At 63.9% G+C, this 54,492-nt stretch carries 60 protein-coding genes and 1 pseudogene; 36 read left to right on the plus strand and 25 right to left on the minus strand.

Annotated features, from left to right (window positions below):
* Positions 1-320: 320 nt before the first annotated feature.
* Positions 321-533 carry a cold-shock protein gene (locus FJ967_RS31280; RefSeq protein WP_140736178.1) on the minus strand — a complete coding sequence of 71 codons (213 nt, stop codon included), beginning with the start codon at positions 531-533 and terminating at the stop codon, positions 321-323.
* A 280-nt stretch (positions 534-813) separates the two neighbouring features.
* Here FJ967_RS31280 and FJ967_RS31285 point away from each other — a divergent pair, with 280 nt between their 5' ends.
* A complete protein-coding gene (locus tag FJ967_RS31285; RefSeq protein ID WP_140736179.1) occupies positions 814-1,140 on the plus strand; it encodes a hypothetical protein in 327 nt (108 codons plus the stop codon).
* Between the two features lie 63 nt (positions 1,141-1,203).
* Here FJ967_RS31285 and FJ967_RS31290 read toward each other — a convergent pair whose 3' ends face one another.
* A complete protein-coding gene (locus tag FJ967_RS31290; protein WP_140736180.1) occupies positions 1,204-1,773 on the minus strand; it encodes a methylated-DNA--[protein]-cysteine S-methyltransferase in 570 nt (189 codons plus the stop codon).
* Between the two features lie 182 nt (positions 1,774-1,955).
* On the opposite strand from FJ967_RS31290, the gene FJ967_RS31295 reads away from it, so the two are divergent.
* Entirely contained in the window at positions 1,956-2,927 is a 972-nt protein-coding gene (locus tag FJ967_RS31295) for a lytic transglycosylase domain-containing protein (protein ID WP_140736181.1), read from the plus strand.
* 5 nt (positions 2,928-2,932) lie between these two features.
* Positions 2,933-3,421, plus strand: a complete 489-nt coding sequence (locus tag FJ967_RS31300) for a GNAT family N-acetyltransferase (RefSeq protein ID WP_140736182.1) — start codon at positions 2,933-2,935, stop codon at positions 3,419-3,421.
* Here FJ967_RS31300 and FJ967_RS31305 read toward each other — a convergent pair whose 3' ends face one another.
* Positions 3,422-3,760: a hypothetical protein gene (locus tag FJ967_RS31305; protein ID WP_140736183.1), complete on the minus strand. Its 339-nt coding sequence runs from the start codon at positions 3,758-3,760 to the stop codon at positions 3,422-3,424.
* Between the two features lie 140 nt (positions 3,761-3,900).
* Between FJ967_RS31305 and FJ967_RS31310 the strand changes: the two genes are divergently transcribed.
* Positions 3,901-4,419, plus strand: a complete 519-nt coding sequence (locus FJ967_RS31310) for a phage tail protein (protein WP_140736184.1) — start codon at positions 3,901-3,903, stop codon at positions 4,417-4,419.
* A 94-nt stretch (positions 4,420-4,513) separates the two neighbouring features.
* Positions 4,514-5,257 (plus strand): DUF899 family protein, encoded by a 744-nt coding sequence (locus tag FJ967_RS31315; protein ID WP_140736185.1) that lies wholly within the window; start codon positions 4,514-4,516, stop codon positions 5,255-5,257.
* Between the two features lie 10 nt (positions 5,258-5,267).
* Here the strand turns inward: FJ967_RS31315 and FJ967_RS31320 are convergent, their stop codons facing one another.
* Positions 5,268-5,486 (minus strand): DUF2945 domain-containing protein, encoded by a 219-nt coding sequence (locus FJ967_RS31320; protein ID WP_140736186.1) that lies wholly within the window; start codon positions 5,484-5,486, stop codon positions 5,268-5,270.
* Positions 5,487-5,593: 107 nt separating this feature from the next.
* On the opposite strand from FJ967_RS31320, the gene FJ967_RS31325 reads away from it, so the two are divergent.
* The 5 genes from FJ967_RS31325 to FJ967_RS31340 all read left to right on the plus strand — a co-directional run bounded on the left by FJ967_RS31325 (position 5,594) and on the right by FJ967_RS31340 (position 8,462).
* Entirely contained in the window at positions 5,594-6,016 is a 423-nt protein-coding gene (locus FJ967_RS31325) for a pyridoxamine 5'-phosphate oxidase family protein (protein WP_140736187.1), read from the plus strand.
* 230 nt (positions 6,017-6,246) lie between these two features.
* Positions 6,247-6,870, plus strand: a complete 624-nt coding sequence (locus tag FJ967_RS34115; RefSeq protein WP_348643134.1) for a YihY/virulence factor BrkB family protein — start codon at positions 6,247-6,249, stop codon at positions 6,868-6,870.
* Positions 6,867-7,211, plus strand: coding sequence for a YhjD/YihY/BrkB family envelope integrity protein (locus tag FJ967_RS34120; RefSeq protein WP_348643133.1), 345 nt, complete (start codon positions 6,867-6,869; stop codon positions 7,209-7,211). Before FJ967_RS34115 ends, FJ967_RS34120 begins: the two co-directional genes overlap by 4 nt.
* A 121-nt stretch (positions 7,212-7,332) precedes the next feature.
* Positions 7,333-7,875 (plus strand): DUF4142 domain-containing protein, encoded by a 543-nt coding sequence (locus tag FJ967_RS31335; RefSeq protein ID WP_140736188.1) that lies wholly within the window; start codon positions 7,333-7,335, stop codon positions 7,873-7,875.
* 122 nt (positions 7,876-7,997) lie between these two features.
* On the plus strand, positions 7,998-8,462 hold the full coding sequence (locus FJ967_RS31340; RefSeq protein WP_140736189.1) for a cupin domain-containing protein: 465 nt from the start codon (positions 7,998-8,000) through the stop codon (positions 8,460-8,462).
* Between the two features lie 34 nt (positions 8,463-8,496).
* Here the strand turns inward: FJ967_RS31340 and FJ967_RS31345 are convergent, their stop codons facing one another.
* Positions 8,497-9,522 (minus strand): outer membrane beta-barrel protein, encoded by a 1,026-nt coding sequence (locus FJ967_RS31345; RefSeq protein ID WP_140736190.1) that lies wholly within the window; start codon positions 9,520-9,522, stop codon positions 8,497-8,499.
* 137 nt (positions 9,523-9,659) lie between these two features.
* Between FJ967_RS31345 and FJ967_RS31350 the strand changes: the two genes are divergently transcribed.
* From FJ967_RS31350 to FJ967_RS31370, 5 genes are all read left to right on the plus strand, one after another.
* Complete coding sequence (locus FJ967_RS31350) at positions 9,660-10,052, plus strand: RidA family protein (RefSeq protein ID WP_140736191.1); 393 nt, start codon at positions 9,660-9,662, stop codon at positions 10,050-10,052.
* A 110-nt stretch (positions 10,053-10,162) separates the two neighbouring features.
* Positions 10,163-11,314: a branched-chain amino acid ABC transporter substrate-binding protein gene (locus tag FJ967_RS31355; protein WP_181176213.1), complete on the plus strand. Its 1,152-nt coding sequence runs from the start codon at positions 10,163-10,165 to the stop codon at positions 11,312-11,314.
* A 130-nt stretch (positions 11,315-11,444) separates the two neighbouring features.
* Positions 11,445-11,837: a RidA family protein gene (locus tag FJ967_RS31360; protein ID WP_140736193.1), complete on the plus strand. Its 393-nt coding sequence runs from the start codon at positions 11,445-11,447 to the stop codon at positions 11,835-11,837.
* A 183-nt stretch (positions 11,838-12,020) separates the two neighbouring features.
* Positions 12,021-12,719 (plus strand): DUF5343 domain-containing protein, encoded by a 699-nt coding sequence (locus FJ967_RS31365; protein ID WP_140736194.1) that lies wholly within the window; start codon positions 12,021-12,023, stop codon positions 12,717-12,719.
* Complete coding sequence (locus FJ967_RS31370) at positions 12,716-13,306, plus strand: Swt1 family HEPN domain-containing protein (RefSeq protein WP_140736195.1); 591 nt, start codon at positions 12,716-12,718, stop codon at positions 13,304-13,306. The genes FJ967_RS31365 and FJ967_RS31370 overlap by 4 nt, the downstream gene beginning before the upstream one ends.
* 4 nt (positions 13,307-13,310) lie before the next feature.
* On the opposite strand, the gene carB is transcribed toward FJ967_RS31370, so the two are convergent.
* The 3 genes from carB to FJ967_RS31395 form a co-directional block, all read right to left on the minus strand.
* Positions 13,311-16,802, minus strand: a complete 3,492-nt coding sequence (gene carB / locus FJ967_RS31375) for a carbamoyl-phosphate synthase large subunit (protein WP_140736196.1) — start codon at positions 16,800-16,802, stop codon at positions 13,311-13,313.
* 310 nt (positions 16,803-17,112) lie between these two features.
* On the minus strand, positions 17,113-18,339 hold the full coding sequence (locus FJ967_RS33860; RefSeq protein WP_246675453.1) for an SH3 domain-containing protein: 1,227 nt from the start codon (positions 18,337-18,339) through the stop codon (positions 17,113-17,115).
* A gap of 149 nt (positions 18,340-18,488) precedes the next feature.
* A complete protein-coding gene (locus tag FJ967_RS31395) occupies positions 18,489-19,244 on the minus strand; it encodes a metallophosphoesterase family protein (protein ID WP_140736197.1) in 756 nt (251 codons plus the stop codon).
* A 175-nt stretch (positions 19,245-19,419) separates the two neighbouring features.
* On the opposite strand from FJ967_RS31395, the gene FJ967_RS31400 reads away from it, so the two are divergent.
* On the plus strand, positions 19,420-19,890 hold the full coding sequence (locus tag FJ967_RS31400; RefSeq protein ID WP_140736198.1) for a nucleoside deaminase: 471 nt from the start codon (positions 19,420-19,422) through the stop codon (positions 19,888-19,890).
* Positions 19,891-19,938: 48 nt separating this feature from the next.
* Here the strand turns inward: FJ967_RS31400 and FJ967_RS31405 are convergent, their stop codons facing one another.
* On the minus strand, positions 19,939-20,295 hold the full coding sequence (locus FJ967_RS31405; protein WP_140736199.1) for a helix-turn-helix transcriptional regulator: 357 nt from the start codon (positions 20,293-20,295) through the stop codon (positions 19,939-19,941).
* A 194-nt stretch (positions 20,296-20,489) separates the two neighbouring features.
* Here FJ967_RS31405 and FJ967_RS31410 point away from each other — a divergent pair, with 194 nt between their 5' ends.
* Positions 20,490-21,668, plus strand: coding sequence for an MFS transporter (locus FJ967_RS31410; RefSeq protein WP_140736200.1), 1,179 nt, complete (start codon positions 20,490-20,492; stop codon positions 21,666-21,668).
* A gap of 37 nt (positions 21,669-21,705) precedes the next feature.
* Here FJ967_RS31410 and FJ967_RS31415 read toward each other — a convergent pair whose 3' ends face one another.
* Positions 21,706-22,170: a MarR family winged helix-turn-helix transcriptional regulator gene (locus FJ967_RS31415; protein WP_140736201.1), complete on the minus strand. Its 465-nt coding sequence runs from the start codon at positions 22,168-22,170 to the stop codon at positions 21,706-21,708.
* Positions 22,171-22,353: 183 nt separating this feature from the next.
* Between FJ967_RS31415 and FJ967_RS31420 the strand changes: the two genes are divergently transcribed.
* The gene (locus FJ967_RS31420) at positions 22,354-23,148 is read left to right on the plus strand and encodes an SDR family oxidoreductase (protein WP_140736202.1); all 795 of its coding nucleotides are present in this window, start codon (positions 22,354-22,356) and stop codon (positions 23,146-23,148) included.
* Between the two features lie 23 nt (positions 23,149-23,171).
* Here FJ967_RS31420 and FJ967_RS31425 read toward each other — a convergent pair.
* Positions 23,172-23,288 (minus strand): annotated as a pseudogene (locus tag FJ967_RS31425) (LysE family translocator); the annotation flags it as partial.
* Positions 23,289-23,308: 20 nt separating this feature from the next.
* Complete coding sequence (locus FJ967_RS31430; protein ID WP_140736203.1) at positions 23,309-24,454, minus strand: FAD-dependent monooxygenase; 1,146 nt, start codon at positions 24,452-24,454, stop codon at positions 23,309-23,311.
* An 88-nt stretch (positions 24,455-24,542) separates the two neighbouring features.
* Between FJ967_RS31430 and FJ967_RS31435 the strand changes: the two genes are divergently transcribed.
* Positions 24,543-25,211: a TetR/AcrR family transcriptional regulator gene (locus tag FJ967_RS31435; RefSeq protein ID WP_140736204.1), complete on the plus strand. Its 669-nt coding sequence runs from the start codon at positions 24,543-24,545 to the stop codon at positions 25,209-25,211.
* Positions 25,212-25,250: 39 nt separating this feature from the next.
* Here the strand turns inward: FJ967_RS31435 and FJ967_RS31440 are convergent, their stop codons facing one another.
* The 3 genes from FJ967_RS31440 to FJ967_RS31450 form a co-directional block, all read right to left on the minus strand.
* Positions 25,251-25,901: a dihydrofolate reductase family protein gene (locus FJ967_RS31440; RefSeq protein ID WP_140736205.1), complete on the minus strand. Its 651-nt coding sequence runs from the start codon at positions 25,899-25,901 to the stop codon at positions 25,251-25,253.
* 116 nt (positions 25,902-26,017) lie between these two features.
* Entirely contained in the window at positions 26,018-26,860 is an 843-nt protein-coding gene (locus tag FJ967_RS31445; RefSeq protein WP_181176214.1) for a protein-L-isoaspartate O-methyltransferase, read from the minus strand.
* 53 nt (positions 26,861-26,913) lie between these two features.
* On the minus strand, positions 26,914-28,278 hold the full coding sequence (locus FJ967_RS31450) for an Nramp family divalent metal transporter (RefSeq protein WP_140736206.1): 1,365 nt from the start codon (positions 28,276-28,278) through the stop codon (positions 26,914-26,916).
* Between the two features lie 223 nt (positions 28,279-28,501).
* On the opposite strand from FJ967_RS31450, the gene mntR reads away from it, so the two are divergent.
* Positions 28,502-28,951, plus strand: a complete 450-nt coding sequence (mntR, locus tag FJ967_RS31455) for a manganese-binding transcriptional regulator MntR (protein WP_140736207.1) — start codon at positions 28,502-28,504, stop codon at positions 28,949-28,951.
* 101 nt (positions 28,952-29,052) lie between these two features.
* Positions 29,053-29,241, plus strand: coding sequence for a hypothetical protein (locus FJ967_RS31460; RefSeq protein WP_140736208.1), 189 nt, complete (start codon positions 29,053-29,055; stop codon positions 29,239-29,241).
* 16 nt (positions 29,242-29,257) lie between these two features.
* Here the strand turns inward: FJ967_RS31460 and FJ967_RS31465 are convergent, their stop codons facing one another.
* Both FJ967_RS31465 and FJ967_RS31470 read right to left on the minus strand, forming a co-directional pair.
* The gene (locus FJ967_RS31465; protein WP_140736209.1) at positions 29,258-30,151 is read right to left on the minus strand and encodes a polysaccharide deacetylase family protein; all 894 of its coding nucleotides are present in this window, start codon (positions 30,149-30,151) and stop codon (positions 29,258-29,260) included.
* 106 nt (positions 30,152-30,257) lie between these two features.
* Complete coding sequence (locus FJ967_RS31470) at positions 30,258-32,324, minus strand: hypothetical protein (RefSeq protein ID WP_246675455.1); 2,067 nt, start codon at positions 32,322-32,324, stop codon at positions 30,258-30,260.
* A 193-nt stretch (positions 32,325-32,517) separates the two neighbouring features.
* Here FJ967_RS31470 and FJ967_RS31475 point away from each other — a divergent pair, with 193 nt between their 5' ends.
* From FJ967_RS31475 to FJ967_RS31490, 4 genes are all read left to right on the plus strand, one after another.
* On the plus strand, positions 32,518-33,438 hold the full coding sequence (locus FJ967_RS31475) for a neutral zinc metallopeptidase (protein ID WP_140736211.1): 921 nt from the start codon (positions 32,518-32,520) through the stop codon (positions 33,436-33,438).
* A gap of 189 nt (positions 33,439-33,627) precedes the next feature.
* Positions 33,628-34,893 (plus strand): TCR/Tet family MFS transporter, encoded by a 1,266-nt coding sequence (locus tag FJ967_RS31480; protein WP_140736212.1) that lies wholly within the window; start codon positions 33,628-33,630, stop codon positions 34,891-34,893.
* Complete coding sequence (locus FJ967_RS31485) at positions 34,890-35,813, plus strand: aldo/keto reductase family oxidoreductase (protein ID WP_140736213.1); 924 nt, start codon at positions 34,890-34,892, stop codon at positions 35,811-35,813. Before FJ967_RS31480 ends, FJ967_RS31485 begins: the two co-directional genes overlap by 4 nt.
* A 190-nt stretch (positions 35,814-36,003) precedes the next feature.
* The gene (locus tag FJ967_RS31490; RefSeq protein ID WP_140736214.1) at positions 36,004-36,747 is read left to right on the plus strand and encodes a DUF899 family protein; all 744 of its coding nucleotides are present in this window, start codon (positions 36,004-36,006) and stop codon (positions 36,745-36,747) included.
* Between the two features lie 18 nt (positions 36,748-36,765).
* On the opposite strand, the gene carA is transcribed toward FJ967_RS31490, so the two are convergent.
* Positions 36,766-37,983, minus strand: a complete 1,218-nt coding sequence (gene carA, locus FJ967_RS31495; RefSeq protein ID WP_140736215.1) for a glutamine-hydrolyzing carbamoyl-phosphate synthase small subunit — start codon at positions 37,981-37,983, stop codon at positions 36,766-36,768.
* A gap of 277 nt (positions 37,984-38,260) precedes the next feature.
* Here carA and FJ967_RS31500 point away from each other — a divergent pair, with 277 nt between their 5' ends.
* The 4 genes from FJ967_RS31500 (at position 38,261) to FJ967_RS31515 (ending at position 40,337) form a co-directional block, all read left to right on the plus strand.
* Complete coding sequence (locus FJ967_RS31500; protein WP_140736216.1) at positions 38,261-38,710, plus strand: GatB/YqeY domain-containing protein; 450 nt, start codon at positions 38,261-38,263, stop codon at positions 38,708-38,710.
* Between the two features lie 43 nt (positions 38,711-38,753).
* On the plus strand, positions 38,754-39,536 hold the full coding sequence (locus FJ967_RS31505) for a helix-turn-helix domain-containing protein (protein WP_140736217.1): 783 nt from the start codon (positions 38,754-38,756) through the stop codon (positions 39,534-39,536).
* Positions 39,537-39,612: 76 nt separating this feature from the next.
* Entirely contained in the window at positions 39,613-39,966 is a 354-nt protein-coding gene (locus FJ967_RS31510) for a VOC family protein (RefSeq protein ID WP_140736218.1), read from the plus strand.
* Positions 39,967-39,992: 26 nt separating this feature from the next.
* Complete coding sequence (locus FJ967_RS31515) at positions 39,993-40,337, plus strand: DoxX family protein (RefSeq protein ID WP_246675456.1); 345 nt, start codon at positions 39,993-39,995, stop codon at positions 40,335-40,337.
* Between the two features lie 26 nt (positions 40,338-40,363).
* On the opposite strand, the gene FJ967_RS31520 is transcribed toward FJ967_RS31515, so the two are convergent.
* Positions 40,364-40,960: a TetR/AcrR family transcriptional regulator gene (locus FJ967_RS31520; protein WP_140736220.1), complete on the minus strand. Its 597-nt coding sequence runs from the start codon at positions 40,958-40,960 to the stop codon at positions 40,364-40,366.
* Between the two features lie 134 nt (positions 40,961-41,094).
* Here FJ967_RS31520 and FJ967_RS31525 point away from each other — a divergent pair, with 134 nt between their 5' ends.
* Positions 41,095-41,799, plus strand: a complete 705-nt coding sequence (locus FJ967_RS31525; protein WP_140736221.1) for a DUF4336 domain-containing protein — start codon at positions 41,095-41,097, stop codon at positions 41,797-41,799.
* 16 nt (positions 41,800-41,815) lie between these two features.
* Here FJ967_RS31525 and FJ967_RS31530 read toward each other — a convergent pair whose 3' ends face one another.
* Complete coding sequence (locus FJ967_RS31530; protein ID WP_140736222.1) at positions 41,816-42,796, minus strand: hypothetical protein; 981 nt, start codon at positions 42,794-42,796, stop codon at positions 41,816-41,818.
* Between the two features lie 382 nt (positions 42,797-43,178).
* Between FJ967_RS31530 and FJ967_RS31535 the strand changes: the two genes are divergently transcribed.
* From FJ967_RS31535 to FJ967_RS31550, 4 genes are all read left to right on the plus strand, one after another.
* Positions 43,179-43,889, plus strand: coding sequence for a DNA helicase (locus FJ967_RS31535; protein WP_140736223.1), 711 nt, complete (start codon positions 43,179-43,181; stop codon positions 43,887-43,889).
* 136 nt (positions 43,890-44,025) lie between these two features.
* Positions 44,026-44,937 (plus strand): AraC family transcriptional regulator, encoded by a 912-nt coding sequence (locus tag FJ967_RS31540; protein ID WP_140736224.1) that lies wholly within the window; start codon positions 44,026-44,028, stop codon positions 44,935-44,937.
* Positions 44,938-45,051: 114 nt separating this feature from the next.
* Complete coding sequence (locus tag FJ967_RS31545) at positions 45,052-45,795, plus strand: SDR family oxidoreductase (RefSeq protein ID WP_140736225.1); 744 nt, start codon at positions 45,052-45,054, stop codon at positions 45,793-45,795.
* Between the two features lie 133 nt (positions 45,796-45,928).
* The gene (locus FJ967_RS31550) at positions 45,929-46,486 is read left to right on the plus strand and encodes a GNAT family N-acetyltransferase (protein ID WP_140736226.1); all 558 of its coding nucleotides are present in this window, start codon (positions 45,929-45,931) and stop codon (positions 46,484-46,486) included.
* A 5-nt stretch (positions 46,487-46,491) separates the two neighbouring features.
* Here FJ967_RS31550 and FJ967_RS31555 read toward each other — a convergent pair whose 3' ends face one another.
* Both FJ967_RS31555 and FJ967_RS31560 read right to left on the minus strand, forming a co-directional pair.
* Entirely contained in the window at positions 46,492-47,526 is a 1,035-nt protein-coding gene (locus FJ967_RS31555; protein WP_140736227.1) for a P1 family peptidase, read from the minus strand.
* A 3-nt stretch (positions 47,527-47,529) separates the two neighbouring features.
* On the minus strand, positions 47,530-47,946 hold the full coding sequence (locus FJ967_RS31560) for a helix-turn-helix domain-containing protein (RefSeq protein WP_140736228.1): 417 nt from the start codon (positions 47,944-47,946) through the stop codon (positions 47,530-47,532).
* 112 nt (positions 47,947-48,058) lie between these two features.
* On the opposite strand from FJ967_RS31560, the gene FJ967_RS31565 reads away from it, so the two are divergent.
* Positions 48,059-50,329, plus strand: a complete 2,271-nt coding sequence (locus tag FJ967_RS31565) for a heavy metal translocating P-type ATPase (RefSeq protein WP_140736229.1) — start codon at positions 48,059-48,061, stop codon at positions 50,327-50,329.
* A gap of 3 nt (positions 50,330-50,332) precedes the next feature.
* Here the strand turns inward: FJ967_RS31565 and FJ967_RS31570 are convergent, their stop codons facing one another.
* The 3 genes from FJ967_RS31570 to FJ967_RS31580 all read right to left on the minus strand — a co-directional run bounded on the left by FJ967_RS31570 (position 50,333) and on the right by FJ967_RS31580 (position 53,636).
* A complete protein-coding gene (locus FJ967_RS31570) occupies positions 50,333-51,517 on the minus strand; it encodes an MFS transporter (RefSeq protein ID WP_140736230.1) in 1,185 nt (394 codons plus the stop codon).
* A gap of 112 nt (positions 51,518-51,629) precedes the next feature.
* Entirely contained in the window at positions 51,630-51,839 is a 210-nt protein-coding gene (locus tag FJ967_RS31575; protein ID WP_140736231.1) for a DUF2061 domain-containing protein, read from the minus strand.
* A 132-nt stretch (positions 51,840-51,971) separates the two neighbouring features.
* Positions 51,972-53,636 (minus strand): Na/Pi cotransporter family protein, encoded by a 1,665-nt coding sequence (locus FJ967_RS31580; protein ID WP_140736232.1) that lies wholly within the window; start codon positions 53,634-53,636, stop codon positions 51,972-51,974.
* Between the two features lie 377 nt (positions 53,637-54,013).
* Here FJ967_RS31580 and FJ967_RS31585 point away from each other — a divergent pair, with 377 nt between their 5' ends.
* Positions 54,014-54,382, plus strand: coding sequence for an RcnB family protein (locus tag FJ967_RS31585; protein WP_140736233.1), 369 nt, complete (start codon positions 54,014-54,016; stop codon positions 54,380-54,382).
* Positions 54,383-54,492 lie beyond the last annotated feature (110 nt).

A 54,492-nucleotide genomic window follows, 5' to 3' on the forward strand; every position in this document is an offset into this window, starting at 1 on the left:
CTCAATGCAAAAGCACGCGATGCGCGCGTGGAGTTCGCAAATGCAACTTGACACAACAGATAGTCGCTCATCGCCCTACGGGGCACTTCTCCCCGTGAACGGGGAGAAGGACGCTGTGGTCCAGACAAATAAAAAGGCGGGATAAATCCCGCCTTCCCATTTCGGTAGCCTGATCGGGAGCGTCCGGTCCGGGCTGGCAGCTATCTGCTGTTCCAGCTTGTCGGGTCTTTCCGCTCCGGCGCGCTTCTCGCGCGACCGTCAGTACATCCGTGACTTGCCGCGCGCCCCGAACTCTCGTCCGGCGCGCGCCATTTTCAAAATCAGGCTGCCTTGCTCAGAGAACCAGCGGACGACTTGCCGGTGCGGCGGTCCTGCTCGATCTCGAAGTTGATCTTCTGGCCCTCGACCAGGGTCGACAGACCAGCGCGCTCGACAGCGGAGATGTGGACGAAAACGTCCGCGCCGCCGGTGTCAGGCTGGATGAAGCCGAAGCCCTTGGTGGCGTTGAACCACTTGACCGTTCCAGTTGCCATAAAAATAGTCCTTCACATTTGCTTTGGTATGACCAGACCGAAATCCAGCCGGTGTGCATCGAGATTTTGGAGATAGACGTCAGCAAACGCGAAAGATCGCGAGGCCCGGTTCGATCGGCCGAAATATCAACGAGGCTGATATAGGCTGCTTCCGCTCAAAAAACAAGACCGGGTAAAAAGGCCGTGATTGGAACGTCGCCCCATGGCTGCCCAAATCGCGTGAAAGCGTTAAGGTAGGTTAAAGTGTGCGCGCACGTTTCGATCCGCCGGGGAGAGGACCATGAAAACCATTCTGCTTGCCGCCTGCCTGACGCTGGTGGCTGCCCAGGCGCAGGCGATCACGCGCTATGACCCGACGCGTATGAGCTGCGGCAAGGTGCAGTCGACGATCGCGCGGCAGGGCGCGGTCATCCTGCGCTACAAGTCGGCGCGTGTGCCGGGGCTGCCGCTCTACGACCGCTATGTGCAGAGCCAGCAGTTCTGCACCATGGGCGAGGTGAGGACGCGCGCCTATGTGCCGAGCGCCGACACCAAGTCCTGCCCGGTCTATAATTGCAAGCGACCCGACAACGAGCATTTCAGGCACCGGTTCATCAGGCGCCACTAGGGCAATTCCAGGAAAAGTGTGTTTCGATCTCCAGGTGATGCCCACCTGACCTGAACGGCTCGGCTAGAATCCGAACGAGACCTGCGCCGGCGGCGGCGGGCCGACGCGCACGCCTTCCATGGCCAGCATCTTCTCCTTGGTGACCGAGCCGCCCGGCGCCGAGAAGCCGCCGATCTTGCCGCCCGCCGCCATGATGCGGTGACAAGGTATGACCAGCGGCACCGGATTGGCGCCGAGCGCCGCCCCGGTCTCGCGTGGCAGGCCGGCATGGCCGGCGCGCTTGGCGAGTTCGCCATAGGTGGTGGTCTCGCCATAGCCGAGTTTTCTGGCCGCGTCGTAGATGGCGAGGCGGAAATCGTCGACTCCGTCGAGATCGACGGGAATGCCGGTGAAATCAACGTCCTCGCCAGCGGCGTAAGCCTTGATGGAAGCGATGAGATCGACCACCCATTTCGGCTGCGCCGTGGACGCGGAGACGCCGGCATGACGCATCAGCCGGCGCTCGATCGCCTCGCGGCTGCGTTCGGGCAGGCAGAGCCGGATCAGGCCCTTTTCGCTCCAGGCGATACCCATGAAGCCGATCACTGTTTCTAACACTGCGTGGCCAGCTGTGATCGAAGATGTCGTTTCCATGATGCGCTCCTTCCCGCAAAGCGGCGAAATCCGGGATTCCCGCCGGTACATATCAGGAACAATATGGCATCCCTGCCTGGGTCCCGCCACCCGAAAACCACCAGATGGCCCCGATTGCTAGCCAGGAATCGCTGGTGTAAGGGAAATCTTAACGACCCGACAAACCGGACTTCGAGCGCGGCTTGCCAGCAAAACAAACCCTTATCGCCATCGGCGTGATCGTGGCGGCTGCCGGCATGAGCGGCTGCACCTCGACCTCGCAGATGAAAGCCGCGCCGTCCCTGACCGAAACCGCGACGGTCGCGGGCAGCGATGCCGGCTTCACCGTGCCGCTGCCGCAGACGGTTTCGGTGCTGCCGCAATCCTCGGGCATCGCCCCTGTCCAGACCGCCGAGCTGGCGCCCGGCGCCACCGTCATTTCCGAAGGCGAGGCCGCCGCCCAGCCGGCCGCCGCGACCGCTGCCTTTGCCGGCGCGACGCCCGCGGCTCCGGCCGTGCCCGCCATCATGGTCGTCGGCACCAATGCCTGGCAGGCGCCGGCACCGGTGAAAGCCGGCCAGCCGGTCAAGGCAGGCCTGCCCGTGGTCAAGTCGGCCGAGACCTACACCACGGCCGGCCTCATCGTGCCGGCGACAGCCGGCGGCCAGAAGACCATGCCCGGCGTGCAGCAGGTGGCCTATGTCGTGCCGCAGAACCCGGCGGCGCTCGTCCAGTTCCCGTCCGCGCCGCTCACGCCGGCCGAGCCCGAACAGCATGCCACCGGCGTGCGTGGCGAGGTCGACCGGCTGATCGTCAAATACGCCGCGCTCTATCAGGTGCCGGTGGACCTGGTGCGCCACGTCGTCAACCGCGAAAGCACCTACAATCCCAAGGCCTACAATAACGGCCATTGGGGGCTGATGCAGATCAAGCACGCGACGGCCCGCGGCATGGGCTATGACGGGCCGGCCAAGGGCCTGTTCGACGCCGAGACCAATCTGAAATACGCGGTCAAATATCTGCGCGGCGCCTGGCTTGTATCCGACGGCAACGCCAAGAAGGCCGACTGGCTCTACCAGACCGGCTATTATTTCGACGCCAAGCGCAAGGGTCTGCTCGAGGCCACCGGCCTCGGCGTCGACCGCAAGCGCCGGCGTGCGCAGCCCGACGCCTGATCGGGATGGCCGAACCGCGTCCGCCGGCTCCAAACGACATCCGGCTGCGCAAAATCCTCGACGAGACGCTGGTCGCGCCGCACTGGCCGGACGGCTTCGTCATGCGCGGCCTCGAGCCCGGTGACGCGCTGCCGTTGCATGCCCTGCTGAGCGATGTCTATGGCGATGGAGACGAAGGCCCGTTCGAGGAATGGTGGCCGCGTGTCGTCGGCGATCCGGAATTCGACCCGGCGCTGTGTTTCCTCGTCATCGATGCCAAGGGCCGGCTGGCGGCCGCGGCACTGTGCTGGACTTCGGCCTATGTCAAAGACCTCGTCGTTCATCCCGAGGCGCGCGGCAAGGGTGTCGGCGAAGCGCTGATGTGGCATGCCTTCGCCGTCTTTCGCGGTCGCGGCGCGACCCATGTCGATCTGAAAACCAACACCGTGGACAGTGCCGCCGCCGTACGGCTCTACGACAGGCTCGGCATGTTCGAGGTCGAGTGGGCGGGCTGATCAGATATCTGGCGCGTTGCCGATTTTCTTCTTGAGTTCGAGCGCCCAGGCGCGGCCTTCATCGCCGCCCCACAAGAGCCAGGCGATATAGCCGGCCGAGGGGTTGTCTTCATTGCCGTAATTCTTGCCGCGCTTGTCGACCTCGTGGCGGGCGAAGTAGCTGACCATTCGCCGGATGGTGGACGGCGACAGGTTGCGGCGGTTCTTCAATTCGGTGGCTCGGGCGACCCCGATCTCGGTGCCGCCACGGCCGAACTCGCCGCGCAACCGCAAGCCCTTGGCGGCATTGTCGGCCACCACTTGCGGGCAGCGCAGGTCGATCTCGTCGTCATCGTGCATCGTGTCGACTTCCCATCGGCTGTTCCTACGTGATTGCAACAATGCAGGGAAGCCGGGTGTGTTCCCATCCGGCAGCCGGCGCTTGCACGTCGCGCGTGACTGGCCGACAATGAGGATGTCGGGCAAGGAGGAGTTTCGGCATGCCGCCATTCACCGTCAATCCGCAGCGTTTCGACCCCTACAAGAACTATCGCTTCCGGGTGAAATGGGATGGCCGCTACGTGGCCGGCATTTCCAGGGTCAGCGCCTTGAAACGCACCACCGATGTCGTTGAACATCGCGACGGGGGTGAGACCGGCACGACCCGTAAATCGCCCGGGATCACCCGCTTCGAGCCGATCACCATCGAGCGCGGGGTGACCCATGATCTCGAATTCGAGCGTTGGGCCAACAAGGTCTGGGACCTGCAGGCCAGCGGCGATATCTCGCTCAAGGATTTCCGCAAGGATCTGATCCTGGAATTCCACAACGAAGCCGGTCAACTCGCGATCGCTTACAAAATCTACCGGTGCTGGCCGTCGGAGGTGCAGATGCTGCCCGAGCTCGACGCCAATGCCAATGCGGTGGCGATCCAGAGCATGAAGCTGGAGAACGAGGGCTGGGAACGCGACACGGATGTCGCCGAGCCGACAGAGATGATGTTCACCGATCCGCCGTGATCGGCAAAAATGTAGGGAACCGGTCGCGGCCAAACGTCCTTGGGTCGTAGAGCACCCGCCGGGACGCCGGCGCCCTGAACAAAGGAGCCCGATCATGATCACCTTTCCCAACGAATCCGCCAGATACCGCACCCAGCGCGAAAAGCTTTTGAAGAAGGAAATCGAGCTGCGCCGCGCCATGGAAGACGTGGCCGAGGCGCGCCGCGCCCTGCCGCCCGGCGGGCTGGTGCCGCAGGACTACGTGTTCGACGGGCTCGACGCCGCCGGCAAGCCCGCCGCGGTCAAACTGTCGGACCTGTTCGCACCCGGCAAGGATACGTTGATCCTCTATCAGATGATGTTTCCCCGCCACCCGCAGGAGACGCGCGATGTCGCGGCGAGCGGCGGCACGGCCAGGCTCGCCCGGCCCGACCAGCCATGCCCGTCCTGCACCGCGCTGCTCGACCAGTTCGACGGCGCGGTCGGGCATCTCCAGGCGGCCGGGTTCAATTTCGCGGTCGTGGCCAAGACGGCGCTGGAAAACCTCGTCACGCTCGGCCGGGATCGCGGCTGGAAGAACATGCGGCTGGTCTCGTCGGCCAACAACAGCTTCAAGCGCGACTACAACGCGGAGTCGGGCGATGGCGCGCAATTGCCGCTGCTGTCGGTGTTCCGCAGGGATGGCGACGGGATCAGGCATTTCTGGTCGTCGGAGCTAGGCTTCGCGCCGACCGAGCCCGGTCAGGATCCGCGCGCCATCGGCACTTGCGAGATCCTGTGGAACCTGATGGACTTTACCCCGGAAGGCCGGCCGGACTGGAACGAACAATTGCAGTACAGCGAAGCCTGCTGTCACTGACGCCAGGCCTTCAGCCCTTCCGCTCCAATTCGGAATGGCTTTTCAGCACATGGTCGCCGTCGGCCAGTTCGATCAGGTAGGCGGGCTCTTCGGGGCTCGCCTTGCGCACCACTTCCGTGCCCTTGATCGTGCGCTTCACCTCGCTGGTGAAGCTCCTGCTTACCTTGCCGTCGGCGGTATGCGCGCCCCACTTCCAGGTCACGCGCGCTCCCTTGCGCAGCTTGTGCATGTCGGCTCCTCCGGCAGAGGAATGTTCCGCGCCGCCAACGGTTCCTGAGAACCAAAGGCCGGACCGGACGTTGGCCTTGTCCATTCACCCCATCACAGGAGCATGCCATGACCGACAGAAGCCTCGCCGAGATTGCCGAAAAGATGCGCGCCATCGACGTCGCCATGCTGTCCACCCATACGCAGAACGGCGCAATCGCCGGGCGGCCGATGAGCAACAACCAAGATGTCGAGTATGACGGCTCGTCCTATTATTTCACCTGGGACAAGTCGCAGGTGGTCGAAGACATCGAGCGCGACGCCAACGTGTCGTTGGCCTTCAAGGGCGATGACGGGTTCTGGGTGGCGGTCGAGGGCAATGCCGAGATCATCCGCGACAAGGCCGCCTTCGAAGAACACTGGAACGAGGACATAGACGACTGGTTCGAAAACGGCACCGACACGCCCGGCCTGGCGATGATCAGGATCGAGGCCGTGCGCGCCCATTACTGGGATGGCGAGGACGAGGGCGAGGTAACGCTACAGGCGTGACAACGCCTTGTCCCCACGCCAGGAAGCGGGAACAGCGTTTCGAAGAGCAGCCGTGATGTGGCGGTTCCCGTAGTCGCTGACGTCGGGGCGTTTCAACTTCGGCCGCTGTTGTTCGTGAAGCTCCCGCTCCAGTCGGCAGGAACATTGGAAGACCCGCTGCATTGATAGGGGACGGCGACCCCTTTCACGGACTCGAAGTGCGACCCACACTTAAAGACATATGGGACTTGGTGCGGGAAAGTGCGATTGGCTTTGTCAACGACAATGCCCTCAGTCATGGCGCGGCGATGGCCTTTTATGCAGCGACCTCGCTCGCGCCGGTTCTGATTATCGTGGTCGCGATCGTTGGCCTCGCATTTGGTCATGATGCGGCGCAACTGGCTTTGTCTGCTCAAATATCGGGGCTAATGGGTTCAGAAAGCGCTGCACTCCTTCAGTCGGCGCTCGAAGGGGCATCCAGCAAATCATCGGGGACCCTGGCGGCCATTATCGGCGTGGTCACTCTGTTCGTCACCGCCTCCGCTGTGTTCGGCGAGATGCAGCAGGCGCTGAATGCAATATGGAAGGTCGAAGCGAAAGGGACTTCGCTGTCTCGTCTTCTGCGCGCGCGTGCCGCAAGTCTCGGCCTGGTCGCCGCCCTCGGCTTTATGTTGCTGGTATCCTTGGTGGCGAGCGCGGCGATCTCCGCCGTAGGCAGTGTGATCAGCGCTCATTTGCCGTTCGGCGAATTTGTTCTGAGTGCCATAAACACCCTGATTTCCTTTTTGCTGATCTCTGTAATGTTTGCCGCGATCTACAAGATCCTGCCGGACCGTGCCTTGGAGTGGCGGGATGTCGGGATCGCGCCGTCGTGACGGCGGCACTGTTCACATTGGGGAAGTCGCTTATCGGTTGGTATATCGGCACAAGTGCGATCGCATCATCCTACGGTGCGGCCGGAGGGCTGCTCGTCATACTGCTCTGGGTCTACTATTCATCGGAAATCTTTCTGCTCGGGGCAGAGTTGACCCGTGCCTATTCCGTTCGACATGGGAGCAGGTCCGACCTCAACGGGTTGGTTCAAAATGGCCCCGCTTCAGAAGGCCTTGCTTCAATTCGGCCGAAGCCCGGCCCGTCAGGGGCCGTTGCATTGCTGGCGGTGGCGTGCGTGAGCGCGATGGCGACAGCCTTTCTATTCGGGCCTCGTCGCTCATAGGCGCAGATCACGCCGCGGTCGCAAGGCTGTTTGTCTCCTATGTGAGGAGAAAGGACGCGGCTGGCAACCTCACCGCATCTGCCGCGTTGGGTCTGCGAGGACACCATCACGGAGCATCTCGATGAACCCGCATCTCGCCATTGCCATGCTGGCGCTTCTCGCCGGCGCGCCTTCAGCCTTTGCCCAGCAGGCCGGCACCTTGCCGGCGGTGTCGGAGAGCAAGGTCGACACCGAGACGTTCACCAAAACGCTGGTCAGCGCCAACCGCTTCGAGATCGAAAGCAGCAAGCTGGCGCTGAAGAAGGGCGTCGCGGCCGACGTCAAGGATTTCGCCGAGCTGATGGTCAAGGACCACACCAAGGCCGGACAGGATTTCAAGGCGGCGCTGGAAAAGCGCCAGACCACGGCATCGGTCACATCAGATGGCCCGCCGCTGCTGCCCAACGACCAGGCGATGCTCGATCAACTCAAGGCGCTGGACGGCGACGCGTTCCAGGCCAGGTACATCGCCGTGCAGACCGAGGCGCACAAGCAGGCGGTGGCGATGTTTTCCACCTATGCGCGGTCCGGCGACGATCCGGCGCTGAAGGAATTCGCCAAGAAGACGCTGGAGGTGCTCAAGATGCACGAGATGCATCTGCGGGATGTCGCGGCGGTGCATTGAGTTCCTTTTTGACGTTGGCGCTTCCTCTCATTGCCCGGCAGGCAGATGAGGGGCAGCGCTGACTTCGATGGTTCGTGGGCAAGCAGCCGTATAGGATTGCCGTATCAACCACGGAGTGCCGCATGCCCAGGATCGACCTCTCCGCCGTACCCGCCCGCAAGGGCTCGCCCTATCCAGCCCCTTTCGATCAGCCTTGCGCGACCCGCATCCGCCGGCGCCTCGGCGATGCCGGCGGGCTCAGCGATTTCGGCGTCAACCTGATGGAACTTCCGCCGGGCGGCTGGTCGAGCCAGCGCCACTGGCACAGCCATGAGGACGAGCTCGTCTATATATTGGAGGGGGAGCTGGTGCTGGTCGAGGATGGCGGCGAGACGCTGCTCAAGGCCGGCGACTGCGCCACCTTCGCCAAGAACAGCGGCAACGGCCACCACATGATCAACCGGTCGGCGGCGACCGCGCGCTATCTCGAAGTCGGCTCGCGCGACATGGAGGATGTCACCACCTGCTCCGACATCGACATGATGAGCCCGAACTCGGACGGGCGATTTTTGCACAAGGACGGGACGCCTTATCCGGGGCAGGGGTGACGCATCCCTCGAGTGGACCGGCTTGTCGCGATCCTCACAAATGGATGTTCAGGCCGACCGTGACCGTGTTGAAGTTGGACGAGCCCTTGATTGTTGCGCCGTTGATTGAATAGTCGGCGCTGCCGAAATCGAAATATCTGTATTCGCCCTTCAGCGAGACTTTCTCGGTCAGTGCGTATTCGATGCCCGCGCCCGCCGTCCAGCCGAACTTGGTGGCCGAATCGCTGTTGATTGCGCCGCCAGCCGAGTAGGAGACCCTGGTGCCGCTGACGGCGCCGCCGGCGGTGGCGAAGAACAGCCAGGCATCCCTGGCGAAGCCGGCGCGCAGGCGCGCCGAGCCCAGCCATTGCATGTCGGCCGTGACGGTTCCCGCACCGACCGCCTCGTTGCCGTCGGCGGCGGAAAGCAGCAGGTCTGCCTCGGCGCCGATCAGGAAGCCGTTGGCCATCAGGTGGTTGTAACCGGCCTGCAGACCGCCGATGAAGCCCCTGGTGCGCACCGAGACATCGGCATCGCCGCCGCCGGGCGTCGTCGTGGTGACGATGGTTCCGTTGCCGTCGGAGGGCACGAAATCGCTGGGGAAACCGGGATAGGTGATGGGTGACGGGTTTCCCTGGCGGCCGCCATAATAGTCGCCGTTTGGACCGAGCGCATAGACGGAATGGTAGATGCATTCGTCATTGGCCACCGGCGCGCCGGTGCCGCGAAAATCATAGGCGCCCTGGTTGGTCGGGATGTAGAGGCCCGAGCCGTTGTTGACCAGGCCAAGCTGCCCGACGATGCTGTCCGGATACTCCTGATTGTTGGTCGCTGCGGAACCGAACACGCTGCCCGCCGGCGCATCGTAGAGCGGCACGATGCCGAACGAGCCGGCATCGCAGGCCTCGGTGGTCGTTCCGCCGGCTCCCGGAATGGAGAGGCCAGACTTGCCGGCGCCATAGCCCGCCTGCACGCCGACATAGAAGCCGCTCCATGAAGCGCTGCCGCCGGCTCCGGCCATTGCAGGCGCCGACAGTGCCAGCAGCAGAGCCGCCGAAAGCAGATATTTATTCGTCTTCACCAGCGCCCCCGCAGCCCAGACATCCAGGATTCGTCCCACCAGAGAAGGATGCGGCCTGGGGGTCTTTGCTGCTACCTGTCGAAACCGATAGGTTCTGATGCGGGCTGATTTGCCGGGCGGAAACTTGGGAGGATTGCATGAAGAAGGAAGTCATCGAAGTGCCCGTCATGTCGGACAAGGTGCGGGCGCTCGGCTTGCCTTGTTCGACAGCGGTGAGGGCTAATGGCTTCGTATTCATCTCGGCGACGCCGCCGGTGGACATGGTGACCGGCGAGATGGTTCGTGGTGACATCGAGACCCAGACAGACGCATCCCTGAAGGCGCTGAAACACTGCCTGGAAGCGGCCGGCACCTCGCTGGAAAACGTGGTGATGGTGCGCATCTACGCCGTCAATTCGGGATTCTACACCGCGATCAACAGGGTCTACGCCCGGTATTTTAGCGTGAATCCGCCGGCGCGGAGTTTCGTGCCGGTGGCGTCCTGGCCGATGGAGTTTGATATCGAGATTGAGTGCGTGGCGGTGGGGTGAGAAGGACCGCAAGGGTCCGTTCGCCGCGGCGGAGGCTTTCAATCCGTTGAAATCGCATGTTAGCTTCCTCTCCTGGAAGACTACTTTCCAAATACCTTCTGGGGACCGAAATGGGTGGTTTTGGCGCTGAACTTCGTCGGCATTTTACACTATTGGCCTTTGGCTTATTGGTGGCGTCAATCGTTCCCCAATTCGCGGCAGCTGCATGCCCGGATATTCCCGTGGCTGTGGCTGGCCCCATGACCGGAGATTGGGCCGTTTACGGCGAGGAAATGCGCCGTGGCGCTCAACTCGCAACGGACGACATCAACGCCAAAGGCGGGATCAAGGGATGCAAGCTAGCGCTTATGGTGCTCGACGATCAGGGCAAACCGGACACCGCTATCGCCATTGCAAAGGCATTTGGCAGGGACAGGGTTCGGTTTGTCGTCGGCCACTACAATTCAGGGTCTTCAATTCCAGCTTCGCAAATCTACGCCAAGAACAACACTCTGATGGTCAGTCCAGCATCCACAAATCCCGGACTTACCGAATTCAAACTCTGGAATGTGATCCGCACAGCGGGCCGTGACGATGTTCAAGGGACGTTTGCCGGTAAGTATATGGTGGATCATTTCGCAAACGGGAATCTGGCCATCGTAAGCGATGGTACGCCCTATGGCGACGGCCTGGCGAACAAGGCCCGGAACGCGCTGCGGGCAAAGGGGCACCCTGAAAAGCTCGCCACCAAGGTCAAATATGATCAAACCGATTTTGGCGACCTGATCGCTAAAATGAAGGCCGCGAAGATCGACGTCGTCTTCTTTGCCGGGCTTGGGGATCAGTTGGGCCGGCTTATTCGTCAGGATGACGACGCCGGCATGCATCTGCAATTCATCTCCGGCGACGGTGCCATGGTCAAGGGTCTGACCGCCTTGGGCGGACCGGCAGTCCAGGGGACCCTGATCGTGTTTTCGCCCGAGGACCGCTCCAATCCGGCCGCCAAGGACGTGGTCACACGTTTTCGCGCCCAGGGGTTCGAGCCCGAGGCCTATACGCTGAAGTCCTACGCCGCCGTCCAGGTGATCGCGGCGGGCATGGAGATGGCGGGCGTCCAGGCGCCAAGACTTGTCGCGGCCGCCATACGGTCAGGCAAGCCGATTTCGACCGTGGTGGGCGATCTGACATTCGACGCCAAAGGCGACAGGCGCGAGCCCGATGTCGCGATGTATGTCTGGACGAAACAGGCAAACGGTGGCCTGTCGCTGGAGCCGGTGAAGTAGGGCAGCCACCCGAAGTGGAACTGCCTTGGACGTCGCTGAAGGCCGGCGCACAGCTTCGTGCCGGTGGCGTCGAGATCGAATGTACGGCGGTGGCGTGAGTTTTTTCTCGTCGTAACCCAGGGAGATCGTCATGACCAAGGAAATCATCGAAGTGCCGGTGCTGTCGGCGGCGGTGCGCGCGCTTGGCGTGCCGTTGTCGCTGGTGACCAAGGCCGCCGGGCTGGTCTTCGTCTCCGGCACGCCGCCGCTCGATCTTTTGACCGGCAGACTGGTCAAGGGCGACATCGAGGTGCAGACCGAGGCATCGTTGAAGGCGCTGAAACATTGCCTCGAAGCGGCCGGCACCTCGCTGGAAAACGTGGTGATGGTGCGCATCTACGCCGTCAATTCGGGGTTTTATAACGCGATCAACCGGGTCTATGCCCGGTATTTCAGCGTGAATCCGCCGGCGCGGAGTTTCGTGCCGGTGGCGTCCTGGCCGATGGAGTTCGATATCGAAATTGAGTGCGTGGCGGTGGGGTGAGGGGCTTCACCAATACGATTTGAACGATTCGCCAAGAAGATACTGCAGGCGCTCAATATGTATAAAAAACAGATGCGGGGATGCCAATGTCGGGCACAGCGATAGAGGGATATTTCTAGAGCTTGAGGATTGCATATGATGCCAGTCAGTTTATATTTTTTCGAATAGGGCAGGAGGAGAAAAATGGCAGAAAAGCAAAATGACTTGAATCCAGTTGAGGCGGCCGTCAAAGACGATAAGAAGGCGGTGCCTAATCGAGAAATACCTGGGAACATGCCGTACACGTCTAGTGTTGGAGTCTTTAAGAGAGCAATTCAGAAAATACCTGTCAGTGAGAGGCCACCTAAGTTTAATAGGGACTTCCTAAATACTGTATTTGAGATAACTGGAGGAAGCTCAATACCGGTTATACCAATTTTGAAAAGGGTGGGGTTCTTAAATAGTGACGGTACACCTACCAGCTATTATTCTGATTTTCAAACTGACGGAGGCAGGGCTTCAGCTGCACTTCACGCGCTAAAAACTGGCTTTGCCGAGATTTTTAAACGGAATCAGTACGCGCACAAGGCCGATCGCGACAAGATTATCGACGCAATCGTCAGCATCACCGGGCTGACGCGTACAGACAAAGTTGTTGGATACATTTACGGCACGTTCAATGCATTCCAAGAGTATGCTCAAGCGGTCGATGAGAGTAAGGCTGCCGTCGTGAATGCCACCGCTAACTCAGATTCGATGGTTTCTACACCGGACCGCACTAGCGCCCCTCAGCTAAGTCTCAACGGTATCTCATATCATATTAATTTGGTTTTACCTGCGACTACAAATATTGAGATATATAATACGATATTTAGAAGCATTAGAGAAAATCTGATAAAATGATAGATTCTCAAAAATTGGAATTATATATTTTGAAATGCGCTGTAATTCAGGCGGAAGTAGAGAAATTTGATCAGGCTGATGGCTTGCCTCTGATCATGACTCGTGCCGACGCAGCCGAGGTTTACGGCGAGCATCTCGCGCAATTTTCTGCGGAGAGCCGTTCTCGTGCTTCGAAGATGGCATCGTACTATGAGTTGTTCTACCTCGTGGAGAACGAGATTAGAAGAATAATACAAGAGACGTTAGAGGAATCGTATGGGCGATCCTGGTGGGATACCTGTGTCGATCAGCTTATTAAAGACGAGGTTGATAAGAATCGTAAAAGAGAACTGGAATTGGCTCTCTCTATCCGCTCCGAGCGGGAAATAGACTACACTACCTTTGGGCAGCTTGGGGACATAATAAGAAAGAATTGGGCGAATTTCGCTGGCATCATGAGTAATCAGCCAGCCTTATCAAGGGTTCTGCATCAGCTTAACGTGTTACGTGGCACGATTGCGCATTGTGGTTTTTTGGCCGAAGACGAAGTCGATCGTCTTCATCTCACTATCAAAGACTGGTTTCGGGTTATGGCAGGCCCACGTTAGCCTCTTAAGCAAAATACTCCTGCAGCGGTCGAACCTCCAGGCTCCCCGCCTTCAGCGCCGCAATCGCCTCGGCCACGGCAGCCGCCCCAGACAGCGTCGTGTAATACGGCACCTTCTGCATCAGCGTCGCCCTGCGTAGGGACTTCGAGTCCGACACCGCCTTTTGCCCATCCGTGGTGTTGAAGACGATCTGCACCTGGCGGTTGCGGATGGCGTCCTCGATGTGGGGGCGGCCTTCCAGCACCTTGTTGATCTTCTGGGCGTCGACGCCGTTTTCGGCGAGGAAGCGGGCGGTGCCTGAGGTGGCCAGCACCTTGAAGCCGAGGCCGGCCAGGCGCTTGACCGCCGGCAAGATGCCTTTCTTGTCCTCGTCGCGCACCGAGACGAACAGCGTGCCGGAGCGCGGCAGGTCGACGCCGGCGCCGAGCTGGCTCTTGGCGAAGGCGAGCGCAAAGTCGCGGTCGAGGCCCATGACCTCGCCGGTCGAGCGCATTTCCGGGCCGAGCAATATGTCGACGCCGGGGAAGCGGGCGAAGGGGAAGACAGCTTCCTTGACCGCGATGTGGCCGGGATTGCGCGGGTCGGGCATCGGGCCGTAATGGGCGAAGGCGTCTTCCAGCGTCTCGCCAGCCATGATGCGGGCGGCGATTTTGGCGATCGGACGGCCGATGGTCTTGGCGACGAAGGGCACGGTGCGCGACGCCCGCGGGTTGACTTCGAGCACATAGACCGTGCCGTCCTTGATCGCGTACTGCACGTTCATCAGGCCGCCGACATTGAGCGCGCGGGCAAGTGCGGCCGTCTGGCGCTCCAGCTCGTCGACGAGGTCCGATGGCAGCGAATGCACCGGCAGCGAGCAGGCCGAGTCGCCCGAATGGATGCCGGCCTCCTCGATGTGCTCCAGAATGCCCGAGACGAAAGTCGCGTGGCGATCGCAGAGGCAGTCGACATCGACCTCGATGGCGCCTGAGAGATAGGTGTCGAACAGCAGCGGGTTTTTTCCCAGCAGCGTGTTGATCTGGCCGGTCTTGTCGTTGGGGTATTTCTGCTTGATGTCCTCCGGCACCAGGCCGGGCACGGTGTCGAGCAGGTAGGTCTGCAGCATGCCCTCGTCATGGATGATCTGCATGGCGCGGCCGCCCAGCACATAGGACGGGCGCACCACCAGGGGGAAGCCGAGCTCGCCGGCGACGAGGCGGGCCTGCTCGACCGAATAGGCGATGCCGTTCTTCGGCTGGCTGAGGTTCAGCTTGTGCAGGAGCTTCTGGAAGCGGTCGCGGTCCTCGGCCAGATCGATCATGTCGGGCGAGGTGCCGAGGATCGGGATGCCGGCTTTCTCCAGCGCATCCGCCAGCTTCAGCGGCGTCTGGCCGCCGAACTGCACGATGACGCCGACCAGTTCGCCAGACGCCTGCTCGGCGCGCAGGATCTCCAGCACGTCTTCCGCCGTCAGTGGATCGAAATAGAGCCGGTCCGACGTGTCGTAGTCGGTCGAGACCGTCTCCGGGTTGCAGTTGATCATGATCGCTTCATAGCCGGCGTCGCGCAGGGCAAACGCCGCGTGGCAGCAGCAATAGTCGAACTCGATGCCCTGGCCGATGCGGTTCGGACCGCCGCCGAGGATGACGACCTTTTTCCGCGATGAAACCTGGGCTTCGTTGGCAAGTGCGCCGGCGAAGGGCACTTCGTAGGTCGAGTACATGTAGGCGGTGGGCGAGGCGAACTCGGCCGCGCAGGTGTCGATGCGCTTATAAACCGGATGAACGTCGAGCTTTTCGCGAATCTTCTGAACGACTTCGGCGTCGGTCTTCGTCAGTGACGCGAGGCGGGCGTCGGAGAAGCCCATCGCCTTCAGCATGCGCAGATTGACCGCGTCCTGCGGCAGGCCGTGCTCGCGCACGCGGGCTTCCATGGCGAGGATGCCCGCGATCTGCTCGAGGAACCACGGGTCGATCTTGCACATGGCGTGCACGTCTTCCAGCGAGGTGCCCATGCGGATCGCCTGCGCCACCATGCGCAACCGGTCGGGTGTCGGCGTGCCCAATGCGGCGCGGATGGCGTTGCGGTCGTCGGCGCTGTTGGCGGAACCCAGGCCGGGGATCTCGATCTCGTCGAGGCCGGTGAGACCGGTTTCGAGACCGCGAAGCGCCTTCTGCAGCGATTCCTGGAAGGTGCGGCCGATGGCCATGACTTCGCCGACCGACTTCATGGCCGTCGTCAGCACCGGCTCGGCGCCGGGGAATTTCTCGAAGGCGAAACGCGGGATCTTGGTGACGACATAATCGATCGACGGCTCGAAGGAGGCGGGCGTGGCGCCGCCGGTGATGTCGTTCTCCAGCTCGTCCAGCGTGTAGCCGACGGCAAGCTTGGCCGCGATCTTGGCGATTGGGAAACCGGTGGCCTTCGAAGCCAGTGCCGACGAGCGAGACACGCGCGGGTTCATCTCGATGACGACGAGGCGGCCGTCCGCCGGGTTGACGGCGAATTGCACGTTGGAGCCGCCGGTCTCGACGCCGATCTCGCGCAGCACCGCGATCGAGGCGTTGCGCATCATCTGGTATTCCTTGTCGGTCAAGGTCAGCGCCGGCGCGACGGTGATGGAATCGCCCGTGTGCACGCCCATCGGATCGATGTTCTCGATCGAGCAGACGATGATGCAATTGTCCGCCTTGTCGCGGACGACCTCCATCTCATACTCCTTCCAGCCAAGCACGCTCTCCTCGATCAGCACTTCGGTGGTCGGCGAGGCGTCGAGGCCGGACTGGACGATGTCGTAGAATTCGGCCCTGTTGTAGGCGATGCCGCCGCCGGTGCCGCCCATGGTGAAGGACGGGCGGATGATGGCCGGCAGGCCGACATGGTCGAGCGCCTGGGCGGCAATCGCCATGCCATGGCTGATGTAGCGCTGCTTGCGGTCGCCTTCGCCGAGGTTCCAGCGGGTTTCCAGCGCGTCCAGTGCCGCGTCGAGGTTCTCGGGCTTCTCGGCCTTCAGCGCGGCGCGCTCGGCCTCGTGCGTCTTGCGGTCGGCATTCTTGACGTCGGTGGCGTTGGCCAGCATCGACTTCGGGGTTTCGAGCCCGATCTTCTTCATCGCCTCGCGAAACAGCGCCCGGTCCTCGGCCTTGTCGATGGCCGTGGCGTCGGCGCCGATCATCTCGACCTGATAGCGCTCCAGCACGCCCATGCGGCGCAGCGACAGTGCGGTGTTGAGCGCGGTCTGGCCGCCCATCGTCGGCAACAGCGCATCCGGCCGCTCCTTGGCGATGATCTTGGCCACCACTTCAGGCGTGATCGGCTCGATATAGGTGGCGTCGGCCAGTTCCGGGTCGGTCATGATGGTGGCCGGGTTGGAATTGACCAGGATGACGCGGAAGCCTTCCTCCTTCAGCGCCTTGCAGGCCTGGGTGCCGGAATAGTCGAACTCGCAGGCCTGGCCGATGACGATGGGGCCGGCCCCGATGATCAGGATCGACTTGATGTCGGTGCGTCTTGGCATGTTCGAAATTCCGTTCGGCAGCGGGCTTGCACAAAAAACCGGGACGGGAAGACCCGGCCGGTTGCGCTCGCGATTCTGGTATCAGGCTAGGAGGGCCTTATAGGGAAGAGTTCTGGCGGATGTAACCCCGAAAATGCGGGAGTAGGGAGTAGGGAGTAGGGAGTAGGGAGTAGGGAGTAGGGAGTAGGGAGTAGGGAGTTTGGAGTAGGGAGAAGAGTTCTGGCGGATGTAACCCCGAAAATGCGGGAGTAGGGAGTAGGGAGTAGGGAGTAGGGAGTGACGCTCCTTGCTAATCCCTGTTGCCTAACACCTAATCCCCCAGCGCCAGCTGGTCCGTGATCTCGAACCGCTCCGACACGCCGACGCGGATCATGTTGAGGTTGCCTTCCCTTGTGAAGCGGAAGTCGCTGCGCGAGTTGGAGCCGGCGGGCTGGCCGGCGTAGAAGGAGATGACGCGCGTGCCGCCGTCGGGCCAAGTCACGGTGACGTCGGCCTTGTCGGAACCGTTGCGCACGACACTGATCTCGCAGCGCGTCATCGGCTGGCCGACATAGCGCGCGCAGGGGATCTCGCCCGTCGCATCCGGCGCATGCGCCAGGGGTTGCGGCGGCTCCACCCGCGCCACGGTCTGCGGGTCGATGGCGGGTTCTTCGGCTCTTTTGCCTGGGCGCGGCGTCGGGACCGGAATGCCCTTCGCCTGTTGTGCCGGGGCCTCACCCGCTGCCGGCCCGGCGTCGTCTGCCGGTTCGGCGGCGGCTTCCTGCACCGGCTGCTGGTCGGCTTTCCCGACAGGTGCTTCAGGGGCGGAGGCCACGGCCACGGCTTCGGCCGGCGCGGGCGTGACTGTGGCGGCGGCTACCGGCGCTGGCGCCGGAGCCTCGATCGGGCTCTTGATTTCACTGGTCGTCGGATTGTCCTGCGCGGCCAGAGCCAGGCCATAGGCATCCTGCATAGCGGTGGCGGCCGCCGATTTCACCGGCGGTTCGGCTGACGCGGCCGGGTGGGAGACCCCGCCGAGCCGTGCTGTCAGATCGGGTGGCGCGGGGGGCGGTTGAACGACCGGGCTGGCGGCCTCGGCCGCTGGTGTCGCGCCGGCCACGGGAGCGGCGCCGGCGGCAGGCGTCGCGGCGTCGGATTTCTGGCTGGTATCGGCGGCCATGGCGACGGCGGGCGCCTCTCCAGCCTGATCGACAGGCACCGTCGCCGGGTTGACCGGAACGAGATAGCGCGCCGGGGCCCAGCCGTTGGCTTTGGGATTGTCCGATTCAACCTTGCACCAGGGGTGGCCCTCGATCTCGTTGCAGCCGAGGTTCCTGACGCTGGCGCCGGCGGCCAGGCGCGTCTCGGTCTTGCCGAGCGGCGATGGCTTGGCGCGGACATTGAGGAGATCGTCTGGGGCGAGCCCGGTGACGATGGAGATGAAGGGCGCCTCCTCGGCATGCGCCGGGACAACAGCCGGCCACGCCGCCATCAGCAGCGGAGCGGCGGCAATCAGCGCATGCAAATTCCTGTGGAGCGTAACAGTGCGCCTCTTCATTGGGCCGTGCGCCGATACTCAAATCACCATGTCGCGGCGCGCTCGCCGCATGTCCGGCCGGTTTTATAAGGGACGACGCGCCGCCATGTAAGCCTGAAAATTCAAGTGAACCATGGCGACGCGCCATCGTGGCGACCCATGGTGACGGCTCACGGCATGAAGCCGGTGCGCAGCCCGTGCGCCCATTCCGGGCGCCCCGCCTGTTCGGCCTGACGCGCCGCCGCCTCATGGTCGTAGTCCACCGCGATCATCTCGAAGCGGTCGGGCTGGCCGGCACCGCCCAAGGTGACGATGCCATAGCGGGCGTGCGGCGAGCCCTGCTCGGAGACATGCGCCGGCGGGGTGGAATCGTCATAGGCGGGACAGCCGATGCTGCCCGGATTGAAGATGACGGGGCCATCGGGGATGCGGACCAACTCCGCGCGGTGGCTGTGGCCGCACAGCGCGATGCGGTATTTCGGATCCAGCCCGCCCAGCCGGTGCCGGATCGCGGCCAGTGGCGCGCGCACCAGCCGGCCGTCGACGACCGCGTCGAGCAAGTATTTTTCGTCATGGTCGGGACGGGCATGGAAGGCGACGATGCCGGGCGCGATCTCCAGGGTGAGCGGCTGGGCAGACAGCGCCTCGCGCTGCGCCATTGTCAGCCGCTGCTGCGCATAGACGTCGGACGCCCACATGGTCTCGTCGGCCGGGTCGACGGCGACGCGGCGGTCATGGTTGCCGCGCACCGTCGGCAGGTTCAGCGCCTGCAGCCGCTCAAACGTCTCGCGTGGCCAGAGCGGCCCGGAAACGCTGTCGCCGAGATTGACGCTGAGATCGGCCCCGCCGCGCCGCGCCAGATCCTCGAGCACGGTGTCGAGGGCGAGGACGTTGCCATGGATGTCGGCGAGGACTGCTATGCGCATGGGAGGCTCCGGGTGGTGCGGCCCCGTTGGAGCCTCGCTGCCAACATTGGCTATCAAGCCTTTGTTATCAAGCCCTTGGGATCGATAGAGACGCCGCGCAGCCGACAGGTGCTATCGCGAAAGCATGCCGCCTGCTACCGTCCTTGCCGTTCCAGAACTCATCTGGGGAAAATCGATGACCCGTGACCAGATGTTCGCCCACCTCCGCGCCGCCAATGATGTGGCGCGCGAGACTGCCGCGCATGGACACCATCCTTTCGGCTGTGTGCTCGTCGGCCCCGACGATCGCGTCCTGATGCGGCAAGGCAACATCAACACCGTGCGCCATGCCGAAACCGAACTTTGCCGGCGTGCCGCCGACGCCTATCCGCCGGATTTCCTCTGGTCCTGCACGCTGGTCTCAACCGGCGAACCCTGTGCGATGTGCGCCGGAACGTTCTACTGGGCAAATATCGGCCGGCTGGTCTACGGCGTCGAGGAGACCAAGCTTCTCGCGCTGACCGGCAACCACGCCGAGAATCCGACAATGAACCTCGCGTCGCGTACGGTTCTCGGCTCCGGTCAGAAGCAGATCGAGGTCCACGGCCCGTTCCCCGAGATAGAGGAGGAGCTTGTCGCCCCGCATATCGGGTTCTGGCAGCGCTAGATCGGCTGTCAGGCCGGAAGACGACCAGCTATCTGTCGGGTAGCGACCTCAGGCAGGCATTTCCAGATCGTGCCCGCCGACGGCAGGCAGCGCCGGGTCGTCCACCGCCGCGGCGATGACGCTGTCGATGAGGCCGGGGAAGCGGGCGTCGAGGTCGGCGCGGCGCAGCGTGATCATGCGGTTGGTGCCGACCACTTCGGCGCGAGTGACGCCGGCCTCGCGCAATTTGGCCAGGTGATAGCTGAGGTTGGTCTTGGAGGCGAGGTCGAGAAACTGGCTGCAGTTCAGCGGCACGCCTTCCTTGCTGGCGAGATAACGCACGATGGCGAGCCGCGTCGGGTCTCCGAGCACGCCGAGCACGATGGGCAGGCTGATCTGGTCCGTATTGGGGTGGGGTAGCGTCATGGCTGGAACCTAAGCACAGTTCGGGCCGATTTCAACGCGTCGATCCTGCTCGGCCCTATCAACCGTTTCTCCTTTTCACGACGGTCCTGACACAGGGCTGTCAGCATGGTTCAGCTATTTTGCCCTGGCTTCATTGACATTATGGCCCGCTATGTCCAATTGTTCAATAACTTTTGAACTAAGGACATATCGCCATGGACAAGCGGATCTTCTGGCTTGCGCTCGGGTCGTTCGCGATCTCGACCGAGGGCTTCGTCATCTCCAGCCTTCTGCCCGACATCGCCAGGGATGCCGGCATCTCCGTGCCGCTCGCCGGTTCGCTCATCACCGCCTTCGCGCTCGCCTATGCGATCGGCACGCCAGTTCTGGCGACGCTGACGGGCGAATGGGACCGGCGCCGCGTCATCCTGTGGACGCTGGTGTTCTTCGTCATCGGCAATGTCGTCGCCGCCCTCAGTTCCTCCTTCGAAGTGCTGCTTGTCGCACGCATCATCATGGCGCTGTCGTCGGGCCTGTTCGCGGCGACCGCGCAAGGCACGGCCGTGGCGCTGGTCGATGACCATCACCGGGCCCGCGCCATCGCCGTCGTCGTCGGCGGCACCACGGTGGCCGTCGCCGTCGGCGCGCCCCTTGGCGCGCTGGTCGCGGCCATCGCCGGCTGGCGCGGCACTTTCTACGCCATTGCCGGCCTTGGCGCGCTTTCAGGCGCCATTCTCTGGTGGAGGCTGCCGCGCGGCATCATCGGCACCAGGCTGCCGCTGAAGCGCCGGCTGGCGGCGGCCATGCGTCCCGGCGTGATGCCGATCCTGGTGACGACGGCGCTTGCGCTCATCGGTGCGTTCACCGTGTTCAGCTTCATCGCGCCACTGGCCATCGAAGGCGCCGGGCTGTCGCCGATCGCGCTGCCGGGCATGCTGCTCGCCTTTGGCGCCGGCGCCGTCATCGGCAACATCGCCGGTGGCCAGGCCGCCGACCGTTTCGGCGCGACGCGCACCGTCGGCTGGTCGCTGGCGCTGAGTGCCGCCATGCTGGTCACCTTCTCGCTGATCCCGTCCTTCCTGCCGCATCATCTCGCGGGACCGGCGCTTATGGGCATGATGGTGCCGTGGGGCATCGTCGGCTGGGCCTTCCCGCCGGCGCAAGCCAGCCGCATCATCAAGCTCGCGCCCGACGCGGCCCCGATCGTGCTGTCGCTCAACGCGTCCGCGCTCTATCTCGGCGTCGCGCTCGGCGCGGTGGTCGGCGGGGCGGTGCTGCGCTACGGCGCGCCGGCCGATCTCGGCCTGATCGCGGCTGCCTTCCCGGTCATCGGGCTCGGCATCGTGCTGGCGGGAAGGGCATTTGCCCGGCCCGTCGCCATGCCGGCGGAGTAGACCGGCCAGGACTTCCATTTTTTGCGCGGCCGCTGCTTCACCTCGAAGGAGCGGCCGCCGGCATTTCGAGGTCCAGCGCCGCCACCCCGTCGAGTGTGGCGCGCAGTTTCGCGGCCTGCTCCGTGCCGATCCTCGCCTCGAACTGCTGCTGGGCGACGCTCCACAGCTTGATTGCCTCGTCGAGCTTGGCCTGGCCGACCGGCGTCAGGCGCACGCGTTTGACCCGACGGTCGTCCTTGTCCGGGAAGGTTTCGACATAGCCGTCGCGAACCAGCGGCTTCAGCGTGTGGCCGAGTGCCGATAGATCCATGATCAGCGCCTCGGCAATGGCTCCCATGGCCGGTTCGCCGCTGACGCTGATCTGAAAGAGCAGGCCGAACTGCGTGCCCTTCAGTCCAGAAGGCGCCAGCGCTTCATCGTAGAAGCGCCCGAGCCGGCGCGCGGTGCGCCGCAAGGTGGCATTGTTGCACCGGCTGAATCCGGGCTGCTGAAGATCGGTCATGTCAACTCCTCGCCGGCGAAGAATGCGCCAGCCTGCCGCAGAAATAGTTTTCGCCGCCGCCGTTGACAAGATAGTGGCATATACCTACTTCGCAGAAAGTGGCATATGCCACTAATTGCAATTCGAATGAGGCCTGGCTTCCGACATCGAAGCCGAATGACAGCGAAGAAAAGGAACACGACAATGAGCAAGAACGAGAACAAGGGAACGGCCGTGATAACAGGCGCGTCCTCGGGCATCGGCGCGGTTTATGCCGACCGGCTGGCGGGGCAGGGCTATGACCTGGTGCTGGTGGCCCGCCGCGCCGACCGGCTCGGCGAACTGGCCGAGAAGCTGCGCTACGCCTACGGCCGCAAGGTCGGCGTGATCGCGGCTGATCTGTCCGACGACGACGATGTGCGCCGTGTCGAAAAGGCGATAGCGGCCGACGGGAGCGTGACGCTGCTGGTCAACAATGCCGGCCTCGGCGGCCAGATGGTGGTGGCAACCGCCGATGCCGATGCCGTCGAGCGCATGATCAAGGTCAATGTCATCGCGTTGACCCGGCTGACGCGCGCCGTATTGCCGGGGCTCCTGGCGCGCAACCGTGGCGCCATCGTCAACATCGCCTCGGTTGCCGCCTATGGCATCGCCGTCGGCGGCATCTACAGCGGCACCAAGGCCTATGTCGTCAACTTCACCGAAGCCGTGCAGAAGGAAGTCGCCGGCACAGCGGTGAGGGCGCAGGTTGTGCTGCCGGGGCCGATCCGCACCGAGTTCTGGGAGCTTTCGGGCGCAGACATCGATTCCCTCAACCAGGATTGGGTGATGACCGTTGACGATCTGGTCGACGCCTCGCTCGCCGGCCTTGCCCAGGGTGAGACCGTCACCGCGCCGGGCCTCGCCGATCCGGCCAAGCTCGATGCCTATCTCGGCGCCAGGGACAGTTTCTATGTCAGTCTGATCGGCGGCAAGCCGGCGGCGCGCTACGCGGCGTGAGCCTAGACGATGGCGGCCGGCCGTCAGGCCGACCGCCACATCGGAATGATCGAGGCGGCGAGGACGAGCGCCAGCACGATGTTGAGCGCGCGCCATTGCCACTCGGTTTTCAACAGCCGCGCCAGGATCATGCCCGCGACGCCAGATGGGCCGGGACAGACTACCAGGATTTAAGCTGCATGTTCCTCTCGCGGATGGCTTCTTCGGTTTGCGGAACAAGCATGTCCAGGTGTTCCACGGCGTCCGCCTGCACGCCTTCGATATAGGGGCGGAACGCCTGATTGTACTCCTGGAACGCCCGTTCGAAATTTCCGCCATGTTTCTCGAACGCATCGGCCAGCGCGGCCGCGCCGATTATGGCCAGCGATCCGCCCATGCCGGCAGCCGGCGAGGCGCAGTAGGCGGCGTCGCCGACGAGTGCCACCCGGCCTTTCGTCCATGACGGCATTTTGATCTGGCATACCTTGTCGAAGTAGAATGTCCCGGACTGGTCCACTTCGGTCAGCAACTCCGGTACCCGCCAGCCCTGTCCGGCGAACCGCTCGGCGATGATTTCCCGCTGCTGCCGCTCGTCGCGATAATTATAGGGAATCTCGCTTTCGGAGGAAAAGCACAGAACGATGTCGGTCTTGTTGTTGTAGGCGTTGAGCATCACGGCTTTGCCGGGGATATTGTACATTTGCGTGGTATTTTCCTCGATCAACAGCTTGTCGACGATCGTTATGGAAAAATACTGCCCGAGAAAATGCGTGTATGCGGCTTCGTCACCGAACTGGAGTTTTCGCACACGGGAGTGATTGCCGTCACAGCCGAATATCAACGCAAATGAACGCTGGGCGCCATTCCTGAAGGAAACCGCGACATCGCGCGCCGTTTCAGTCAGGGCTTCGATGCCATTGTCGAAAACGAACTCCACATCGTCCTTCACACAATCGAACATGATATCCAGAAGCGTGTCGCGCTCGATCTCCCAGTCGTCGTCAGGTCCGCCGCTGTTGGCCTCGCGAAGGATCTGTCCCTGCGTGACATCATCGGCGTTTTTGAACTCCATTCCTCGCATGTTCAAACAGTTGGCCTCAATCCGCTCCAGCAGGCCCATGCGCTCGACGATCCCGATGACGTCGGCCCCGATGTTGACGGGTGTGCCGCCCTTCTTGAGGCCTTTCGATATCTCGACAACCGTTACCCGGTAGCCGAGCCTGTTCATCCAATATGCAGTTGCCAACCCGGCGAAACTGGCTCCGGAAATGAGAACATTCCTGTTCGGCACGGCATCCGTCGCGGCAACATCGGCTTGCGTTTTCATAGGCTCCATCCGATCATGTACGTAAGATATTTATATATCGAATCTTAACTTGTACTGAGTACATTTATGGAGCCTTGCTGGTTTGTCAATGCCGACTGATCGCCGGACCCGGAAGCGCCTCGTGACGCGGCAGGCGATTTCCGACGCGGCCACGCTGCTGTTTATTGAACGGGGCTTCGACAATGTGACGGTGGACGAGATCGCGGAGGCCGCCGACGTCGGGCGGATGACGGTGTTCAATCACTTCCCGCGCAAGGAAGACATGTTCTTCGATCGCGAAGAAGAAGGCCGCGAGAAGTTTCTCGACGCCTTGCGCCAGCGCGCCGCAAATGTCGCGCCGATCGAAGCGATACGCCAGCTCGCTCACCGGGCCGCCACGGAGGACCCCGTTTACATAAGCTTCTTTCCAGGAAGCCGGAATTTCGTGGAGACAGTCGAGAAAAGCCCGACCCTCATCGCGCGGGCCAGGGCCATACGCGACGAGACGGCACAATTGGTGGCGGTGGCGCTCGCCGAAAGCGTGGGCAGAGAACCAACCGATCCCGACGCGTATCTGGCGGCCAATCTGGTCCTGGCGACATGGACCGTTGCTTTCATCCAGGCGCATCGGGTCTATCGGCAGAGCAAGGATGCCGGGAAGGCGAGATCCACTTTTCTCGCGCTTGTAGACCAGGGAACCAGGGGTATCGAAGCTGCCACCGCAGGGACGCCCTACGTCCAGGCAGGCTTGCCCCAGAGCGGCTCACGAAAGCCGTAAGCCGCTCCTTGTCGCAATTCCAGGGGATGTCGGGTCCCGTTACTTCCAGTTCCTGCGCCGCTCGAGTTCGGCTTGGGAGGGCTCTTCCTGCGCGAACGAACCGACCTTGATCTCACCGCCGCGCTCATAGGTCGCCATGATGACGCCGGTGCTGGATGTCTGCGACCCGACGAGCTTGAAGGCGCCGGGCATCGCGTCATCCCCGAACAACCGCTTGCCCTTGCCCAGCAGCAGCGGAAAGATCATCAGCCGGATTTCGTCGATCAGCCCGTTGGCGAGCAAGGTCTGGATCAGTTCGCCCGAGCCCTGGATGAGCAGGTCAGGCCCATCCTCATGCTTGAGGCGGCGCAACGCGGCGACAACATCGGATCCAAGCGACTGCGTGTTCTCCCAGGCCAGGGTTTCCGGCCGGTGCGTCGCCACATATTTGGTCGCCGGATTGAAGACATCGGCGATCGGATCTTTCTGATAAGGCCAGTACGCGGCGAAGATGTCATAGGTTCTGCGGCCAAGCAGCAGGTCGAACGGTTTGGAGAACATTTCCTCCATGGCCGCGCCCGCCACCTCGTCGAAGTAATGGAAGGTCCAGCCGCCGAACTCGAAGCCGCCCACCGGATCCTCTTCCGGCCCGCCCGGCGCCTGCATGACGCCGTCGAGGCTGACGAAGGTCGCGGCGATGATCTTTCTCATTCTACTCTCCCTTGTTCCATCCACGCCGTCGCGGCCGGACTGTAATCAAAGGACGTGCGGCCCGCGCTGTTCCCGACAGGGGGACAAGATTTTGGCCAAACCTACCGGCGGAGGCGTCAGGTAGCGGGTTTGGCAACGAGATCTTCCGACGAGAACCAGACGTCGGCGAAGATGGCGGTGGCGGTGCGGTCCGGCGCCCTGTCCTCGACCAACCAGATCGAACGGCTGCGCATGGCTTCCTCCCGGGTCGGGATCTTCGCCGCGAGATCCGCGACCGAGGCGCCGAAGCATGGGATGAACCAGGAGCGCATGAAGGGATCGCAGGCAAAGCCCCGATCTGTGCGCGTCACCAGCATCGCCAGCGGCACGCGCTCCGACGGGCGCCACGGGAAGATCATGCGGCCGCCCGGGCGCAGGGCCTTCAGCCAGCCGGCTGGAGGGGCGACGACGCCGGCATTGACGTAGACGATGTCGGAGGGCGGCAGGGGCGTGGCTACGGCATCGCCATGGACGACGGTCGCATTGCCATAGACCTCGAGATTTTGTCGCGCCAGATCGGCCAGCCTGCCGTCGAACTCGAAGGCGGTGACGGCGCCGCCAGGCGAGACAAGCCTGGCCAGCAAGGCGGTGTAATAGCCGGTGCCGGCGCCGATATGCGTAACGGCCTCACCCGGGGCGGGTGCGAGCTTGCCGATCCATGTGGCATGCAGGAAGGGCTCGCCATTGTTGATGCCCTTGTCGGCATCCAGCGCCACCAGCACGTTCTGGTAGATGTGAGCCGGATCGGCGCTCGGCGTCGTGATCTTGCCGCTGCCGGCGATGACCGTCCATGGTCCCGGACCGAGGAAGGCTTCGCGCGGCACGCTGGCGAACACCTCTTCCAGGCGCCGGTCCGGCGAGGCGGCGTTGGCCGCCATCAGCCGCGCGTAGAAGGTCCTGATATCTTCGATCTTGCTCATGATATCTGGCAAGATAGCGCAATCTGGTGGTTTGTCCCGGATCAAGCGGAACGTCAGCCAACCCCGAACATGGTGTCGTAGAGCAGCTTGAAATTGAGCACCAGAATGATGGCGGCGACCACCCAGGCCAATGCCGCAACGCCGCGCGGGATGGCGAGATTGCCCATCTTCTTCTTGTCGGACACGAATTGCACCAGCGGGATGACCGCGAAGGGCAGTTGCATGGACAACACCACCTGGCTGAACACCAGCAATTGGCCGGTGCCCTTCTCGCCATAGAGGGCGGTGACGACCACCACGGGGATGATGGCGAGGCCCCGCGTCAGCAGCCGCCGTGCCCAGTTGGGGATGCGCAGCCGCAGGAAACCTTCCATGACGATCTGGCCGGCAAGCGTCGCCGTCACCGTCGAGTTCAGGCCGGAGGCGAGCAGCGCCACGGCAAACAGGATCGAGGCGATGCTCAAGCCCAGCAGCGGCGACAGGAGCTTGAAGGCCTGGTCGATCTCGGCGACGTCCTGGTGACCGGTGTCGTGGAAGGCGACGGCCGCGACGATCAGGATGGCGGCGTTGACGAACAGCGCCAGCATCAGGGCGATGGTGGAGTCCGTCGTCGCCCATTTGATGGCATCGCGTTTTCCCGCGTCGGTGCGCTCATAGGCGCGGGTCTGCACGATCGAGGAATGCAGGTAGAGATTATGCGGCATGACCGTGGCGCCGATGATGCCGATGGCGATGTAGAGCATCGCCGGGTTGGTGACGATTTCGGAGGACGGCACGAACATCGAATGCAGGATCGTGCCTGCCGGCGGGGCGGCAACGAAGATCTGGATGGCAAAGCAGCTGAAGATGATGATCAAAAGCGCGATGACGAAGGCTTCGAGATAGCGGAACCCCTTGTTCATCAGGAGCAGCACGAGGAAAGCGTCGAGTGCGGTGAGCATGGCGCCGCCGATCAGCGGAATGCCGAACAGGAGCTGCAGCGCGATCGCCGTGCCGATCACCTCGGCGAGATCACAGGCGATGATGGCGAGTTCGCAGGCGAGCCACAGCACGAAATTGACCGGGCGCGGATAATAGGCGCGGCAGGCCTGGGCGAGATCGCGGCCGGTGGCGATGCCGAGCCGGGCGGCCAGCGCCTGCAAAAGGATCGCCATCAGGTTCGACAGCATGATGATGAAAAGCAGCGTGTAGCCGAACTGGGCGCCGCCGGCGAGGTCGGTCGCCCAGTTGCCCGGGTCCATATAGCCGACCGAGACCATGTAGCCCGGACCCATGAAGGCGAACAGCCGGCGGAACCAGACGCCCGAGGTCGGCACCGCGATGGTGGAATTGACTTCGCGCAGGCTGGGCTGGTCGTCCTCGTCCCTCCTGGCGAACCGCCATGAGGATCGAGGGGCTGTAGCTTCGGCTTCTGACATGGAAAGGCTTTCCGAGACTTCCGAGGATGATCATAAGCTACGCCATGGCTCAACATTATGCAATAGGCTATATTTCATTGTCGGTGCTTTTTGCTGGCGGCGAAAGCGTGCATGGCCGGAGACGTCGGTTGCGCCTCTCGCGGAATGCAAATAAACGGCCTGAAGAATCAGAGCCCGTGCTATAAAAAGCAGTGACGGCCAAACTCGCGAGGAGGTGTGCGCATTGGCGCTGAAGAACAGACCGGTCCCGCGTGAACCGCTGCTTGATGCCGATGTCCATTCGGAAGGGTTCCGGCAGCAGCGCCAGGCGCGCCGCAGCGCGCTGGTCGAGGATTATGTCGAGCTGATCGCCGATTTGATCGAGGACGGCAACGAGGCGCGCCAGGTCGACATCGCCGCACGTCTCGGCGTCGCCCAGCCGACGGTGGCCAAGATGCTGACGCGTCTGTGCTCAGACGGGCTGGTATCGCGAAAACCCTATCGCGGCGTGTTCCTGACCGAGGCCGGCCGCAAGGTCGCGGAGGAAAGCCGCGTCCGCCACCAGACGGTGGAAGCGTTCCTGCGCTCGCTCGGCGTCAGCGCCGAGACGGCGCGCATCGACGCGGAGGGCATCGAGCACCATGTCAGCGCCGAGACGCTGGACGCGTTCCGCAAGGCGATGACGGCGCGCTGAACAGCGTCTTGCAGGCTTCGAACAGGCCGGCCGCCGGAACCGCCTGATATCATGCACGTTGCTTCCCATCGCGCGATTGCCGCGCATCAAGGGAGCAAGCAATGGGCGTCGAACAGGCACCAACCGCAAAAGGCAAGCAGGCAGCCAAGGGATTGAAACAGGCGGCCGCCCGGGACGAGCGCAAGACCGAAGCCGAGACCGGGCATCCGCTGAAGAAGGGCGCTGCCCGTTTCGAGGAGCGTTCGAAAAGCTCCGACGGCAAGAGTGCGGGCGCCAAGCAGAAAGGCTAGGCGTCGCCCGTCGGGCCTAGCGGTTGCTGTAGGCCAGTGCCGTCTGCTCGGGCGTCGTCACCGTGCCTGTCGTCAGCGATGACACCAGCAGCTCACGGCTGCGGTGGCCGGGCACGAGCCGCACGACCTTGTAGCCCTTGGCTTTGAGGTCGGCGAGCAGTTGCGGCAGCATCTGTGCGGTGCGCGGGTGGATGTCGTGCATCAGGATGATGCCCGAGCCGCGCTGCTCGATGCGGGCCATGGTGCGCTTGCGCACCTGGTCCGGGCTCGACGGGAAGTAGTCCTTGGAATCGATGTCGGCGTCGATGACAACGATGCCGCGCGCGGCGAGTTCCCGCCGCAACGTCGCGGTCGAGGCGAGATAGGGGAAGCGGAAGAAGGGCGCGACGCCGTGCATGGACGGCACCAGCGCGGCCGAGACGCTTTTGATGCCGCCGTCGATCTGCGCCTGCGCGCCCGCAGCACTCATATGCGCGAGATTGGCATGGCTCTGCGTATGAGTGCCGATCGTGTGGCCGTGCGCGGCGACCTCGCGCACCAGGGCAGGGTAGGAGCGGGCCATCTGGCCGACTATCATGAAGGTCGCCTTGACGCCGGCATTGTCGAGTACTTTCAGGATGTTTTCGGTGCGGCCAGGCATCGGGCCGTCGTCGAACGTCAGCACGACCTCATGGTTGCGCAGTCTCAAGTCGGCGATGCTGTTGACGGTGACGCTGCGGCCGGCGAGCCCGCTGAAGGAATGCGAGGAGAAGAAGCCGGTCGTGCCGGTTTCCTTCGGTTCCGCCGCATAGCCGAGCTTGGCCCCCTTGGCGTCCGTCGTCGGCTTTGTCGTCGTGCAGCCCGCGGCCAAGGCTCCCAACGCGACAATACCCAACAGCTGCGCCAGACGGCGCCCGGACACGAAAGCCATGGCGGAGAGATCCCTTTGAATCGCCTACGCTTTTAGTGCTGATATGGTTAATGAAGCTTTACTTTCGAGGCTCAATGGAGGACCTGTGACCCCGCATGGTCCGATGTCATTCGGTGTCCTGCTTCCAGCTTCGGGGGTGGCCGTCGACGCGGAACTGGAAGATGAAATAGGGCGGGATGCAGGTCCCTTCCCCTGGCTTGGCCTGGGGCAGGTCGTCATAGCCGGCGGTGCAGATATAGTCCTCGCGGCAGGGATGCGCCTTGTCGCAGGCGCGCAGGCCGGCGGTCTTGGTGAATTCCCGGGTGCAGAATTTGTGATCCTTGCCCGACGCGATGCAGTCGTTGAAACCGGTCTTGGCGAGGCGACCGCAGGTCGCTTCGTCGGGAAGCTTGTCGCAGGTGGCCTTGCGCAGCATGCCGCCCGGAAAACCGCCGGTCTTCTGTTCGGGATTGTCATAGCGCTGGCGCGCCGCGCCATAGCCGGCGAGCTTGACCACAGGCTTCTTGTCGCGCGCCGGATCGATGGCGCAAGCCTTGGCGGTGGCCGGCGACAGGCGGCAATACTGGTCCTTGCCCCATGCCGACATTTTGATCTCGCCGAACTCGACGGGGTCGCCGACTGCGGTGCCTTTCTCGCTGACGCAGGTGCCGAAGCCGGGATGGATGGCGCTCTCATGGACGCCGGCGCAGCGCAGGCCGGCGCCGCAGGTCCAGTCCTTGAAGCTCTCATCCTCACCGCGATAGCAGATCGAGCCCCAGCCATTGTAAAGGTCGGTGCCTTTCAGCGCTTCGGCGTATCTGGCATCCGGGCGGGCGGCGAAGCCCCTGGTGAAATCGGGATGACCGCCGGCGGCGAACTCCTCGACGATGGCGCGGCGGCGCGGCAGGTCGGCGAAGAAGACGGCCGAGCCCGGCACGAAGACGGCGTTGCGGCGCGGCTCGCTCGCCGGATCGGCGCCGGTGTAGTGGAAGCCGGCAATGCCATGCGTCTGGTGGCAGCCGGTGCAGCTCATCTCGTTGAGGCGCAGGTTGAAGCCGGCGACTGACTTGATGGTGGCGAGCGTGTTGCCCCTGGCGACATAGTCCTTCAGCGCCTTGTCGATGTCGGCGTCGTCGAGCAGCCCGTAGGCGATGTTGTTCTGCGAGCGGCTGAGGCCGCCGGGCGCGACGGAGACGGCGCTTTTGTCCAAGAACCGCTCGTCGATGACCAGCCGGCCGTGGTCGAGATCGTAGATGTTGCGGTCGGTGAGCAGCCACCGGGCGAAGGCGGGCTTGTCGGCCTGCACGATGGCGCGGTCGACCTGGTTCTCCATCCTGGCTTCATAAAAGCTCGACGTCGCCGGATCCCATTTGAAGATCTTCAGGAGGTATTCGGCATGGCCGCCGAAATCGCGCCGCGTCGAGGCCGACAGCCTGAGTACCTGCATGTTGAGTTCGAGCCGCATGATCTGCGAGGAATTGAGCATGGCGCCCGAGAGCGGACCTTGGTCGGAACGCAGCCAGGCGGCCAATTGCTCGGGAGGCAGGTCTTGTTTGCCGGCGGCCAGCCAGCGCTCGGCGATTTCGGCGCAGGAGGCATCGGTGGCGCTGGGCAGGTCTTTCGAGCCGCGAGCCTGTGCCTTCCCGGGCTTGGCGTTGAAGACCAGGCTCATGGTCAGCGGCAGGCGCGAGGAAATGCGCTGAGCCGCTTTGCCCTTGGCCGGCATTTCCTCGACCGAGTAGTGGAAGCGGTAGATCAGCCTGATCTCGCCGCATTCGGTGTGGCCGAGATAGCCCCGGTCCATGCGGTTGACGACGCCGGTCAGGTCGAGCGTCGAGCCGTCATCGTCGATGTATTTCGGGTTGAATTTCTGGCTGGTGTCGTTCGTTCTGGCCATGGCCGCGACATAGGGGTCGGGGCTGGTCTTCGGCTCGTCCGATATCTCGCGCTTGACGGTGTCGCGCACGCTGGCCAGCGCCGGCACCGAAAACAGGCCGCGATTGTCGACGTCGCGGGTGAGGCCGAGTGCGGGGCCGAGCAGGCGGCTGATCGACAGCCCGCCGCGCTCCAGCGCCTGCAAGGTGGCGGGATCGGTGACGGCGACGCTGGAATCGAGTGTCACCGCGCCGGCGTCTGCCAGCCCAAGCCACAGCAACGCGGCCAGCAGCGACAGGAAATCCGCAATCGTCCTCAAGCCTCGAACCCCCTCCATCGCCGGCGATGCTACAGGCCTTGCGCGCTCGCGGCCAGTGCGCTGAAACGGCCTTGCCAGAGCCGGCGTGCCTGCGAAAAATGCTGTGACTTGGCGCAACCATTGCGATAATTGTTTGTTTGATTGGGCCGGCCCGCCGGAACAATAGGGAAGTTTGGGAGCGCGAGGAGTTGCCATGCTCTGGAGAGGCCGTCGTCAGAGTGACAATATCGAGGACGACCGCAGCGATGGCGGCGGCGGTGGCATCGGTGGCGGCGGTCAGTTCAGGCTTCCCATCGGTGGCCGTACCGGCGGTGGCGGCAGCATCTTCCTCGTCATCCTGGTGGTGCTGGCCGGCTGGTATTTCGGCTTCGATCCCTCAGCGATCCTGGGCGGCGGCGACGGCGGCCTGCTGCCGGGCGGCGGTGGCCAGATCACCGACAACAGCGGCGGTCAGGACAGTGGCGCAACGCCGGCCAATGACGAGATGAAGCAGTTCGTGGCGACCGTGCTCGCCGAGACGGAAGACACCTGGACCGGCATCTTCAAGTCGCAAGGCCTCACCTATGAGGACCCCAAGCTGGTGCTGTTTTCCGGCCAGGTTCGCTCCGCCTGCGGCTTTGCCTCGGCGGCCGCCGGACCATTCTATTGTCCTGGTGATCACAAGGTCTATCTCGACATGACCTTCTTCCAGCAGCTCGACCAGCAGTTCGGCGCTTCGGGCGAGTTTGCCCGCGCCTATGTCATCGCCCATGAGGTCGGCCACCACGTGCAGAACCTCACCGGCATCATGGGCAAGTTCAACCAGATGCGGCAAGGCATGAGCGAGGTCGAGGCCAACCAGATGTCGGTACGCATCGAGCTTCAGGCCGACTGCTTCGCCGGTGTCTGGGCGCACTACACGGCGCAGAAGGGCATATTGGAGCAGGGCGACATCGAAAGCGCGCTGAACGCCGCAAAGCAGATCGGCGACGACACGCTGCAGAAGAAGATGCAGGGCTATGTCGTGCCGGAAAGCTTCAACCACGGCACCTCGCAGCAACGCCAGACCTGGCTGGCACGCGGCTACAAGAGCGGCAAGCTTTCGGATTGCAACACGCTGAGCGGGCCGATCTGACGAGACTGTCTGGACGAATTTAAAAACAGTCTCGGCCCGCGTTTCCCGCAACGGAGCTGACGGCGAAGACGTCGTCAGGGAGTGTCAGGATCAAAGCATCCCTGCTGTTCCTGCATTGTTCCTTTTTGCGAGCTCGCCTATAAGGTGCGTCCGCCTGCCCTCAGGGCGGCTGGAGGAGCTTGACCCATCATGATCGACCCCAAGACCGCCAAGCGGGGCCTTGCGCTCGTTTTCACCACGCTGCTGCTCGACATTATCGGCTTCGGCATGATCATGCCGGTGCTGCCGGCCTTTCTCAGGGAATTGACCGGCGTCGGCATCTCGGAAGCGGCGATCGAGGGCGGCTGGCTGTTCTTCGTCTATGCGGCCATGCAGTTCTTTTTCGCCCCCATCATGGGCGGCTTGAGCGACCGGTTCGGGCGGCGGCCGATCCTGCTGGCCTCGGTGCTGACCTTCTCCATCGACAACCTCATCTGCGCCATCGCCTGGTCCTATCCGATGCTGTTCATCGGGCGCGTGCTGGCCGGCATTTCGGGCGCCAGCTATTCGACGACGTCGGCCTTCATCGCGGACATCTCGAATGACGAGAACCGGGCGAAGAATTTCGGCCTGCTCGGCATCGCCTTCGGCGTCGGCTTCGTCATCGGGCCGGTGCTGGGCGGCCTGCTCGGCACGTTCGGACCGCGCGTGCCGTTCTTTTTCGCCGCCGGGCTCGCCTTCGTGAACTTCCTCATCGCGATGTTCTTCCTGCCCGAAACGCTCGATGAGAAGCACCGCCGCCGCTTCGAGTGGAAGCGCGCCAATCCGGTCGGCACGCTGCTGCAGATGCGTCAGTATCAGGGCATCGGCTGGATCGGGCTCGTCTTCTTCCTGATGACGCTTGGCCACATGATGTACCCGGCCGTCTGGTCGTTCGTCTCCAACTACCGCTATGGCTGGAGCGAACAGCAGATCGGCTTCTCGCTCGGCGCCTTCGGCCTGTGCGGGGCCATCATCATGGGCACGGTGCTGCCGCGCGTCATCCCCAGGCTCGGCGAATGGAGAACGGCGGTCATCGGCCTGACCTTCACCGCCGCCAGCGCGTTCGGCTATGCCTTCGCCTCGCAAGGCTGGATGGTCTATGCGGTGATCGTCGTCGGGTGCCTGGAAGCGCTGGCCGATCCGCCGCTGAGAAGCCTCGCCGCCGCCAAGGTGCCGCCTTCGGCGCAAGGCGAATTGCAGGGCGCGATGACCTCGATCTTCTCGATCACCTCGATCATCACGCCGCTGCTCTACACCGCGATCTTTTCCTGGTTCACCGGGCCGAGCGCGCCGGTGACCTTCGGCGGCGCGCCCTATCTGGTCGGCGCCTGCTTCCTGGTGCTGGCGCTGATCGTCTTCGTCACCAAAGTGGCAAGGCCGTCGCCACTCGGCAGTCCCTCGTCCGGCATGGCCGAGGACGGAGCAAAGGCATGAGCCGCGACCACCGCATCGCGCTGACCCGGGACGGCGTGTCGCTGTCGCGCCTGGTCTTCGGCGCCTGGCGCCTGCTCGATAGTGGCGGCGTCCGCCCCGACGCCGACCAGGTCGCGCGGCTGATCGGCAGCGCCGTCGATCTCGGCCTGACCAGTTTCGATCATGCCGATATCTACGGGAATTACGAGGTGGAGGCTGCCTTCGGCGCCGGGCTGGCGCGCTGGAAGGGAAAGCGTGACGGCATCGAACTGATCTCGAAATGCGATATCATGCTGGCATCGGCCAACCGGCCGCAAAACCGGCTGAAGCACTATGACACCAGTGCCGCTCACATAGCCGCCTCGGTCGACCGATCTCTCGCCAACCTGCGCACCGACTATCTCGACCTGTTGCTGCTGCACCGGCCCGACCCGCTGATGGATGCCGACGAGACGGCGGCGGCACTGGCCGGGCTGGTCAAGTCAGGCAAGGTGAGGGCGGTCGGCGTGTCCAATTTCACGCCCTCGCAGTTCGACCTGCTGGCGTCGCGGCTGCCGTTTGCGCTTGCCACCAACCAGATCGAGATGTCGGTGCTCAGGACATCCGCGCTGACCGATGGCAGCCTCGACCATGCGCAGCGGCTTGGCTACGCGCCGATGGTCTGGTCGCCGCTCGGCGGCGGGGCGCTGTTCACCGGCAAGGAGCAGCGCGAGGCGCGCGTGCGCGCCGCATTGGCGACCGTCGCGGCCGAGACCGGTGCCGGCGATCTCGCCACCGTCGCCATTGCCTGGCTGTTGCGCCATCCGGCCCGGCTGGTGCCGGTTCTGGGGTCGATGAAGCCGGAACGGCTGGCGGCGATGGCCAAGGCGCTGGAGATCAGCCTCGACCGCCAGCAATGGTTCGCCATCCTGGAGGCGAGCGAAGGCCGGCCGGTGGCTTAAGACACCGATCCATTTCGATGCGGCTGACGGCTTCAAGGACGCCGCGCGTGACGGCGATCCAATCGCGCCGCATTTGTAACTCTGACCATTCTCACTCATTGCCCTAGCTTAGACCTTGCAAGCCAACCCGCGCGCCCGTTCACCGGCATGCCGCTGGACGGGCCTGCGAAGCAAGCCAGGGAGAAGCGAAATGAGCGATCTGTCCAGCAGCGGAGCGGCCATGCCGCCATCCGTCGACCGTGCCGCGTTCGAGGCCCAACTCGCCGCGCTGCGGGAACGCGAGAAGGCCCACACAAGGGAGGCCGATGCCATCGCCGCCGCCCGTCGCCGCCTGCCCATGGTGGAGGTCAACGCCAGGACGCCGATCATCGGGCCGAAGGGCGAACTCAAGTTGCTCGATGCGTTCGAGGGACGTTCCTTGCTGATCGCCTACTATTTCATGTGGCACAGGAATATGCCGGCGCCGCAGCAATGCGAGGGCTGCACGCTGTTTACCTCGCAGGTGCGCGAGCGCGTCTACATGCATTCGCGCGACGTCACCTACGCCACCTTCTGCCAGGGGCCTTATGAGCCCAGCATCCGCTACCGTGATTTCATGGGATGGGACATGCCCTGGTATTCGGCGGAAAAGTCGCTCGACACGCTGCTTGTCGGGCGCCAACACAACCGCATGCACATCATCTGCTATGTCCGCAAGGCAAACGCGGTGTTCGAAACCTACTGGACGACGTCGCGCGGGGTCGAGGTGATGGACAACAATTATCACCTGCTCGATCTGACCGTTTATGGACGGCAGGAGGAGTGGGAGGATTCGCCCGAAGGCTGGCCGCAGCCCTGGGGCAACGGGAAGGCTCGGATGCGCAAGGGCGGCCGGCCGATCGCCCAATGGGAGCGGCTGGAAGCCGGCTTCGCGGACGATCTGTCGGGCGGCTGAGGCTGAAGCCTGAACCGTTCAGGCGCGTTCGGCCAGCAATTCCTCGCCGCGCTTCTGCCGGATCAGGTTGACGAAGCGGCGGAACAGATAGTGCGAATCCTGCGGGCCCGGCGAGGCTTCTGGGTGATGCTGGACCGAGAACACCGGACGGCCGGTGAGCGCGATGCCGCAATTCGAGCCGTCGAACAGCGAGACATGGGTTTCCTCGACGCCCTCGGGCAGCGAGTCGGCGTCGACGGCAAAGCCGTGGTTCATCGAGACGATCTCGACCTTGCCGGTCGTATGATCCTTGACCGGATGGTTGGCGCCATGATGGCCCTGGTGCATCTTGGCGGTCCTGCCGCCCAGTGCCAGGGCCAGCATCTGGTGGCCAAGGCAGATGCCAAACACCGGAATATCGGTTTTGAGCAGATCCTGGATCACCGGCACGGCATAGTCGCCGGTCGCTTCGGGATCGCCGGGGCCGTTGGAGAGGAAGATGCCGTCGGGCTGCATGGCCAGGATTTCCTCCGCACCGGTCTTGGCCGGAACCACCGTGACCTTGGCGCCGAGACCGGCGAGCAGCCGCAAGATGTTGCGCTTGACGCCATAGTCGATCGCCACGACGTGCAAGGAGGGATCGGCCTGTTCGCCAAAACCCTCATTCCACACCCACGGCGTCTCGCGCCAGACCGAGGACTGGCCCGAGGTGACTTCCTTGGCGAGGTCGAGCCCGATCAGGCCCGACCAGGCGGCGGCGCGGCTCTTCAGGTCGGCAAGGTCGAAGACGCCGTCGGGCGCATGCGCGATGACGGCGTTGGGCATGCCCTTTTCGCGGATCAACGCGGTCAGCGCGCGGGTATCGATGCCCGAGAGCGCGACAATGCCGCGCTTCTTCAGCCACTGGTCGAGATCGCCGGCGGCCCGGTAATTGGACGGGTTGGTGACATCGGCCTTGAACACCGCGCCGACGGCGCCGGCGCGGGCGGCGGGGTTGAGATCCTCGATGTCCTCGCCATTGGTGCCGATATTGCCGATATGCGGGAAGGTGAAGGTGACGATCTGGCCGGCATAGGAGGGGTCGGTGAGGATTTCCTGGTAACCGGTGAGCGCGGTGTTGAAGCAGACTTCGGCGACGGCGGAACCCGTGGCGCCGAGGCCGCGACCCTCGATGACGGTGCCGTCGGCCAGCACCAGAAGGGCGGTCGGCTTTTCGGTTGCCCAAGCGGGGGTCGACGCGGGCGTCATCTCGGCCATGGCGGCACTCCTATCAGGCCGCGCGCTTCCATGAGCCCGATGGGCTATCCGCGCGGCAAACGGCGCGAAGCGGCGAATTCGCTGCCTCCACGCACTCAAGCTTCAGTTCATGCAAGGCCCAGTACATAGGGGAAGGGGACAAGGCGGTCAATGACGATGCCAAATGCCGCCGCGATTTATTTCATTGAGGAATATCAGAGGCTTGCTCCGACAGATGAGAGTTTGCGTTGGCTTGCCCCCGGCGCTATTGTCCGCGCCGACCGAAGGAGAGAGATCAATGCGCGGAAAAATCGCCGAATCCCTGAAGACCGCGATGAAGGCGCAGGACAAGCACCGGCTGCCGACATTGCGGCTGATCCAGGCCGCCATTCAGGACCGCGACATCGCCAATCGAGGCGCGGGCAAGGACCCGGCCAGCGACGAGGAAATCCTGCAGATCCTGGCCAAGATGGTGAAGCAGCGCGAGGAATCGGCCAAGGCGTTCGAGGACGGCAAGCGGCCGGAACTGGCGGCGCAGGAGCGCGGCGAGATGGAAATCATCCGCGACTTCCTGCCGACGCAGCTCGACGATACGGCAATCACCGCAGCGGCGCGCGAAGCGATCGCGGCTACCGGCGCATCCAGCCAGAAGGACATGGGCAAGGTGATCGCCGCGCTGAAGCAGAAATATGCCGGCCAAATGGATTTCGGCAAGGCCAGCGGCATCGTCAAGGGGCTGCTGCAGTAGGCCTGCCGCAAGGCTTCCCATCACGACAGCGGGGAATGCGCGGGTGGAGACCAGGGCAAAGACGGTTCTTGCCGGTTGCGTCGGGCGATATTCGGAAGCAGCGCCCGTGCCCGCCCTGCGCGAGCACTTTTTGTGCGTGTGGAAACATTCCATCCCGGATGATCATGCGGGCGGTATCGCCGTCGTTCCAGACGGCTGTGTCGATCTTCTATGGCATGACGGCCGCCTTGTCGCCGTCGGTCCCGACATCACGGCCGCCAACCCCGATCTGAGGCCGGGGTCAACCGTGCTCGGCATGCGCTTCCGGCCAGGTGCGGCAGCCCGCTGGCTCGGCCTGCCGATGACGGAGATCGTCGGCAGCGAGATCGACATGCGCGATATCTGGGGTGCGCGGGCGAGCGATGTCGTCGGGCGGTTGCAAGACGTATCGGGCTTCGATGAGCAGGCCGGATTGCTGCAGAACCTGCTGGCCGGGATGGCCTCGTCGGTCGAAGCGCCTTTTCGCGACGGAGCCGCGATATTCTCCATCCTTCAGGACAATGCCGGCTATCAGGGCGAGGGGATGTCGCGCCTGGTGAGCCGGCTCGGTCTCAGCGAGCGGACGCTGCGCCGCAGGAGCCGCGACCTGTTCGGCTACGGACCCAAGACGCTGGTACGCATCCTGCGCTTTCAAAGGTTCCAGGCGCTGGCGCGGCGTTCCCCGAATGCTGGCCTGGCCGACATGGCCTATGCGACCGGCTATGCCGACCAGGCCCATCTTAGCCGCGAGGTCCAGACGCTCAGCGGCATGACGGCGCGTGCGTTCGTTCGCCAACTGGCGGGTTGAGTGGCCGTTTTCTTCAAGACCGCCGGCGGCCCCGGCGGCATCCTTCCCCAGACATGCAACGACGAGAGGATGCGCCATGGGCACCGCAGGCAATGATCGCCGGATCGACAATATCGAATTCAACGTCAGCGACATTGCGCGCTCGCGCGAATTCTACGGCAAGGCATTCGGCTGGACCTTCACCGACTATGGCCCGACCTATTGCGAATTCAACGACGGCCGCCTGACTGGAGGACTTACGACAGGCGGCGCGATCAAGCCGGGCGGGCCGCTGGTTATCCTCTATGCCGATGATCTCGGTGTGACGCAGAAGCGGATCGAGCAAGCCGGCGGCAGGATCGTCAAGCCGGTTTTCGAATTTCCGGGCGGCCGCCGTTTTCATTTCGAGGATCCGGACGGGTATGAACTCGCCGTCTGGTCGGCGACTTGACACGCGCCATGGCCGGGCTGACCCAAATGCTTGGCTTCGTTTTGCTTGGCGGTGTTTTCGTCTGGGCCGGAGCCGGGCATTTCCTGAAGTTCAGGACGATCGCAGCGCAGTTGGCGGAGCGGCATTTTCCTTTCCCGGCGGTCCTGCTCGCCGCCGGGTCGAGCGTCGAGATCATCGCCGGCCTTTGCCTCGCAACCGGCATGGGCCGGCCCTATGCGTCTCTGGCGCTTGTCGTGTTCACGATCGCGGCAAGCGTGATGATGCTCGATTTCTGGCGTTATTCCGGACCGGAGCGGCAGGGTCTGCGCTCCGCCTTCACCATCAACATCGCCGTCATCGGCGGCTTGCTGCTCGCGGCCAATCCGCATTAAGGGCTTGAAGCCAAGGCGGGTAACCGTCAGGGTCTGCCGCTTCGGTTCAGCGAACGTTCGCCGATCCCTTCGACGACGATGCGGATCAGGTGCCTGATCTCGTCCTCGCCGAACGAACCGCCGGAGAGCGCCGAAAGCATTGCCTGGCCATAGATGCCGAGCAGCACCAGCGCCATGAAGTCGGCGTCGTCGTCGCGGCGGATGACGCCTTGCCGCTGGCCGAGCACCAGGATATCCCGCACCAGGCGCTGGAAGGACGGGCGGTCGGGGGGCGGCCGCAGAGACGGCCGCTCGGCCGGGGCCAGAGCGAGCCGGGCAAGGGAAGGATTAGCCAGGCACCAGCGCGCACTGTCGGTGAGCACGATCTCCAGCAATTTGAGCACGTCCTCGTTCGCTGCCATGCGGACGCGATAGGCATTGTCGTCCGCCTCGACACTGGCTATGAGCCGCAGCGCGATCTCTTCTTTCGAACTGAACAGATTGTAGACGGTCTTGCGGGTCAACCCCGCGCGCGTCGCTATTTCCTCGACAGACACGTTGACGAATCCAAGCTCCCGGAACGCCCGATCGGCGGCATCGAGGATGAGGGTTCGCGACCGGTCGGTTCGCTTTGGGGTTGTCATTTTTATACCGTAGTGTAAATTTACACTGATGTAAAATATGGGTTTATCGCTGCCACATCAATCGTTCACCCGGGCCGAACGGTCGGCCGTGGCGTCCGGGAATTCAAGCGGATCAATCGGAAGCGTTGTGCAAAATGGTTGATAATCTCAGGGAATTCGGAGCTGGCATCTGGATCGCCGACGGTCTTGATGTGACGGCGGCGGTCGGCTTCCATTATCCGACCCGCATAGCCGTCATCCGTCTGTCGGCCGGCGGCCGTTTCATCTGGTCGCCGGTCGCGCTGACGGATGCGCTTCGCGCCGAGGTCAATGCCTTGGGCGAGGTGCGCTTCCTGATCGCGCCCAACTCGCTTCATCATGTGTTCCTCGCCGACTGGCAGCGCGGCTACCCCGACGCCAAGGTCTACGCGCCGCCGGGCTTGCGTGAAAAACGCGGCGATATCCGGTTCGACGGCGATCTCGGCGACGGGCCGGCGGCCGAGTGGGCTGATGATCTCGACCAGGTCGCCATCCGCGGCAACCGGATCACCACCGAGATCGTCTTCTTTCATCGCGAGAGCAAAACGGGCCTGTTCACCGATCTCATCCAGCATTTCCCCCGGGGATGGTTCAAGGGCTGGCGGGCGCTGGTCGCCCGGCTCGACCTGATGGTGGCTGCCGAACCGTCGGTGCCGCGAAAGTTCCGTGCCGCCTTCACCGATCGGTCCGCCGCGCGCGCCGCCATGGAGCTCGTCCTGGCCTGGCCGGCCGAAAAGGTTCTGATGGCGCATGGCGAACCGGTCACCGAAGGCGGCCAGGCATTTCTGCGGCGCGCCTTTCGCTGGCTGGTTCGTTCGTGATCCCGAGGCGCGAAGCTCACGGCTCCTTGCAGATCGGCAAGGGCTGCGCCGGGGGCGCCGGATGGTCTTTCCGGTATTGGGCGATCATCGGCTCGAGGGTTTTGCGTGGCCAGAATTTCGGCGCGCCGATCTCCTTCAGGCAGGAAGCGTTCCAGTAGGCGCCCGACGAATGGCTGCTCGCCACGGCGGCGATATCGCGTGATTCCGGGTAGATGTAGAGCGTGGTCGGGTTGTCCTTGACCATCGAGATAAGCTGCTGCGCATCCGCCGGCGACCAGCTGGTGCAGCCATTGCTGCGGCCGCCGGCATAGTCCACCAGCTTGCCGAACGGCACCATGCCGTCATGGTCGGCGTAGGAGCTCTTCGGGCTCTTGCGCATGCACATGGTGCGCAGCACCTGCGCCGCGTGGCCGCCGATGACGCGCTGGCGGGCGTTGGCGGCCTCGCCTTCGCCGTCGAACTGGATGAAGGTGCGCTGGAAGGCCACGTCCTGTTTCGCGGCGGTGCGATAAAAACCCTTGAACGAAGTTTTCGCTTCGCGGGTCATATAGGCGCCGCCGGCGGTCAGCTCCGAATCCATGGCATTGCCGAAGTTCCTGGCGCAGCGCCTGCCGTTCGAGAAATCGACGGTGCCCTTGAGGTTTCGGCCGCCGCCATGGCCTGACGAAATCGCCCGGAACGACTGGCTGGCCTCGCACACGACATAGTAGCGGCGCCCGAGCACGCCATTGCCGAGATCGCCCGGACGGGTGGCGTCCATGGCGAAGTAGCAGGGATTGTGGACGGCGCCCTGGGCCACTTTCTTCTGGTAAAGCGCCCGCGCCCGCTCCAGCACCACTTGCGAAATCTGGCCGTCGGCATCGCCGACATGGGCCTGCAGCCATGCCGGAACGGCCGAGGGCGCGGCAAAGGAGCGGACGGTCGCCGTCATGGCAATGACGGTGACGAGCAGGCTGAGGGCGACGAGGGCACCCAACGGGACAGATCTCAACCGCACCGGATCAATTCTCCTGTCGAGGGCGTTTCGTTATTCCGCGCCGGTGAATCACCTGGCGCAGATCATAAAATGCCTCGCATCTCCAGGCGAAACACTTCTTGTTCAGCGCGGCGGCGGACAGGCTCGAAAATCCGCACCGGCGCGAACCACCGATACTCCGGCATGCTGGCTCAAGGCTTGCGGTTGGCGTCTCACAGGCGACCCGACCCCCGATTTTCGATCCGCCGGGATTGCGCTATGATCTGATTCTGGCGTGGCCCACGCCTCCTCCCTCCGCCGGGAAAGCATCTGTCATGCCGGGCCATCCAATCACCGAACCGACTGTTCGAGCATCAGGCATGAGGAGGGGTTGCGCAGACTGCTCGCATCAGGAGGTTTTGCGATGAGACTGTCCGCGCCCGTCTATTCACTGAAGCGTCAAGCCAGGCTGCTGTCCCGCAAGGACGGCATACCGCTGCACGAAGCACTCGACCGCATCGCGGCCCAAGAGGGTTTTGTAAGCTGGGGGCTGCTTGCGGCGAGGGACGCCGAAACCAGCCCCGCCGGCAGATTGTTTGCCCGACTGACGCCCGGCGACCTCGTGCTGGTCGGCGCGCGGCCGGGCCACGGCAAGACGCTGATGAGCCTCGAACTGGCGATTGAAGCCATGCGATGCGGCCGGCGCAGTGTGTTCTTCACGCTGGAATACACGCAGGCCGACATTCTCGGCAGATTTCGCGCGATCGGGGTCGAGCCGACGCAATTCGAGGGCCGGTTCGACTTCGACAATTCCGACGCCATCTGTGCCGAATACATGATGGAACGATTGGCCACGGCCGCCTCCGGCACGCTGGTGGTGATCGACTATCTGCAACTGCTCGACCAGAGGCGGGAAAATCCGGACCTGATGACGCAGGTGCGCCACCTGCGATCGTTCGCGGGCGAAAGAGGCCTCATCCTGGTCTTCATTTCGCAGATCGACCGTTCCTATGAGCTGTCGACGAAGCCGGTCCCTGATGTGGGCGATATCAGGCTGCCCAACCTGCTCGACCTGTCGCTGTTCAGCAAGACCTGCTTTCTAAACAAGGGCGAAATCCGCTTCCAGCCGACTTGAACATGGCGGCGGGGTCGCTGGCGACGCTCCGGCCGGGTACAGTTGCTTTGCCAGAGCCTTGCGACGTACTGGGGCTGTACACCGTCCTAGGACGCTCTAGAATGAATGCGCCTTTAATAATTACCGGTCGTCTTGAATGGACCCGCTCAGCGACGTCATCGCTCTTCTTCAACCCAGCACCGCGATCTCGAAACCCATCAGGGGACGCGGCCGGTGGGGCGTGCGTTACGCCGCCTATGACGCACCTGGTTTCACGATCATCGTCGAGGGCGAGTGCTGGATCGCTTTCGAGGGGCAGCAGCCTGTGAAGCTGGAGAGGGGGGATTTCCTCCTTTTGCCCTCCACGCCGCCCTTTTCGCTGAGCAGCCATCCGGGGGCCGAGTGCGAGCTTCGGCAGCCGATGGATATTGCCGTCCAGTATGGCGACCGGGACGGGGAGGCCGATTTCGTCGCGCTCGGCGGGACGTTCCGGATCGAGCCGGTCAATGCCGCGCTGTTGCTGGCACTGCTTCCGCGCGTCGTCCATGTACCGGCTTCGCAAGGTCGCGCCGGGAGGCTCGGCAAGACCATCCAACTGATCATGGAAGAGTGCGAGAATGACGAGCCCGGCAAGGAGATGGTCCTGCAGCGACTGCTCGAGGTGCTGCTCGTCGAGGCTCTGCGATGGCGCGGCATGGATGGCGGTGTGGCAGGCCTGCTCAACGGGATGCGCGATCCCATGCTGGCGCGAGTGCTTCGCGCCATGCATGCAGATGTCCGGGCCGGTTGGACGGTCGCGGAACTCGCCGGGATTGCCGGCCTCTCGCGCTCGGCCTTCGCGGCGCGTTTCGGCGACGTGCTTGGATGCGGGCCGATAGAGTATCTGGTGCGATGGCGCATGGCGCTCGCCAAGGATGCGCTGATGCGAGGTTCCAAGACGCTGGACAGGATTGCCGAAGAGATCGGCTACGAATCCGCGAGCGCTTTCAGCACCGCCTTCAGAAAGCGGCTCGGCTGTTCTCCCGGCAAGTTCGCCCGTGGCGGGGCCGGCAGCGCAACGAGGGCGTGAGTAGAAGTTCGATCTGATTTTTGGACGATTAGAAACAAAATAAGGACGGTTAATTATGGATCGTCTGTCTGGGCAAGCCTAACAAGGTTTCATCGAAACCAAAGGAGCTTACCCATGCAAACGATCCTGATCACCGGCTGTTCTTCCGGCTATGGCCTGGAGACGGCCCGCCACTTCCTCGCCGGCGGGTGGAATGTCATTGCCACCATGCGGTCGCCGCGACAGGATATCCTGCCGCGTTCCGAGCGCCTGCGGATCCTGCCGCTGGACGTCACCAGCCAGCAAAGCATCGCCGCGACGATCGAAGCCGCCGGTCCGATCGATGCTCTCGTCAACAATGCCGGCATTGGGGTCGTCGGCGCCTTCGAGGCGACACCCATCCCGCACATCCGACACATCTTCGAAACCAATACGCTTGGCGTGATGGCAATGACGCAGGCGGTGATCCCGCAGATGCGCGAACGCCGCGCCGGCGTGATCGTCAACGTCACCTCCAGCGCCACACTGGCGGCCATGCCGCTGGCGGCCGCCTATACCGCGAGCAAGCAGGCTATCGAGGGTTTCACCGGGTCTCTGGCGCACGAGCTCGGTTATTTCAACGTCCGCGCCAAGCTGGTCGAGCCCGGATACGCGCCGACGACGCGGTTCGCCCACAACACCTCGCTGCCTGTCGAGGACCTGATACCACAAGCCTATGCCGACTTCGCGGCGCCGATCTTCGCAAGCTTCGCCCGGCCCGCGATGACGACCAGGGAAACCGATGTCGCCGAGGCTGTCTGGGCCGCCGTGCACGACAGCGATGGCCGGCTGCGGTTTCCGGCCGGCGCGGATGCGGTCGCCCTGGCGAACGCCGGCTGATCCTTCCGATCCCGGGCCCGTCATGTCCGGGATCGAACCGTTCCCAGGGCCCTGCTGGCCTGTGCGCCTTCCGGCGGTGCCGGCTTGAGTGCCGTGTCGGCCACGGCTATGCCTGCAGCCAGGAGCACACATCATGGTGGAGATCGTCAAACCCGCGCTCGAACATCTGCCGTCCTACAAGGCGGCGCTCGAGCGCGGCTGGTCGCCCGACAATGTGCGGCTGATGGAGGCGACGCGCGAGCAACTGGCGGCTATAGATCAGGATCCGGCTGCTTTCCTGGCCAGCCTTGACGACCCCGAGGCCAGGGGCGGCCCGATTACCTTGCCTGACGGCACGCAAGTGCCGCGCTTGCCAGGGTTCCGTCGCTGGATCTGGGACGGCGAGGCATCGGGCTCGATCGGCTTTCGCTGGCAGAAGGGCACGGCGGACCTGCCGTCGCATGTGCTTGGCCATATCGGCTATGCCGTCGTGCCCTGGAAGCAAGGGCGTGGTTACGCAACGCAGGCCTTGCGGCTGATGCTGGGCGAGGCGAGGGTGATCGGCCTTCCCCATGTCGAGATCACCGCCAAGCCCGGCAATCCGGCCTCGCACAAGGTGATCCTGGCCAATGGCGGCCGGCTGGTCGAGCGTTTCTTCGAGGACGCCGCCTATGGCGGAGTGGAGAGCCTGCGGTTCCGGATCGATCTCTAGGCGCGTTACCGTTTGACCCGGTCGTCGAGCCAGTCGGCGAGCGAGGCGCGGTGCGTGCCGGCCCTGCCGGTGAAGGCCTCGGTCGACAGCATTGAGTTGAGCACCGCCTCCTGCGTCGCATCCGCCGCCGCCCGGAAAAGCAGGTCGATGCGCGCCTCGTTGAGGGCGAGCAGCGGCACCAGATCGCGGCTTTCGTCGTGGTCGACCGGGTTGGCGGTGCTGAAGGCGATGGCGATATCGCCGCTGCCGCTGCCCCAGAAGGAGCCGAGCCTGGCGATGCCGGCACCGGCGCGGCGCGCCACGCGCTCGAGCTGGCGGTGTTCGAGCGGCACATCGGTCGCCAGCACGATCATGATCGAGCCGCGTTCGGCCTCGGGCCGCCGTCTGGGATCGGGCCGGCGCCCGTCGGGCAGCACGAGGTCGCCGGATCTGCCGAAATTCGACAGGACGAGGACGCCAAGATGATGGCCGCCGCCAAGCGCGATCTTCCTGGACGCCGAGCCGATGCCGCCCTTGAAACCGAAGCAGCTCATTCCCGTCCCGGCGCCGACATTGCCCTGCTCGATCGCGCCCTCCCGCGCGTCCGCCAGCGCGGCAAGCGCATGCTCTTCCGATACGGCCAGGGCCTGGATATCGCTCAACGGGCCGTCATTGCATTCGCCGACCACCGGATTGACCGTCCCGGTAGTGCGGCCGATATCGGGGTTCTGGCGGATGGCGTCACGGATCAGCGCCGTGGCGCAGGCGCCGACCGAGAGCGTGTTGGTCAACAGGACAGGCGTCTCGATGGTGCCGAGTTCCTGAACCTGCATCAGGCCGACGCTCTTGCCGAAGCCGTTGATGACATGGCTTGCCGCCGTCACCTTCCTGCGGAACAGGTTTCCGCCATGCGGCAGGATCGCGGTCACGCCGGTGTTGATGTCGCCGTCGCGCAGTGTGCAGTGGCCGACTCGCACGCCGGGCACGTCGGTGATCGCGTTGTGTGCACCCGCCGGCAAGCTGCCGCAGGTCAGGCCGAAATCGGCGGCGGTCCTCGTCATGCCTCAGACATGCTCGTCGGCGCAAAGCGCGTGGTCGGACAGCGCGCGAATGACATAGCAGTCGCCGACCGTCTTGCCGTCGCAGCAGGTGGCGATGCGTTCGAGTTCGGCCTCCAGCCGCCTCAGACGGGCGATCTTTTCGCGCACGGAGGCGAGCTGCTCCTGCGCGATCTTGTCGGCATGGCCGCAGGGCTGCTCGGGATGGAAGCTGAGATCGATCAGCGCGCGGATGTCCTCGACGGCGAAGCCGAGGTCGCGGGCGTGGCGGATGAAGGCCAGCCGCTCGAGCTCCTGCCTGGAGTAACGGCGCTGGTTGCCTTCCGAACGTTCGGGCGCCGACACCAGGCCCATCTGCTCGTAATAGCGGATGGTCGGCACCTTGACGCCGGTGCGGCGCGAGAGATCGCCAATCGAAAACATGAAATTTTCCTCTTGAAGCTCTAGTGACTAGAGCAATTACATTGCCTGACATCAGGGTTCAAGACCCGTGCGGCGGCATGCCCGAGCGGGTGAAAAGCAGACAGGTGATGTGATGACGGCTCCCTCGGATGAAATCAGGCAGACGCGCTTCAAGATCGGCGGCATGGACTGCGCTTCCTGCGCGGCCAAGATCGATACGGCGGTGCGCCGCCTCGACGGGGTCGCCGATGTCTCCGTTTCGGTGACCGGCGCCTCGATGACCGTCAGCCATGGCGGCCCGCTCGACGACGACAAGGTGCTCAAGCAGGTGGCGCAGCTGGGCTACGGCATCGCCAGGGCGGAAGCCGGAACGAACCAGCGCGCCTCGCCGGCGTCCGGGGCACACGACCATGCCAGTCATAGCCACGCGGATCACGGTCATGAAGGTCACGACCATGAGGGCCACGATCATGACCACGCCGGCGGGAAAACGGCCGAGGTGGCCACGGGGTCGGCCCATCTCCACAGCGATGCCGAACCGGGCCAGGCATGGTGGCGCACCCGCCGCGCGGCGTTGACGCTTGCCTGCGCCGCCGCACTTCTGGCCGCCTATGGCATCGGCCATCTCTTCCCGGCCACCGAGCGCTGGGTTTTCCTGGCGGCTCTCCTGGTCGGTCTGGTGCCGATCGCGCGGCGCGCGCTGATGGCGGCGCTCGCCGGCACGCCGTTCTCGATCGAGACGCTGATGACCATCGCCGCGACCGGCGCTGTGATGATCGACGCCACCGAGGAGGCCGCCGCCGTGGTCGTGCTGTTCCTGATCGGCGAGCTGCTCGAAGGGGTCGCCGCCGGCCGGGCGCGCGCCAGCATCCAGGGCCTGGCCGATCTGGTGCCGAAGACGGCCCTTGTCGAGCGGGCGGGCGGCACGGCGGAAGTTCCCGCCGACCAGCTTGGCGTGGGCGATTTGATTGTGGTGCGGCCGGGCGATCGCATCCCGGCCGATGGCGAGATAATGGAGGGATCGAGCGATATCGACGAGGCGCCGGTGACCGGTGAGAGCACGCCGAAGCGCAAAAGCGTTTCCGAGCCCGTCTTTGCCGGCACGATCAGCATTGACGGTGTGCTCAAGGTGCGGGTGACGGCGGCTGCTTCAGACAACACCATCGCCCGCGTCGTGCGGCTGGTGGAGGAGGCGCAGGAAGCCAAGGCGCCGACGGAGCGCTTCATCGACCGCTTCTCGCGCATCTATACGCCCGGCGTGCTGGTGGTGGGCGCGCTCGTGGCCGTGCTGCCGCCGCTGCTCGCCGGCGGCGACTGGAACGAATGGATCTACAAGGGTCTGGCGATCCTTCTGATCGGCTGTCCCTGCGCGCTGGTCATCTCGACACCGGCGGCCATCGCCGCGGGTCTGGCGACCGGCGCGCGGCGCGGCCTGCTGGTGAAGGGCGGCGCTGTGCTGGAAGGCTTTCGCCGCATCACCGCGGTCGCCTTCGACAAGACCGGCACGCTGACCGCGGGCAAGCCCGTGGTGACCGACATTGTCGCCTATGGCCGCGATGAATCCACCGTGCTTGGGCTGGCGGCGGCTCTCGAGCAGGGCTCCAGCCATCCACTGGCGGTCGCGATCCTCAACCGGGCCAAGGCCGAAAAAACGCAGGTGCCGCCGGCTGTGGCCGCCAAGGCGATTTCGGGCAAGGGCGTCGAAGGCAGTGTCGGCGGCGTGGCTGTCTTCCTGGGATCAGGCCCGGCGGCGGGCGAGCGTGCCGATATGACGCAAGCGCAGCGCCTTGCAATCGATAGCCTGAATGGACAAGGCAAGACCGTCTCGGTGCTTGTCGCCGATGGCGCGGTGGCCGGCCTGATCGCCATGCGCGACGAGCCGAGGCCGGACGCGGCCGCCGGCATTGCCGCGCTGAAGGGCGAAGGCATCCGCGCCGTCATGCTGACCGGCGACAACAGGCGCACGGCCGAAGCCATCGCCGCGTCGCTCGGCATCGAGGCGCGGGCGGAACTGCTGCCGCAGGACAAGCAGCGCATCGTCGGCGAGCTGCAGCGCCAGGGGCTGAAGGTCGCCAAGGTCGGCGACGGCATCAATGACGCGCCCGCGCTTGCCGCCGCCGACATCGGCATCGCCATGGGCGGCGGCACCGACGTGGCGCTGGAGACGGCGGATGCGGCGATCCTGCACGGCCGCGTCGCCGATGTCGCGCGCATGGTGCTGTTGTCGCGGGCGGTGATGGCCAATATCGGCCAGAACATCACCGTGGCGCTGGGGCTGAAGGCGGTGTTCCTGGTCACCACCATTGCCGGCATCACCGGCCTGTGGCCAGCGATCCTGGCCGACACCGGCGCCACCGTGCTGGTGACGGCTAACGCCATGCGGCTGTTGCGCTGGCGCGGCTGAGATCTACTTCGCCGCCGCGGGCAGTGGCGGCCTGACGTCGGCGCGGCGCTCCCAGATATGCGAGGCAACGGCGACGATGACGGCGACCAGCATGGCCAAGGCGCCAGCCACCGGCAGGCTACGGTAGCCGTAGCCGGCATTGAGCATGGCGGCACCGAGCGAGGCGGCCAGCGCGATGCCGATATTGAATCCGGACGGGATGAGCGAGGCGGCGAGGCCGGACGCGTCCGCCGTCCAGGCCAGGATGCGGGTCTGGATCGGCGTGCCGATGGAGAAGTTGAGACCGCCCCAGACGATGATCGCGAGAACCATCGGCACGGGGTAGGGGCTGACGGCATAGATAACGGCCAGCGTCACCGCCTGCAAAGCGAGCATGGTGATCAGCGACGGCATCAGTTTCCAGTCCGACAGCTTGCCGCCGAGGAAGACGCCAAGCGTGGCGCCGACGCCGTTGAGCAGCAGCACCCAGGGCACCAGGTTTTCATCGAGCCCCGTCACTTCCAGCAGCGTCGGGGTGATGTAGGTGAACAGGCAGAACTGGCCGAGCATCAGCATCAGCATCAGGACCAGCGAGGTCCAGACCTGCTGGCGCGCCAGCGCGCGGACCTCGCTGGCAAAGCTGGCGGATCTGGTCTGATGCCCTGTTGTACGCGGCAACAGGACAGCCATGGCAAGGGTTGCCGCCACGCCCAGCGCACACATAACCCAGAAGGTGGCGCGCCAGCCCCAGATGTTGCCGATGGCGGTGCCGGCCGGCACGCCGATGACATTGGAGACGGTGAGGCCCGACAGGATGACGGCGACGGCCATGCCGCGCTTTTCCTCCGGTACGAGGCCGACCGCGACCACCATGGCGACGCCGAAATAGGCGCCATGCGCGACCGCCACGGCAATGCGCAGCAACAGCATGGAGGTGAAGTCGGGCGCCAGCGCGCAGGCCGCCTGGCCGATGGTGAAGGCGACGGCCAGGCCGATCAGCAAGGTCTTGCGCGGCAGGCTCTTGGTGGCGAGCGCCAATAGCGGACCGCCGATGGCGATGCCGCAGGCATAGCCGGAGACGAGATAGCCCGAAGTGGGAACCGAAACGCCAAGCCCTTGCGCCACCTGCGGCAGCACGCCGGCGATGACGAACTCGGTGGTACCGAAAGCGAAAGCGGCAATGAACAGGGCGATGAGCGGCAGCGACATGAAATGAGAACCCCCGAAGTGGAGGGCTCAAACCATGGATGGAGGCGGCAGGCAATCCAGAAATTTTTGTCGCCGGTTTAGGTTTTCTTGACCGGCCGTGGCAGCCGGCCCGTCAGGTCGCGGATTTGCGTCCGTAGGGAATCTTCAGCCAGGCCCGCTCATGAAAATAGTAGAGCAGCGACTTGGTGAAGACCTCCGTCACGCCGATCGCGGCCGCGAGCTTGATGCTTCCGGTGACAACCAGAGAGATGATCATCGTATCGATGGTGCCGGTCACGCGCCAGGAAAGCGCCTTGGCGAAACTGCGCGAATGAGTGTCCATCGATTTCCTCCCGGTGGAAACGGATGCTTAGCCGACGGACGCCTGGATAAGCAAAGCCTAATTGGCCGCTCCTGCCGGGATGACGGATCCGGTGTCCTCAAATTGACGCGCGTCCGGCAAACCCTCGCCGTTTCAGCTCGCCTTCAGCCGCGATCCGAAGAGCAGGCCGCGCTCTTCCAGCACGGGATAGGCCATCGACGCCAGCAGCGAGTTGATCTGCTTGAGGTCGCGGATGGTGTCGAGATGGATCGAACTGGTTTCAACGCTCCTGGGGGTGCCTTCGCGCAGCCGCAGGAAATGGCTGGCGCTGGTTTCCTTCTCGCGGTCGCGCAACTGGTCCTTTTCGAGCACGAGCTGGCGGGCGGTTTCGGGATCGCGCGAGACCAGCACGTTGAAGGCCAGCCGCGCATTGGCCAGCACCGAGGCGTGGAAGGCGCAGAGCTCGCGCCAGCCCTCGGGCGTGAATTCCAGGCCGTGTTCGAGCTTCTTCTTCACATGCACCAGCATGTTGCGCACGATGATGTCGCCGACCTGCTCGAGCTTGACGCAGGCGCCGATCAGTTCCTGGCAGCGCAGCGCCTCGTCCTCGGTGAGCGGGTTCTTGGTGACCTTGGCGAGGTAGAGTTTTATGGCCGCGTGCCGGCGGTCGACGCGGTCGTCGAGGGCCGCCAGCGCCTTGATCTTGTCGCTGTCGGCGCTCTCGTAGAGTTCGATGATGCGCTTGAGCATGATCTCGACCGTCTCGCAGACCCGCACCACTTCGCGGGTGGCGTTGGCCAGCGCCTGGCTCGGCACCTCGAGGGCGCTTTCATTGAGCGCCGACAGCTCGACGACGTCCAGCGTGGCGGCCGGCACCGGCCTGGCGCCCAGCGTCACGATCTTTTCGGAGGCGCGGTAGACGAGGCCGGCCAGCGGCAGGCCCGCGAGCAGGATGATGACGTTGAACAGGATATGGGCGTTGACGATCTGGTTCGCGGCCGTGGCACCGAGGAAGCCGACATGCGGCTTGAAGATCATGAACAGGATCAGCATCACCAGCGAGCCCAGCCCGCGCATCAGGAGATTGCCGATCGGCACGACGCGCACGGCGGGCCCGGCCGAGCGGGTCAGCATCGGCGCGATGATCGAGGAGCCGAGATTGACGCCGAGGATGAGGACAACGCCGAGTTCGGGGCTGATCAGGCCGCGGCCGGCCAGCGTCGCCATCAACAGGACCGCCGCGATGCTCGACTGGAACAGCCAGGTGATCAGCGCCGCCAGGAGATAGGCGGTGATGGAATCGGTGGAGAAGTAGTTGATGATGACCGGCATGAGCTGGCTGTTGCGCAACGGCTCCGACGCCTGGCCGATCATTTCCAGCGACAGGATCAAAAGGCCGATGCCGACCAGGATGCGGCCGGTCTGGCGCCAGTCGCGCCGCTCGGTGGCCATGAACATCACCGTGCCTGCTATCAGGCAGAGCGGCACCAGAAGGGTGAGGTCGAAGGTCAGGAGCTTGACCACCAGCGCCGAGCCGATCTCGGCGCCGCGCACCGCCAACTGCCCGGCGGCACCCGAGACAATGCCGGAGCCGGCGAAGGAGCCGACCAGCAAGGTGACTGCCGTGGAGCTTTGCAGCGCGATCGCAAGGCCGGTGCCGGCCAGCACCGCCATGATGGGATTGCGCATGGTGGCGCGCAGTTTGTGGCGCAGCACATCGCCATAGGCGCGCTCGACGCCGGTCTTGACCATGCGGGTGGCAAACAGCATCAGCGCGACGGCGCCGGCCAGATGCAGGAGGACGACCGAACCGCTCATCGCGGCGCCTGCATGCGGGCGCCGCGCACGCCGTGGGCGGCATGGCGGTCGGTGGCGAAGGCGAGGGTGCGAATCATGAACATGGCAGCCTTGGAATATAGCCGGAATATTTTAGCCGGATAATGAAAATTTGTCGATTTTCAGGTCCGCCGTCAAGCGACGGCCCGTGTCGGAAAATGGACGGGTCGGCAAATGGTTGCAGGGGGCCGGGAGGCGGACCGGCCGGATCTTCGGCACTCTCGCCGCCGATCTTGGCGGCGATGTTCAAATTCCTGGAATAAGCGAAGGAATTCATTACACAATTGTAATGCAGCCGTTCAGTTTCAGTTCATCCGTTGGCGGTTATTCCTCGGGCATCGACAACAAGGAGACTTCTGATGAAACGCATTGTTATTTCCGCTCTCGCTTTCTCGATGCTGGCCGCCACCTCGCTCACCGGCCAGGCCGCGCCGATGAATGCTCCGGTCGCGCCGCAGTCGAACTTCACGAAGGTTGACTGGCAGAAGCCCAACCACCGGGATGTCAAGAAGCGCGTCATCGTGAAGAAGAAGGTCGTGGTGAAGCCCAACAACTGGCGCAACGGCCAGAAATATTCGAACTGGAAGCGTCACCAGCCGATCCGCGACTATGGCCGCTACGGCCTGCACCGTCCCGGCCGTGGCCAGGAGTGGATCCGCGTCGGCAATGACTATGTGCTGGTCGGCATCCTCTCGGGCGTCATCTTCGGCGCGCTTGCCGCGCAGTAAGCCTGCGCATGAACTGACTGACAGCGAAAGGCGGCCTGCGAAGGCCGCCTTTCTGTTTTCGCCCCTGTGGAAACCGGGCATCGTCCGCATTAGGGGTCGTCTGAAATCGC

The sequence above is a fragment of the Mesorhizobium sp. B2-3-4 genome (assembly GCF_006442315.1).
Classification (GTDB): Bacteria; Pseudomonadota; Alphaproteobacteria; order Rhizobiales; family Rhizobiaceae; genus Mesorhizobium.

Coding starts and splice junctions, on each gene's coding strand:
- FJ967_RS31405 (WP_140736199.1), bottom strand. CDS start 20,295: ATGACGCTACCCCACCCCAATACGGACCAGATCAGCCTGCCCATCGTG.
- FJ967_RS31370 (WP_140736195.1), top strand. CDS start 12,716: ATGATAGATTCTCAAAAATTGGAATTATATATTTTGAAATGCGCTGTA.
- FJ967_RS31545 (WP_140736225.1), top strand. CDS start 45,052: ATGCAAACGATCCTGATCACCGGCTGTTCTTCCGGCTATGGCCTGGAG.
- FJ967_RS31525 (WP_140736221.1), top strand. CDS start 41,095: ATGGTTGATAATCTCAGGGAATTCGGAGCTGGCATCTGGATCGCCGAC.
- carB (WP_140736196.1), bottom strand. CDS start 16,802: ATGCCAAGACGCACCGACATCAAGTCGATCCTGATCATCGGGGCCGGC.
- FJ967_RS31460 (WP_140736208.1), top strand. CDS start 29,053: ATGGGCGTCGAACAGGCACCAACCGCAAAAGGCAAGCAGGCAGCCAAG.
- FJ967_RS31440 (WP_140736205.1), bottom strand. CDS start 25,901: ATGAGAAAGATCATCGCCGCGACCTTCGTCAGCCTCGACGGCGTCATG.
- FJ967_RS31310 (WP_140736184.1), top strand. CDS start 3,901: ATGCCGCCATTCACCGTCAATCCGCAGCGTTTCGACCCCTACAAGAAC.
- FJ967_RS31340 (WP_140736189.1), top strand. CDS start 7,998: ATGCCCAGGATCGACCTCTCCGCCGTACCCGCCCGCAAGGGCTCGCCC.
- FJ967_RS31465 (WP_140736209.1), bottom strand. CDS start 30,151: ATGGCTTTCGTGTCCGGGCGCCGTCTGGCGCAGCTGTTGGGTATTGTC.
- FJ967_RS31500 (WP_140736216.1), top strand. CDS start 38,261: ATGCGCGGAAAAATCGCCGAATCCCTGAAGACCGCGATGAAGGCGCAG.
- FJ967_RS31565 (WP_140736229.1), top strand. CDS start 48,059: ATGACGGCTCCCTCGGATGAAATCAGGCAGACGCGCTTCAAGATCGGC.
- FJ967_RS31435 (WP_140736204.1), top strand. CDS start 24,543: ATGCCGACTGATCGCCGGACCCGGAAGCGCCTCGTGACGCGGCAGGCG.
- FJ967_RS31305 (WP_140736183.1), bottom strand. CDS start 3,760: ATGCACGATGACGACGAGATCGACCTGCGCTGCCCGCAAGTGGTGGCC.
- FJ967_RS31515 (WP_246675456.1), top strand. CDS start 39,993: ATGCTTGGCTTCGTTTTGCTTGGCGGTGTTTTCGTCTGGGCCGGAGCC.
- FJ967_RS31480 (WP_140736212.1), top strand. CDS start 33,628: ATGATCGACCCCAAGACCGCCAAGCGGGGCCTTGCGCTCGTTTTCACC.
- FJ967_RS31560 (WP_140736228.1), bottom strand. CDS start 47,946: ATGTTTTCGATTGGCGATCTCTCGCGCCGCACCGGCGTCAAGGTGCCG.
- FJ967_RS31580 (WP_140736232.1), bottom strand. CDS start 53,636: ATGAGCGGTTCGGTCGTCCTCCTGCATCTGGCCGGCGCCGTCGCGCTG.
- FJ967_RS31335 (WP_140736188.1), top strand. CDS start 7,333: ATGAACCCGCATCTCGCCATTGCCATGCTGGCGCTTCTCGCCGGCGCG.
- FJ967_RS31575 (WP_140736231.1), bottom strand. CDS start 51,839: ATGGACACTCATTCGCGCAGTTTCGCCAAGGCGCTTTCCTGGCGCGTG.
- FJ967_RS31550 (WP_140736226.1), top strand. CDS start 45,929: ATGGTGGAGATCGTCAAACCCGCGCTCGAACATCTGCCGTCCTACAAG.
- FJ967_RS31485 (WP_140736213.1), top strand. CDS start 34,890: ATGAGCCGCGACCACCGCATCGCGCTGACCCGGGACGGCGTGTCGCTG.
- FJ967_RS31570 (WP_140736230.1), bottom strand. CDS start 51,517: ATGTCGCTGCCGCTCATCGCCCTGTTCATTGCCGCTTTCGCTTTCGGT.
- FJ967_RS31350 (WP_140736191.1), top strand. CDS start 9,660: ATGAAGAAGGAAGTCATCGAAGTGCCCGTCATGTCGGACAAGGTGCGG.
- FJ967_RS31395 (WP_140736197.1), bottom strand. CDS start 19,244: ATGCGCATAGCAGTCCTCGCCGACATCCATGGCAACGTCCTCGCCCTC.
- FJ967_RS31430 (WP_140736203.1), bottom strand. CDS start 24,454: ATGAAAACGCAAGCCGATGTTGCCGCGACGGATGCCGTGCCGAACAGG.
- FJ967_RS31355 (WP_181176213.1), top strand. CDS start 10,163: ATGGGTGGTTTTGGCGCTGAACTTCGTCGGCATTTTACACTATTGGCC.
- carA (WP_140736215.1), bottom strand. CDS start 37,983: ATGGCCGAGATGACGCCCGCGTCGACCCCCGCTTGGGCAACCGAAAAG.
- FJ967_RS31415 (WP_140736201.1), bottom strand. CDS start 22,170: ATGACCGATCTTCAGCAGCCCGGATTCAGCCGGTGCAACAATGCCACC.
- FJ967_RS31445 (WP_181176214.1), bottom strand. CDS start 26,860: ATGAGCAAGATCGAAGATATCAGGACCTTCTACGCGCGGCTGATGGCG.
- FJ967_RS31300 (WP_140736182.1), top strand. CDS start 2,933: ATGGCCGAACCGCGTCCGCCGGCTCCAAACGACATCCGGCTGCGCAAA.
- FJ967_RS31450 (WP_140736206.1), bottom strand. CDS start 28,278: ATGTCAGAAGCCGAAGCTACAGCCCCTCGATCCTCATGGCGGTTCGCC.
- FJ967_RS31420 (WP_140736202.1), top strand. CDS start 22,354: ATGAGCAAGAACGAGAACAAGGGAACGGCCGTGATAACAGGCGCGTCC.
- FJ967_RS31400 (WP_140736198.1), top strand. CDS start 19,420: ATGACCCGTGACCAGATGTTCGCCCACCTCCGCGCCGCCAATGATGTG.
- FJ967_RS31315 (WP_140736185.1), top strand. CDS start 4,514: ATGATCACCTTTCCCAACGAATCCGCCAGATACCGCACCCAGCGCGAA.
- FJ967_RS31325 (WP_140736187.1), top strand. CDS start 5,594: ATGACCGACAGAAGCCTCGCCGAGATTGCCGAAAAGATGCGCGCCATC.
- FJ967_RS31360 (WP_140736193.1), top strand. CDS start 11,445: ATGACCAAGGAAATCATCGAAGTGCCGGTGCTGTCGGCGGCGGTGCGC.
- FJ967_RS31410 (WP_140736200.1), top strand. CDS start 20,490: ATGGACAAGCGGATCTTCTGGCTTGCGCTCGGGTCGTTCGCGATCTCG.
- FJ967_RS31290 (WP_140736180.1), bottom strand. CDS start 1,773: ATGGAAACGACATCTTCGATCACAGCTGGCCACGCAGTGTTAGAAACA.
- FJ967_RS31490 (WP_140736214.1), top strand. CDS start 36,004: ATGAGCGATCTGTCCAGCAGCGGAGCGGCCATGCCGCCATCCGTCGAC.
- FJ967_RS31510 (WP_140736218.1), top strand. CDS start 39,613: ATGGGCACCGCAGGCAATGATCGCCGGATCGACAATATCGAATTCAAC.
- FJ967_RS31555 (WP_140736227.1), bottom strand. CDS start 47,526: ATGACGAGGACCGCCGCCGATTTCGGCCTGACCTGCGGCAGCTTGCCG.
- FJ967_RS31280 (WP_140736178.1), bottom strand. CDS start 533: ATGGCAACTGGAACGGTCAAGTGGTTCAACGCCACCAAGGGCTTCGGC.
- FJ967_RS33860 (WP_246675453.1), bottom strand. CDS start 18,339: ATGAAGAGGCGCACTGTTACGCTCCACAGGAATTTGCATGCGCTGATT.
- FJ967_RS31320 (WP_140736186.1), bottom strand. CDS start 5,486: ATGCACAAGCTGCGCAAGGGAGCGCGCGTGACCTGGAAGTGGGGCGCG.
- FJ967_RS31540 (WP_140736224.1), top strand. CDS start 44,026: ATGGACCCGCTCAGCGACGTCATCGCTCTTCTTCAACCCAGCACCGCG.
- FJ967_RS31285 (WP_140736179.1), top strand. CDS start 814: ATGAAAACCATTCTGCTTGCCGCCTGCCTGACGCTGGTGGCTGCCCAG.
- FJ967_RS31475 (WP_140736211.1), top strand. CDS start 32,518: ATGCTCTGGAGAGGCCGTCGTCAGAGTGACAATATCGAGGACGACCGC.
- FJ967_RS31520 (WP_140736220.1), bottom strand. CDS start 40,960: ATGACAACCCCAAAGCGAACCGACCGGTCGCGAACCCTCATCCTCGAT.
- FJ967_RS31585 (WP_140736233.1), top strand. CDS start 54,014: ATGAAACGCATTGTTATTTCCGCTCTCGCTTTCTCGATGCTGGCCGCC.
- FJ967_RS31535 (WP_140736223.1), top strand. CDS start 43,179: ATGAGACTGTCCGCGCCCGTCTATTCACTGAAGCGTCAAGCCAGGCTG.
- FJ967_RS31365 (WP_140736194.1), top strand. CDS start 12,021: ATGGCAGAAAAGCAAAATGACTTGAATCCAGTTGAGGCGGCCGTCAAA.